Here is a 53875-nt window from a genome sequence, read left to right on the forward strand (position 1 = left end):
GACGGTGAACGACATCACGTTCGACAGCGAGGTCATGGCGTCGATGTCTCGTGTGGTGGCGGCGAAGAACGCGCAGTCGGCCGCTGAGTTCGAGGGCCAGGCGCTGCTGATCACACGGACGAAGGAGGCCGAGGCGAACGGTGCCGCGATCCGGATCGCCGCGCAGAACGAGGCGGAGGCCGCACGGCTGCGTGGTGAGGGTCTGGCGAAGTTCCGTATGGAGTTGGCGAAGGGCCTGTCGGAGTCCGCGCAGACCCTGACGGATCACGGGGTCGACCCTGGTCTGCTGGCCTTCACGATGTGGACGGAGACGATTCGCGAGTCCGCGAAGGAGGGCAACGGCAACGTGATCTTCCTCGACGGGAGCGTCGAGGGTATGCAGGGCTCGCTGCGTCACCTGCAGGGCCTGACCCAGGTTGGTAAGTCGTAGCCATCGAAGGCAGTTGCTCCGTGTCGTGAGCGCCGCCGCAGTGTCCTACAGGGCACTGCGGCGGTTTTGTGTTCACGCTGCCTCCGTGGTGCGCCCCCTCGCCCCGGTGTCAGCCCGGGCGCGCCCTCGCGCGAGCGAATCCGAGCGAAACCGGCGACGGTGCCAACTCCACTGTGTACGAGTGGAGTTACTCTTTCGTGATGCTCCTCAGGTGGCCGGGCGAACTGGTCTGCCGTCCCGGCCCGTTCCGCCGGTCCCAACTTCCAACCGCCTCCCCCACCGCCCGCCGAAGGAGTGCTCGCCGTGCCTCAAAAGCAACCACTCGTCCTGGACCCGACCGGTTCCGACCACCACGCCGAGCATCGGGCTCTGCGCGCCCGCGGGCACCGCCACCCGGACTGGCACGGTGAGAACGCCGACCTCTTCGACGCCACCCGAGTCACCAAGGATCACCTGGCTTTCGGGCACGGCGTCCACTTCTGCCTCGGCGCCCCCCTCGCCCGCCTGGAAGTCGCCACGGCCCTGCGTCACCTGTTCGCGCGCTTTCCCGACGCCCGACTCGCCGTACCCACCCAGGAGTTGCGGCCTCTGCCGACCTTGATCAGCAACGGGCACGTGGCCCTGCCGGTTCGTCTGCGGCCCGCGGAACCTCCGAGGCCGAGGTAGAGAAACCTCTACTTCGGATACACCAAGCAATGCCAATGTGCCGAACCGCCGCCGTTCCTACCGTTGATACCAGTTCGCGTGAGGTGCGTGACCAATCCGGTGGCGGGAGTTCCAGTGCAGACTCAAGAGTTCGGTCAACGGACAGTGGCCGTCCGGCTGGAGGCGGTCGAGAAGATCTACGGCAAGGGCGACAACGAGGTAGCCGCGCTCAGAAGACTGAGCATGACCTTCGAGACCGGCAGCTTCACGGCCGTGATGGGCCCCTCGGGATCGGGCAAGAGCACCTTCCTGCACTGCGCCGCCGGCCTGGTCCAGCCCACTTCGGGCAGGGTGCTGGTCGGTGACACCGACCTCGCGGACATGGACGAGGTGCGGCTGACCAAGCTGCGCCGCGACCGGATCGGCTTCGTTTTCCAGTCGTTCAACCTGCTGCCTTCACTGACGGTCATGCAGAACATCGTGCTGCCACTGCAGTTGGCCCGTAAGCGTCCGAACAAGAGCCAGATTCTGACGGTGGTCGACCGGGTCGGTCTTGCCGACCGGCTCGACCACCTACCCGGCCGGCTCTCCGGGGGCCAGCAGCAGCGCGTGGCGATCGCACGCGCACTAGTGACCCGGCCCGCCGTGGTCTTCGCCGACGAACCGACCGGAGCACTGGACACCCGCACCGCCGCGGCCGTGCTCGGTCTGCTGCGCGAATCGGTGACCGCCGGCGGGCAGACCCTGGTCATGGTCACCCACGACCCGGTGGCCGCCTCCTATGCCGACCGTGTGGTCTTCCTCGCGGACGGCCGCTTCGTCGGCGAGATGTACCAGCCGACCGCCGAAGCCGTCGCCGCGCGGATGACTCGGCTCGGCGCCTGGGACGACGAGAAATTCGAACCCTCCTCCGCCCTGTCGGGGGGTGGCCGCTGATGTTGCTGCTGGCTCTGCGCACACTGAAATTCCGTAAGGCCGGGTTCATCGCCACCTTCGTTGCGATGTTCCTGGGCGCCGCGATCGTGATGGCCTGCGGTGGCCTGATGGAGACCGGCGTCCGGATGGCGGCCCCGCCGCAGCGCCTGGCCGGGGTGCCGATCGTGGTGACCGGTCAGCAGACCCACGGTTCCACCGCGCTGACCGAGCGCAACCGGATCGACCCGAGTGTGCTCGACATGGTCAAGGCGGTTCCCGGCGTCGGCGCCGCGATCACCGACCTGTCCTTCCCTGCGACCATGGTGGTGGGCGGCACGGCGGTCGGCGCCGGCTCGGACGGCCACAACTGGTCCAGCGCCGGGCTGACCCCCTACACGCTGACCCAGGGCGTGGCCCCGGGCAGCGGCCAGGTGGTCCTCGACTCGAAACTGGCGGCTGATTCGGGCGCCGCGGTCGGCTCCCGCGTGCGGCTGATCGTGCGCGGTGCTACCCGGGCCTTCACGGTGTCCGGCATCGCTGACCAGAGCACCGGCCGGACGATCCGGCCGAGCCTGTTCTTCTCCGACACCCAGGCACAGCAACTAGCCGGAACTCACGAACGGTTCGACTCCATCGGGATCCTGCCCGCGCCCGGCGTCAATGTCGCAGGGCTGCAGCGAGCCGTGAGTTCGGCGGTCAGCGGCAAGGCGACGGTGCTCACCGGCGAGCGGCGCGGCCTGGCCGACCTGCCGGGCGCGCTGTCCAGCCAGCAGACCGTGACCATCCTGGCGGCAGTCTTCGGCAGCTGGGCGGTCCTGATCGTGATGTTCGGTGTCGCCTCCACGCTCGGGCTCTCGCTCCAGCAGAGGGCGCACGAGATGGCCCTGCTGCGGGCGATCGGCACTACCTCCTGGCAGGTGCGCCGGATGGTTCTCGGTGAGACCGCCGTGCTGGCGGTGCTCGCCACCGTGCTGGCGATCGCTCCCGGCTTCGTCGTCGGCAAGCTGCTGTTCGGGCAGCTGACCGGCAACGGCGTGGTATCCAAGGAGATTGCCTTCCACGAGGGCTGGCTCCCGATCACGGTCGGCGCCTTCGCGGCGATCGCGGCCGCCATCGGCGCGGCGCTGTTCGCGGGGCGCAAGGCCGCGAAGACCAAGCCGGTCGCGGCGCTGGCCGACAGCACCCTGCAAGCCGGGTGGCTCACCACCACCCGCCTGCTGTTGGCACTGTTCTTCATGGTCAACGGCGTCATGCTGTCGGTCATCACGGCCACGGTGATGACCGACGGTCCCACCCTGGCAAGCACTGCGGGACCGGCCTCGGTCCTGTTCGCGATCGGCCTGGCGCTGCTCGCCCCGGGGATCATCAAGGCGATCGTGCTGGCGGTCAGTCGGCCCGTCCGCGCTTTCTCCGGGCTGTCCGGGTACATGGCGCTGCGCAACGCCACCACCGACAACGTCCGGATGGCGGGCGCGGTGGCCCCGATCGTGCTACTGATCGGCGTCGCCACCGGCACCCTGTACATGCAGTCCACCGAGGACCACGTCTCCGCCAAGAGCTACGCGAGCAACGTGCTGGCCGACTACGTGCTCAGCTCCTCGACCGGCGGCTTCGCGCCGGGCGTGGCCGGCTCGGTCCGCTCCGTCCCGGGCGTGGCCGGCACCTCCGAACTGGTCAGCTCCATCGGCTTCGTGGACTCCGTCGGCAGCGGCACCACCATGGACCTGCGCGGCGTCTCGGCCGATGGCGTCCAGCAGACCCTCGCGCTCAACTCGCTGAACGGGTCGATCGGCGACCTGAAGGGCAACACCGTGGCCCTGTCGGACAAGCAGGCGAAGGACTTCGGCGTCCGCATCGGGGACACCTTGAAGATCCACTTCGGTGACGGCACCGCCGCCGACCCGAAGGTCGTGGCCACCTATGCCGACACTCCCCAGGAGCAGTACCTGCTGCTGCCCTCCGACGTGCTGGCCCCGCACACCACCACCGGCCTGCCGACCAAGATCCTGGTCCGTGCGGACGCCAACGCCGACCTCGCCCAGGTCCAGTCCCACCTCGACAGCGTGGCGGCAGCGGTGCCCGGCACCGCGATCGCTGGCCGCTCCACGCTGACCAGCTCCAACAACCAGATCCAGCAGATCCTGGTCTCCTCGAACTACACCATCGTCGCCATGATTGTCGGCTACGCGGCGATCACTGTGATCAACACCCTGGTGGCGGTGACCCGCAAGCGCCAAGGCGAGTTCGGCCTCCAGCGCCTGACCGGCACCACCAAGGCCCAGGTGCTGGGCATGCTGAGCGTCGAAGGCGCCCTGGTCACCGCCACCGCGACCATCCTGGGCACCATCGCCTCGGCGACCACGATCGTCCCGTACAGCCTGGTGAAGGCCGACTCGGTCCTGCCGCAGGGCTCGATCGGTATCTACCTCGCGATCACCGGCGGCGCGCTCGCCCTGGTCTTCGGCGCGACTCTGCTCCCCTCCTGGCGGGGCATGCGGACTCCGCCGATCGAAACGGTCGGGTCCCCCGCCTGACGGGCACACCGAGGCCGCTCTTCATTCACCCCCGGACGGAGGAGCGGCCCCGGCGTACGGGTCAACTGTCAACGCGTCAACTCGTCACGGTCCGCTGCCTTTTGGTGACGTGGCGCCCATCAGAAAAACCCGCTAGCCTGACCAGCAGGTATGTCCTGTATGTACTTGTAGGACGGGCTCGCGGGATCGCCGCTGTCACGGATGGACAATCGCTCAGGTGTGCTTCGCTTACCGCCCTTCCTCCGACCCGTCCATCGGCCGAGCCGCGGATTCGGCGGCTCCGCCCATGTCCCGCTGGGCCATATGCCTCTGCTCAGGCCCGTGCGAGCCCCGGTGAGCATCAGGAACTGCCTGCGTGAGTTCCCCGCCCGACTCCGCAGGGCCGGCGGCGACCTGGCGGTCGGTGTGCTGATCGCGCTGGGCGCCATGCTCTCCGTCTGCCTGTTCCTGATCACCGCCTATTTCGTGATCCTCTTCGTCATCGGTATCGGCGCGGTGATGCTGCCGATCGTGACGAAGTGGGTCCGCTGGCTGTGCAACGCCAACCGGCGTGCGGCCGCCCGAGCGGGTATCCAGATCGCCGTTCCCTACCGGCCGGAGCCCAAGGAGTTCGAGAAGGACATCGTCGGCTGGATCCGCCGCTGCAAATGGATCCTGACCGATCCGGCCAGCTGGCGGGACCTGCTCTGGTTGCTGCTCAACTCGGTCGTCGGCATGATCGGTTTCCTGCCTGCCGCGGTGCTCTACTACGTCCTCGAAGGGCTTGCGCTGGCCTGCGGCCTGTGGCGGCCCGTCCTTGCCGCGCAGGGCACCGGGCGCTGGTACTTCTTCGTTCCGATCCAGAGCCCACCCACCGCCGTCCTGGCCGCGCTGACGGCAGCGGCGCTCTTCGTCGTCTGGGTCTGGTACAGCCCGGTCTTCCTCACCGCACACGCGTACTTCACCCGCCTGCTGCTCGGCCCCACCGAGCGCTCCCGGCTCACCGTCCGGGTCCAGCACCTGGCCGAGACCCGATCCGGCGCCCTGGACGCGGCCGCCGCCGAACTGCGCCGGATCGAACGCGACCTGCACGACGGCGCCCAGGCCAGGCTGGTCAGCCTCGGCATGACCCTCGGGGCGCTCGAACGCCACCTCGGCAGCGACTCGGCCGAGGCCCGCAGACTGCTGCTCGACGCCCGCACCTCCTCCATCTCGGCCCTGCGTGAGCTGCGCGACCTGGTGCGCGGCATCCACCCCCCGATCCTCGCCGAACGCGGCCTGGCCGACGCGCTGCGCGCCCTCGGCCTGGCCAGCCCGCTCCAGGTCCAGGTGACGGTGAGCATCCCGGGCGAGGTTCCGCCACCACTCGAATCGGCCCTGTACTTCGCGGTGTCCGAGCTGCTGACCAACGCCCTGAAGTACTCCGACGCCGAGCACGTCGAGCTCAGCGCCTGGCACGACGGCGCAGTGCTGCACGCCTGGGTCATCGACGACGGCCGCGGAGGTGCCGACGCCGGCAAGGGAACCGGTCTGCACGGCATTCGCCGGCGGCTGGCCACCTTCGACGGAACCCTCGACATCAGTAGCCCGCTGGGCGGTCCGACCGCAATCAAGATGGAGATACCGTGCGTGTTGTCCTCGCTGAAGACCTCTTCCTCCTGAGGCAGGGGCTGATCCAACTCCTTGACGCCTACGGCTTCGAGACCGTGGCGGCCGTCGACAACGGCCCCGACCTGCTCGAAGCCGCCGCCAGGCATCGCCCCGACATCCTGATCGTCGACGTCCGGCTGCCGCCGACCTTCACCACCGAAGGTCTCAAGGCCGCCCTACAGGCCAGGCGTGAGATCCCCAAACTCCCGATCCTCGTGCTCTCCCAGCACGTCGAGCAGATGTACGCCAGGGAGCTGCTCGCCGACGGCACCGGCGGCATCGGCTATCTGCTCAAGGACAGCGTCTTCGACAACGAGCAGTTCATCGACGCGATCCGCCGGGTCGCCGCCGGCGGTACCGCCATGGACCCCTCCGTGGTTTCCCAACTGATGGTGAGCCACGCACGCGACGAACCGCTCGGCGCACTCACGGCACGGGAGCGTGGCGTCCTGGAGCTGATGGCCGAAGGCTGCTCCAACACCGCAATCGCACAACGCCTCTTCATCACCGAGGGGGCGGCGGCCAAGCACATCTCGAACATCTTCGGCAAGCTCATGCTGACCCCGGACAGCGACAGCAACCGACGTGTCCTGGCGGTCCTCGCCTACCTCAACGCCTGAGTAGACGCTCAGGGGCGGACGAAAGATCCGTTACCCCATCAGCACCCGGGCGTCGACGATCGGTTCATCGCCGGCAAGACCACCCGGCAGCTCTCTGACGTAGCCCACGCCAGTGTCGTTGGGTCTGATAGACGCATTCACCCCCTGGTCAGCCGCTGGATCGCCGTGACAACCCGGCCCGCTCCGTCCTCGGTCGCCATGTGCTGCGCGGCACTTGCGGCGGCTTGTGTGTACGCCTGCTGCCGCACGGCTTGCTCGAGTGCGTCGGCGAGTTGTTCGGCGGTGAGCGACCGGAAGGGGATCGGGTCCGTGGCGGCGCCGAGCGCGGCAAGCCTTCCCGCCCAGAACGGCTGGTCCGCGGTCACCGGTACGGTGACCGCGGGCACTCCGGCGCGCAACGCGGCGGCCGAGGTGCCGGCCCCGGCGTGATGGACGACCGCGGCCAGCCGCGGGAACAGGAGGGCGTGCGGTACGTCCCCGATGGCCAGGACGTCGTCGCCGTCGGCCGCGAGTCCGGCACTGCCTGCCTGGAGGATGCCGCGCAGCCCTGCGCGACGCAGGGCCTGTACGGCGATCTCGCTCAGCCGTTCCCCTTCTCCGGCCGCCATGCTCCCGAAGCCGATGAGGACAGGCCGGGGACCGGCGCGAAGGAAGTCCTCCAGATCGTCGGGCAGCCGTTCCGCGGCGTCGTGGTGGGGCCACCAGTTCCCGACGACGTCCAGGCCGGCGCGCCAGTCGGAGGGGCGTGGCACCAGTGCGGTACTGAAGCCGTGCAGGATGGGCCAGTTCGCCTGTTCCTGCCGTCGGCGCATCGCGGAGGGGGTGACCGGGGGCAGCTCGAGGCGTTCACGGAGCTTGAGGACTGCCTGCGCGAAGACGCGGTCGGCCATACGGAGAGCGAAGCGTCCGGTCGCGCGGTTGCCGAGGCGGCCCAGGGAGCGGGAACTGGCGACGATGGGCGGGAAGTCGCCGGTCGGCGCGTTGGGCGTGAGGTACACACCGAGGCTCGGTATGCCCATGGCCTCGGTGACGTGCCAGCCGAGCGGGGCCGTGGTGGCCGACAGCAGGAGCAGATCCGCGCCCTTGTCCACGACATCGGCGAACCCCTGGCCCAGCTCGGTGACGAACCCGGCTGCGGCGCGCATCAGTTCGCGTTTGTCCGTGACGCCGCCGCCTGTCCGTGTATCGCCGGGAAGGCCGCGGAACTCCAGTCCGGCGTCGTCCACGAGGGGCGCGAAGGCTTCCGTGGTGGCGAGGGCGACATCGTGTCCGGCCCGGCGCAGCTCGGCGCCCAGGCCCGTGTAGGGCGCGACGTCGCCGCGCGATCCGGCCGCAGCGATCAGGATCCTCATCGGTCCTCCGTAAGTTGTTGGGCGGCCCGGGAGGGCCGGGTGTGGCTTATCGGTTCTTGCCTTCAGTGGCTTCCAAGGAGTGGCCGCCCGGTCCTCCGGGGCGCCCTGGCTGCTGATTGAGATGTGCGCGCCTTGTGCGGTCGCTGATTACGGAGATGACAGCGGGGTGTTCCTCGGGCCGATGACATGTCGTGGGATGCGAGGAGGGGCACGTGAGCGAGCGGAAGGCCCAGGTCTGGGCCGGTATCGATGCCGGCAAAGGCCATCACTGGGCGGCCGTGGTCGACGAAACCGGCGCGACGCTCTGGTCGAAGAAGGTCGACAACGACGAGTCGGCGATCCTGACCACGCTCGGCGAGATCCTCGACCTGGCGGACGAGGTTCACTGGGCGGTGGACATCTCCGGTACGGCCTCCGCGCTGCTGCTGGCCCTGCTCGCGGCCCATGGCCAGCGAGCCGTCTACGTGCCCGGCCGCACCGTGAACCGCATGTCCGGCGCCTACCGGGGAGAGGCGAAGACCGACGCCCGCGACGCCTACGTCATCGCCGAGACCGCCCGCCACCGCAGCGACTTCGCCGCCATCGACGTGCCAGCCCAGCTGGCCGCCGACCTTGCATTGCTGACGGCCCACCGTTCGGACCTGGTAGCCGACCGGGTACGGATGATCAACCGGCTCCGCGACATGCTGACCGGCGTCTTCCCCGCCCTGGAACGGGCCTTCGACTACAGCAGCCACAAGGGCGCTCTCGTTCTGCTGACCGGCTACCAGACCCCGGCCGCTATCCGCCGCCGCGGCCGGGCGAGGCTGGCTGCCTGGCTCGCCAACCGCGGCGTCCGCGGAGCCGACATGGTCGCGGCCACGGCGCTGGAGGCGGCCGACGCACAACAGACCGCACTGCCCGGCGAGGACGTTGCCGCACAGATCGTGGCCGATCTGGCCACGCAGATCCTGGCCCTGGACGACAGGCTCAAGCGGATCGACAAGCAGATCAGCGACACCTTCCGCACCCATCCGCAGGCGGAGATCATCGAGTCTCTGCCCGGTATGGGCCCGATACTCGGCGCCGAGTTCGTGGTCGCCGCCGGCGACATGTCCGCCTACGCGGACGGCGGTCACCTGGCCTCGGCGGCCGGGCTGGTACCCGTCCCGCGCGACTCCGGACGGCGGACCGGCAACCTGCACCGGCCCAAGCGATACAGCCGCCGCCTGCGCCGGGTGTTCTACCTGTCGGCGCAGACCAGCATGATGCGCGAGGGACCGAACCGGGACTTCTACCTCAAGAAGCGCGGCGAGGGCTGCAAGCACGTCCAGGCCGTCATCGCTCTGGCTCGCCGCCGGGTGGGCGTGCTGTGGGCCCTGCTGCGTGACGGACGGGTCTTCACCTCCGCCCCGCCGGTCACGCAGACGGCTTGACTTCGTCATTGAGACTCCTTGGAGTCGGTACGGCTGCCGGAGTGGCGGGCCGCGTTGGCATGGACCGCCTTGCACGTATAGGCAGCCAGGCCCGGCCGTTGTTGGGACGGTGGTACGACCAGGGCGAAGGCGCGCGGGTCGGCGAGGAAGTCGTCCGCGATGCGCCGGTGCATGTCGGGCGGGCAGGAGGTGAACCAGCGCGAGATGTGCAGACGGTGCTCTTCGGCGAGGTCCATGGCCCGCTCACCGTCGCTCGGTTCCCCCTCGTCGAAGGCCGAGAGCAGCTCCGCGCGCCAGGCGGCGGCCTCGCGCATGAGCTGTCGCCAGTCCTCCTTGGTGTGGGCGGCCGCGCGGGCCATCGCCTCGCGATGTCCCTCCGAGTGCGCCCACTTCAGCTCCGCCTCGGTGGCGTAGCTCAGGTCCATGCTGATCTCGCCGAAGACCTCGAAGCGTTCCTGGGGTGTCAGGGACACCCCGGTCTGTGCTACCTCGATGGCACTTTCCGCCACCTCGGCCAGTTGCTGCAGCCTGGCGATCTCCTCGGCCAACTGCCGTTGCCGCGCCCTGAGGTGATCCAACGCGTTGGCCTGCGGATCCTTGATGATCTCGGCGATCTCATCGAGGGGGAAACCGAGTTCGCGGTAGAACAGGATCTGCTGGAGACGAGCCAGGTCCGCGTCGCTGTAGAGGCGGTAGCCGGCATGGGTGCGTTCGCTGGGTGAGAGCAGTCCCGCCTTGTCGTAGTGGTGAAGCGTACGCACCGTCACCCCGGCGAAAGCCGAAACCTGCCCCACGGAGTAGCTCATCGACTCGCCCTTTCGTCGGCATTCAGCATCAAGCCTGACGTAAGGGGAGGGTCAACTTGCCCTCGCTGCCTAGTGCTGTGACCGGAAAGGTTCACCGGCTCCGGCAAACCTTTCCGGCCACAGCACTGGCGGGCCGGGCCAAGATCCCGTATTTCCGGGCACTCAGCGATTCGTGCGTCTACGTTGTGCGGTGACACCCAGACCAACTGCGGGAGTAGCCATGTCCGTTGACGGGCCGATCATCAACAGCAGCGTGCCGCACTCCGCACGCATCTGGAACTACTGGCTCGGCGGAAAGGACTGCTACGAGGTCGATCGGCAGGTCGGCGACCAGATCGCGAGCGCCAACCCGGCGATCCTGGACATCGCGCTGGCGCAACGGGCGTTCCTCGTCCGTGCGGTGGAGTACCTCGTCGGCGAGGCCGGCATCCGCCAGTTCCTCGACGTGGGTACCGGCTTGCCCACCGCGAACAACACCCACGAGGTCGCCCAGCGGATCGCCCCCGAGACCCGGATCGTCTACGTCGATCACGACCCGGTCGTACTGGCCCACGCCGAGGCACTGCTCACCAGCACGCCCGAAGGGGCGACGGACTACATCGACGCGGACCTGAGTGATCCCGAGGCCATCCTGGAACAGGCGGCCAAGACCCTGGACTTCACCCGGCCGGTCGCTCTGATACTCCTGGGCATCACCGCCCATGTCACCGACGACACCGTCTACGACATCGTCGGCCGTCTGCTGGACGCTCTGCCCTCCGGAAGCCACCTCGTGCTCTGCGACGACACCGAGGTACTCAACCCGCAGCAGATGCGCGAGATGATCGAGCAGTGGAACAAGGCCAGCGACAACCCTCGCATCAACCGCACCCCGGCAGAAATCGGCCGGTTCTTCGAGGGGCTGGAGCTGCTGGAGCCGGGCCTGGTCTCCGTCTCCCGGTGGCGCCCCCGTCCGTCCGGCGAGGAAGTACCGGCCGAGGTCGACGACTTCGGCGGCGTTGCGCGCAAACCGTAGCGTCGGCCTCAGCGGTCAGCCAGCGGATTCGGCAGCGGCAGGTAGTGCGCGTCGGCACCGTCCGCGCCCGTCCAGCGCAGCAGGAGGTTCGTCTTGCCGGGGAGGGTGGGCGAGGCGAGCAGGGCGGGGATCTCGGGGACCGGGTGGCGGGCCAGTTCCGCGCGGGCGGCGGGCCAGGGATTCCAGCCGGGGTGGCGTTCCGACAGCAGTGCGGCCACTTCGGTGAGGTTGTTGACGATCAGGCAGTAGACGAGCCGCTCCCAGCCCGCCTCCCGGGGCACGTCGGTCAGGAGCTTCACGCCTTCCGCGTCCCGGAACAGTGCCTGGACGGGCAGGCCGGCGGCGTCCACCGCGATCAGAGTGTTCTGCAGGTGCGCCTCCAGGACGACGCCATGCCGCTGGAACGCCTCCACGACCGGGGGGACGACCTGCCGCAGATACGCCGTCCACCATTCGGCCGGGGCGGTGACCGTGTCGAGCGGGCTGCCGTCGAAGCCCTCGGTCAGGGCCGCGGCCAGCAGCGGGGTGGCACCGGGCAGCACGTGCGGGCGCAGACCGTCACGGACCAGGACGGCCAGTTCCTCGAAGGCGAAGCCTGCCGTGCGGTAGCCGCGGTCACTCAGCCAGGCCGCCGGGCCCTGGAGTGCCGCGAACGCGGACACCGTCGCCGCGTCGGTGCGGCGCAGCCCGAGCAGGTCGTGGCGCCACAGCCGGCGGATGTCGTTGGTGATCCGCACGTCCAGGCTGAACTTGACGAAGAGGTCGTCGTCGGGGGCGTACACGGTGCGGATCGCGGCCGTCGGCCACACCGGCAACGGGGTGACGCCCAGCCGGACGAGTCGGCCGTCCTCGAACGCCTCGCTGATCTCCGGTCGGGCGGCGACCAGGTCGAGCTGCCAGGGGTGCGCGGGCAGCAGCCGGTAGCCGTGCGGGGCCGCGCCGAGCGCGTCGAGCGCCGACGTGTCACCCTCCTCGACGACCGTGTCCTCACGCACACCCAGCAGAACGAGCCGGAAACGGGCGTACACCTCCGGCGCGTAGGGCAGCCAGCTCGCGACGGGTCCGCCCCCGCGCGCCTTGGGTGCGGGGTGGTAGGGGTGCCCGGTGATCAGGGATTGCTCGGAGCGCACATACGGGTCGTCCGGAGCCGTCGAGCGGGCGCGTGCGGCCAGGATCGCGGCCACCGCGTCCCGACTGTCGAGCATCTCGCCGGGCAGTTCCAGGTTGGACAGGCCGGTGGCGCTACGCAGCTCGTCGGCCGTGAGTTTCACCAGTTCGGGGTGGGTGAGCGGCTGCCAGGCGCCGTCAGCGTACAGCTCGGGGGCGAAAGGACGGCGTCCGCCGCGCACCCGCAGCAGCCGACCGCCGGCCCTCAGACGGTGGACGCCGGTCTCGCCGGCGGGTCCGGCGGCCTCCCGGAGCAGACAGTTGAGCAGCGGTGCCGTGGCGTAGGCGTCGGCGCGGTCGGGGACGTCGTCCGTGGGGTACATGGGGTCCACGCGATCCATTCGTCCATGTGGTGCACTGGCGGCGATCAGTATGTCTTTCGTGGTCCGTCCCCACGATGCAGCACGCCGTCCGCGAGGAGCCCGACCGTGCACCACCCCCTTTCCGCAGAAGCCGCGCTGGCCGACGAGCTGCACGCCGTGCGGCCCGATCTGTCGGCGGCGTATGCGGCCGGCCTCCCCGGCGCCCGGGCCGCCGTGCTCTCGAGGGTGTGGCGGGCGCTGGCCCATGAGCCGCTGCCGTGGATCGCGCACCGGGAGCCGACGAGCGACGGGCTCACCCTTCGCCTGGCCGACGGTCGCCGTCTGCACGGCCCGCCCGCGGACCCGTACGCGACCGCCGCGTATGTCACCGAAGTGCGGCTTCAGGGGCGGGCGTACGACCGCCCGGCCGCACTGGTCAGGGCGCTCGGTGTCCCGCACGGTGACGCGTTCGCCGCCGAACTGGACCACAGTACCGCCTCGTTGGCTCTGTCGCGTGCCGCTCAGCCGGGGGACGCGCCGGAGCCGGGGGCGAGCTGGGCGTGGGAGCAGCGGGTGGTCGACGGGCACCCGTTCCACCCCAACTGCCGTGCGCGGCCGGGCTTCTCGGTGGCCGAGCAGCTCGCGTACGGACCCGAGCACCGGCCGCTGGTACGCCTGGGTCTGGTTCCGGCGGACGACGCTCTCGTACGCGGCACATGGCCGGCGTGGCTGTGGCAGGGCGGCCGGCCGCTGATCCCGGTCCATCCCTGGCAGACGGCGCACGTGCTCGGCGTACCGACGCAGGACGGCCCGCTCGCCCGTCCGTTGATGTCCTTGCGGACGCTGGCGCTGCCCGAGGCCGGCCCGCATGTGAAGACCGCGGTCAGTGCGCGGCTGACGTCCTCCGTACGGGACATCTCCGTCTACTCGGTCGAGACGTCGGCGACGGTGTCCGGCTTCGTGGAGTCGCTCGCCGCGCGCACGGACGGCCTCCTGTCCGTCACTCGCACCGTGGGGGCGATCAGCGCCCACTCCCCCGATCTCGCGGCGGTGATAAGAGAGTCGCCCGAGACCTACGCGGACACGGCGGCCGGTGAACGGGTCGTCCCGGTGGCGGCTCTGCCGCTCACCGGCCTGACCGCGTCCCCCGCCTGGCTCGCCGGGTTCACACGTCTGGCCCTCACCGTCGGCCTGCGGTTGCTGGACCTGGGCGTCGCCCTGGAGGCGCATGGCCAGAACCTCCTGGTGGTGCTCTCGCCCACAGGCGACCCGCTGCGGCTGGTCTACCGCGACCTCGCCGACATCCGGGTGAGCCCGGCCCGGCTGGCCCGCCACGGCATCAAGGCCCCGGAGCTGTCCGGAAGGATCGTCACGGACGACGAAACCGCCCTGCGCCGCAAGTTGTTCGGCTCGCTGGTGGCGGGTGCACTGGCCTCGACGGCGGGGTCGGCGCCCGTGCTGCGGACCGCGCTGCGGGACGCCGTCCGGGATCTGCCGCACACGCCTGACCTGCCCCGATTGCGCGAATATCCGTTGCCGACCAAGGCTTTGACACTGATGCGGCTGTCCCCGCAGCGGACCGGGGACCTGTGGACGCGGCTGCCGAATCCGTTCGTCGCGCAGGCCGACTCCTTTGATCGATGAGGTCGTTTTGAAGCGCACCCCCTCTGATCAATAGGATCCGTCGATGATCACAAGAAAACGGCTGGGGGCGGGAGTCTGCGCTCTGCTCGCCGCCCTGGCGGCCGGGATCGCCGTACCGGCCGGCGCCGTCGCCGACGAGCCGACATCCCAGGACGCACCCAAGGTCGATCTCGTCCTCGATGTCAGCGGTTCGATGAAGACGCGGGACATCGACGGCGGTTCACGCATGGACGCGGCGAAGCAGGCCTTCAACGAGGTGGTGGACGCGACCCCGGAGATGGTGGAACTCGGCATCCGCACGCTGGGCGCCAACTACCCGGGCGAGGACCGCAAGACGGGCTGCAAGGACACCGCGCAGCTGTACGAGGTCGGGCCGCTGAACCGGGAGCAGGCCAAATCGGCCGTGGCGACCCTGCAGCCCACCGGCTGGACGCCGATCGGCCCCGCCCTGCTGAAGGCGGCGGACGACCTCGACGGCGGCACGGGTACGCGTCGCATCGTCCTCATCAGCGACGGCGAGGACACCTGCGGCCCGCTGGACCCGTGTGAGGTGGCCCGGGAAATCGCGGCCAAGGGCGTCGGGCTGACCATCGACACGCTGGGCCTCGTCCCGAACGCCAAGCTGAACAGGCAGCTGAGCTGCATCGCCGAGTCGACCGGCGGAACGTACACGTCGGTCCGGCACAAGGAGGAACTCTCCGACAAGGTCAACCAGTTGGTGGACCGTACGGCCGACAAGGTGGTGACGCCGGTCGCCGTCGACGGCACCGACCGGTGCGAGTCCGCGCCCACCGTGAAGTCGGGGCTGTACACGGACCGCGAGGTGTTCGGTCAGCACCGCTTCTACCGCGTGGACGTGAAGCCCGGTCAGGAGTTGCGCGCGTCGGTGAGCGTCTCCAACGACCGGCCGGTGAACCCCGACTACGGCGTGTCCCTGAGGGCGTTCACCCTGCACGGACGGGAGATCGTACGCGGTGAGGCCACGGGTACGGGCCGCACGGACGTACTGTCGACAGGTCTGCGCTACCCGAAGGCCGAGAGCGACGACGAGAACGCGCCCGCGGAGACGGTGTGCCTCCAGGTCGCCAACTCCTTCTCCCCGGCGGCCGGAGTGAAGACGACGCCCGGTTTGCCGCTGGAGCTGACGGTCGATGTCGTCGACGGTCCCGACCAGGCGAGCGACGTGGCCTCCTTCGGTCTCGGGCGCGGCTGGTGGCTGCTCGGCGCGCTCGTGCTGACCGGCTTCCTCGGGGGTCTGGTGTGGGGCTGGCTGTCGCGCTGGCGGTTCGCGGTCTGGAGGACCAACTGATGCGTATCAGAAACGTGTTGACGAGCGCGCTCCTGCTGCTGGGAGTCGCCGCGTCCCCGGCCGTCGCCGACTCCTCGCCCTCGGCGAGCCCGTCCGATGACAGCTCCGCGCCCACCTCGGCGGGTACCTCGTTCCGTACCGCGACGGAGATCGAGCAGGGGCAGCAGGCCACGGCGAACGCCTCGACGGGCGACTACCTGTACTGGTCCTTCCCCGCGGACGCCGGGCAGCGGCCCACCGTGAAGGCCACCGTGAAGCTGCCCTCCTCGGCCCGTAGTGGGACGCAGACCTGGCAGCTCGACGTGTACGACGGGCTGCGGCGCCGTCAGGCGTGCCAGTACGGGTCGCAGACCCGTACGGCCGCCCAGGACGTGGCCTCCGTGGACCTGGCCTGCACTCTGCGCACGGTCCGCGCCTGGTCGGAGCCCTGGGCCAACGACCCGCTGCCGGGCACGTACTACATCCGGCTGACCGTCGTGAACCTGGGCACAGCCGACCTCGGACAGCCGGTGAACGCCGAGGTCCAGGTCGACTCCAAGGAGATCGGCGGCTCGGCGGCGGTGGACGGTTCGCTGGCCCAGCCGCTGGTGCCGGGCATAGCGCTCACCGCGCAGGAGTCCTCCGAGGAGGACAAGCCCACGCTGTCCTCGCTGAAGCCCGACGGCGGCTGGACCTCCGGCTGGTGGTCCGACCGCTGGGTGTGGACCGGGATCGGCGGCCTGCTCGCGGCGCTCGCCGGCATCGGCGGGTACACGCTGACGCGCGGCTCGGGCCGCCCGTCACGGGTGCCGCCGGGCGTCTGAGAACCGGGAGGAAGCCCGGAGACGCCCGGATGATCCCGGGATGAAACCTGCGGAGGCCCGCCGCGCCCTCTCGGCGTGGGGGGCCTCCGGCCACCGTTCACCGAAGACGAGCTGGAGCACCCCCGCCTCGCCGTCACCCCCCGGCAGTGGGCCGCCTTCGTCTCGTACGCTATGGATCACTGATGAACTGACCGGCGCAGCCGATCGTGCGGATGCCGTCCGGAGGTGTCTCCGTACGAAGGGGACAGAAAGGGTACGGCGATGGGTGATCTGCTCCTCGTGCGGCATGGTGAGACCGAGTGGTCGTTGTCCGGGCGGCACACGGGATGGACCGACATCCCGCTGACCGACAACGGCCGTGAGCAGGCGCGCCGGCTGGCCCCGCTGATCGCCCGGCACAGCATCGCGGCGGCGTTCGTCAGCCCGATGCAGCGGGCTCAGGAGACGGCGCGGCTGGCGGGGGTCGGTGGGGCGCGCGTCGACGCGGATCTGTCCGAGTGGGACTACGGCGGGTACGAGGGGGTCACGACCGTCGAGATCCACCGGACCCAGCCGGACTGGTTCCTGTTCACCGACGGTGTGGTGCCCGGTCCGCCCGAGCACCCCGGGGAGAGCCCGGACGAGGTCGGGCAGCGCGCGGAGCGCATGCTCGCCAAGATCGACGCGGCACTCGCCGAGGCGGAGGGCAGCGTGGTGGTCGTCTCGCACGGGCACTTCCTGCGGGTACTGGCCGCGCGGCGGCTCGGGATGCCCGTGTCGGCCGGGGCCCTGTTCCAGCTCTCCACGGGGACGATGAGCCGCTTGAGCACGGAGCACCGCCGCCATGTGGTGGCCGGCTGGAATGTCAGACCCGACACGTACTGTTCCCATGGGTCCCTCTCAGAAGGGGAAGCGGGCCTCGACGGGGAGTGACCGGCGCTCACGCGCGCCGGCCCTCCGTGGGAAGGAGTACGCCGTGGCACAACCGCCGACCGCCGCGCAGCGGCGTGTCATCGACGCCGCCGATCCCGTCACCGGGCGACTGAAGGGCACAGACGCGCAGCTGGCCGCGCTGGTGAAGCGGGGGCTGGCCTTCCGGCATCCGCGTCCACCGCACGACCACTTCCTGACTCCGGCGGGGCATCGCATACGGGAGGCGCCCGCCGAGGAGGCCGTACGGGTCGCCCCGGCCGCGGCGGACACAGGCGCGTTCGCCGCGCGGGTCGGTGGCGAGGAGTCCCCCGACACCGGGCCCGCGCGGCTGCGGGAGGTGCGCGGCGCCTGGGAGGGGCTGCTGGAACTGCGCCGGATGACCAATCCCGGGGGCGCCACGGACCGTCCGTGCGGCTGGGAGCGTAAGCATCTGGTGCGGGCCGCCGCGCTCGCACTGGAGGCGGCGGGGCAGCGGCCCGCGACCGGCGCCGATGGCCTCGGCTACCGGGTCCGCGCCACCCCGCAGCCCGAGGCGGTCGCCGTGCACGAGGCGGACCTCACGGCGCTGCGCGCCTGCGCGGCCACGCTGGAGCGGGCGGGCTGGCAGGTGAGCGAGCACACCGAGCCGCGGACGGGGGCCCGTTATCTGCTGGCGTCTCCGCGACGGGTGTGATCGCCTCGACCAGACTCTCCATTGCGCTGACCCTGGTCAAGAAGGGCTTCCAGGAGTCATGCCGAGCTGCCGCATCTGCGTGAGGACGTCCACGACCCCCCAGATCTCGGCGACTCGGCCGTTGGCGAAGCGCATGATGAAGATCTCGTTGTACTTGACGGATTTGCCGGTCGGCGCGAGGCCCAGGTACTCGCCCTGGTGGGTCCCGGTAACCGTGTTCCTGCCGACGACCTTGTCTCCCTCGGCAATCACATCCTCGACCGCGACATGAATGTCGGGATACGCACGAAGGAGCACGGTCCACACCCGCTTGAGTGCCTGCGCCCCCGTCTCACCCATGGGTACCGGCGCGTGGAACAGCACGTTCGGCTCGATGAGTTCGTCGATCGTCTTCGAGATGACCTCTGCGTCGCGAGTGTTCACGGCGTCATGGAAGCGGTGGAGCGTCGCTTTGTTGCTTGCTGCCTGGGCGGTTGCATCCATGGGAACTCCTCTGCCGTTGTCGGTGGCTACACACCTATGACAGAACGGCTCGTCACTATGTGACATGAACGAATGTGACATGCGTCTCCGCCGTCGGCCCTCAAGGTCCCTCGCGCCGCAGTCACTCGTTGACAGCCCGGAAATGGGTGGTCAGCCTTCCCTCGTCGACCAGGACGTGGTCAGTACGGCCGACTGATCAGCTAGGGCCTAGGCGTCGACCAGCTCCGGTCGGTGCTCGGCGTCGTAACTCGCACGTGCCTCGGCGATCGCCACCCGGTGCCGCTCCGCCCAGTCAGTGAGCGACAGCAGGGTCGCGTGCAACTCCCAGGCGATCGGCGTGAGTTCGTACTCGACCTTCGGCGGTACCGTCGGGTGGACGGTGCGGGTGACGAGTCCGTCGCGTTCCAGGTTGCGCAGGGTCAGGGTGAGCATGCGGCGGCTGATGCCCTCGATGCCGCGCTCCAACTCGGTGAAGCGGATCGGACCGTGCGCGGCGGCCACGAGGATCTGCACGCTCCATTTGCCGGCGACCCTGTCAAGAACTTCACGGACCGGGCACGCTTGCGCGTTCACCACCTGCGAGGTAACACCGGTGTTCCTCTGGGACATGGAACTGCCTCCTTATGCCGCCCTTCATGGTCACTCACGATGTACTCCGTTACAAGTCGTGCACCTTTGGTGCTCACAGAGGATGTGGAGGCCAGCAAGGCCATGTCGACCACGATCGAGTCACCGTCCCGGACCACGCCACCCCGAACGTACTCCCGCTGGGCGTCCCTGGTCGTCCTGTGCGCGGGGACACTGATGACGATCCTGGACGGCAACATCGTCACCGTCGCGATGCCGGCGATCCAGAGCGACCTCGGTTTCAGCGGATCGGGGCTCGCCTGGGTCGTCAACGCGTATCTGATCCCCTTCGGCGGGCTGCTCCTGCTGGCCGGCCGCCTCGGGGACCTCCTGGGCCGCAAGCGGATGTTCGCAGCGGGGCTCGCCGTGTTCACCGCGGCCTCCGTGCTGTGCGGGGTCGCCACCAGTCAGGGTGTGCTGATCGCGGCGCGGGCCGCGCAGGGTGTCGGCGGGGCCATGGCGTCGGCCGTGGTGCTCGGCATGCTGGTGGCACTGTTTCCCGAACCGCGTGAACAGGCCCGCGCCATCGCGGTGTTCAGCGCGGTCGGCGCGGCGGGCGGGGCGCTCGGTACGTTCCTCGGCGGAGCGCTGACACAGGCCCTGAGCTGGCACTGGATCTTCCTCATCAACCTGCCCATCGGACTGGCCGCCTGGCTCGCGGCGGTTCGGGTTCTGGCACCGGAGCACGGCGCCGGCCTTGGCAAGGGCGCGGACTTCCCCGGAGCGGCCCTCGTCACCGGTGCGCTGATGCTCGCGGTGTACGTCATCGTCGGCTCCGGCGGCCGCAGCCTCACCGCCACCCTGCTCCTGGCCGCACTCACCCTCGCCCTGTTCGTGGCGTTCACCGTCCGGCAGGCCCGCGCCACGCGTCCGCTGCTGCGGCTGCGACTGTTCCGCTCCCGGCTGTTGACGGGAGCGAACGCCGTCCAGATCCTGATGATCGGAACCATGTACGGCTTCCAGTTCATCGGCGCCCTCTACCTCCAACGCGTCCTCGGTTACAGCGAGTTGCTCACCGGTACGGCGTTCCTGCCGACGCCGATCACCATCGGGGTCCTGATGCTGGGCCTGTCGGCCCGGACGATCGGACGGTTCGGCGCGCACGGGGTGCTGTCAGCCGGACTCGTACTCATCGTCGCCGGAATGGTGCTGCTCGGCCGGGCGCCCGTGCACGGCTCGTACGTCGCCGACGTACTGCCGCCGCTGCTGCTGCTCGCCGCCGGGTTCGCCGCCGCGATGCCCGCGCTGACGGGACTCGCGATGTCCGGGGCGCGCGCGGAGGACGCGGGTGTGGCCTCCGGACTGTTCAACACCACGCAGGTGGTGGGTGGTTCGCTGGGTCTCGCCGTGCTGTCGACACTGGCGGCGCACCGGACCGACGGACTGCTCACCCAGGGTGCCGAGCTCATCCCTGCCACAGCGGAGGGTTACCGGCTGGCGTTCCGGGTGGCAGTGGGGTTCGCGGTGGGGGCGCTGGCGCTGGCGGCGGTCGTGCTGCGGCCTCGGGCGGAGTGAGTGGCGCACCTCCGGGAGCGGCCGCCGGATCACGTCACGTGCGGCCCGGAGACGAAGTGACCGTTCTTGTCATAGGGCCAGGCGTTGGCGACGCATCCGTGCAGACCCTTGATCTGCTGCATCATCACGGGGGCCGGCTGCCCGGGACCCGCACAGGTCGCGTGCGTGTAGCCCAGAAAGTGCCCCATCTCATGGTTGATGATCAGCGCCCGGTAGTCATGGATCGGACCGTCGAACGTGGGCGAGCCCTCGACCCAGCGCCTGAGGTTCACCACCACCCCGTCGGGGACCTCGCAGTTGTATTCGCCTTGGGTGTCCTGGTGGATGCCCGCCCAGCACAGGGCGTCCGCAGTTCCCGGTGTCGCGATCTTCACCGTGAGGTCATGGGGTGCTCCTGCGCTCACCAACTGGAAAGCATAGGCCGGGTTGTGAGTCCAGCCCCGGGGAGCAGCGAGGATGTCGGCGATCTCGCCGGCCGCTTGGGTGGGCGAGATGTCCAGCCCGGTCTCGACCTCCACCACGTAGCGGAGAGGACGCGGTCCCCGACCGACCTTCGTGCCACTGGCATGCGCGGTGACGAACGCGCCGGCGCCCTTCGAGGGGACGTCGATCTTGGACCGGGTAGGGGTCGGAGTGGGGGTAGGGGTGGGGGTTGGCGTAGGTGTCGGGATGGGCGCGGGGGCGTCGTGCACCGTGCTCCGCGGGTGCGGCGCACCGCTCGACGCGTCACTTCGTCCACCGTTCAGGAAGTACGTTGCCGAGCCGAGCAGGCCGACGGCCACCAGCGCGCCGATCAGATACCTCCGACCCCGTCGGCGTGGACGGCCACGCCGGTGTGGACGGCCCCGCCGGTGTGGACGGCCCCGCAGGTGGGAGGACCGGTGCCGGCCACCGAGGTGGGAGGCGCCGACGTCGCCGGTGGGCCGTGCGGATGTCCGCTCTCGTGCCGCATGCATGGCAACCCAAAATGGTCACCTCATGTGATCACCATGAGCTCGAATGATCACGAAGTGGTAACGAGCGGTTTGCCCGTGGCTCTCACCGATTCGGACCGGGCGACCGGCTGCCCTGGGGCCATTGGGTCATTCCGTAACGTCACCGAGAGGGGTCCTTGGCGGGGTGTCACCTCGCCCGATCTGCCCGCGTCGGTCTCGGACGGCCGGCGGATGGTGAACGGGTAGCCGTTTTCCGACCGAGCGGGCGGCACTCGGATACTGGGTCCATGCCACGTGTACTGCTGATCGAAGACGACCGCGCCGTCCGCGAGGGCGTCACCCTGGCCCTGCGTATGCAGAGCCATGACGTCGCCGCCGCCGGGACCGGCGAGGAGGGGATGGACCAACTGCGGTCCTTCCGGCCGGACATCGTCATCCTCGATCTGATGTTGCCCGGCATGACGGGCCTCGAGGTGTGCCGCAGCATACGGGCCGTCGACCAGACACTGCCGATCATCATGGCGACCGCGCGGGGCGACGAGGTGGACATCGTCGTCGGCCTGGAGGCGGGTGCCGACGACTACGTGGTCAAGCCTGTGCAGGCCCGGGAGCTCGACGCACGCATCCGTGCCGTCCTGCGCCGTGCCGGCGGGGCGTCCGCCGGCACCGCCCTGCCGAAGATCGACACCTACGGGGATCTGACCATCGACCGGGCGGGACTGACCATCACGCTCAACGGCGAGTCGATAGCACTCGCCCCCTCAGAGCGACGGCTCTTGCTCACCCTGTCCGCCTCGCCCGGCCAGGTCTTCAGCAGACAGCAACTGCTGGAGGCGGTCTGGGAACACGACTACCACGGCGACGCCCGACTGGTGGACGCCTGTGTCAAACGGCTGCGCACGAAGATGGACGAGCCGCCCCGCGCCCCCCGCTACATCCACACCGTGCGCGGTTTCGGCTACCGCTTCGCCGCCCGGTGAAGGCGCGTCGGCTGCGCGGTCTGCGCCCACGTCTGGTGGTGGCCTTCGGACTCGTCGCCACCGTCGCCACGGCCGCCACCGGTGCGCTGACCTTCAGGGAGGCGCGCACCGGAGTGCTCCAGCAGAGCCAGGACGCGGTGATCAGACAACTGCGAACCCAGGTCAGCCAGCGCGCGCACGAACTCCCCTTTCCCCCTGACCAGTCGATGTTGCAGCGGTTCGCCTCCGACGTTGCGGCCACCGAGGCGCAAGGGAACTGGCATGTGTTGGTGACGTTCCGGGAGCTGAGCGCCTCCTCCGTCCCCGGCGACGCCTTCGAAGAGGTGACGCCGGCCGTACGGGAGGCCGTCGGATCCAGACGAGCCACCGTCTTCCAGCGGGTACGCAGGGACGGCCGCAGCTCACTGGTCGTCGGCATGCCAGTCACCTTCGACAGCCTGGGCGGAAGCCAGTTGCCGTCCGGGGTCCAGGTGTTTCTGGTCGTCCCGCAGACCGCCGAGCAGGCGTACGTCGACGCCCTGCTGCCCGCCGTCGAACGCGCCATGGTGCCGGCACTCGTACTCGCAGTGGTGCTCGCCCTGCTGGCCGCCCGCGGAGTTCTGCTGCCGGTGCGAGCGCTGCGGCACGCCACCCGCAGCATCGCCGAGGGCCGCCTGGACACGCGGCTCGTGGTCAACGGCGTGGACGAACTTGCCGATCTGTCACACACGTTCAACGAGACGGCCGCAGCGCTGGAGACTTCGGTGGCGGAGTTGCGGGAGATGGAGGCCCGGGCCCGGCGCTTCGCCGCGGACGTCTCGCACGAACTGCGCACGCCCCTGGCCGCCATGTCGGTGGTCACGGACGTCCTGGACGAGGGCGCCGCCCGGCTGGATCCGGACACGGCCACCGCGGTACGGCTGATCAGCGAGGAGACGGTGAAACTCGCCCGCCTCGTGAACGACTTGATGGAGGTCTCCCGCTTCGACGCGGGTGCGGCGGTCCTGCACCTGGACGAGATCGACCTCGCCGAGTCCATCCGGCGTACGCTCGCCTCCCGCGGCTGGTCCGACTGTGTGGAGACAGAACTGCCGGCGCCCGATGAGTTGCGTGGACGCCTCGACCCGCGCCGCCTCGACGTGGTCGTCGCCAATCTGGTCGGCAACGCCCTGCGACACGGCGCCCGTCCCGTGCGGGTGTCCCTTCACGCGCGTCGTTCTGCCGGGACCGAGAGCCTTGCCGTCATCGAGGTGCAGGACAGCGGACCCGGCATCCCCGACGACGTGCTGCCGCATGTCTTCGAGCGGTTCTACAAGTCGGACACCGCCAGGACCCGCTCCGAGGGCAGCGGGCTGGGCCTTTCGATCACCGCCGAGAACGTCCGGCTGCACGGCGGCACACTCCGCGCGGCCAGCCATCCAGCAGGAGGCGCCCTCTTCACCGTCGAACTCCCGCTGCAGCAGGATGATCTGCCCAAGGAGAACCGGCCATGAAAGCCACCCACCGACTCGCGATACTGATCGCCCCGGCGCTCCTCACGCTCTGCGCCTGCGAGATCCCCACGACCGGGGTCGTGGAGGCCGGCGGTCCCGCGAGCGGGATCACGCCGATCACGCCCGTCTACTTCGTCCTGGACGGCGCGCTCGTCGCGGTGCCCCGCACCACCGCCAGGCCCGGGGATGCCGAGGCCGCCCTACAGATGCTCCTCATCGGCCCGACGCCGGCGGAAGCAGACGGGCACCTCTCCAGCGAAATGCCCGGAAAACCGGCCGAAGTACCCCAAGCACTGGCCAGTGCAGCTCCCGAGTCGGCCCCCGCCTCCCCAGCGCCCAGGCAAACCCCACCGGACGGCCTGACCGTATCGCTGCAAGGCGACGCACTCTCGATCCGACTGCCTCCTGGCTTCGGCAAGTTGTCCCGCCTCGCGACGGAACAGTTGGTCTGTACGGCGGCTGCCGCTCACCGCATAGGGCATCCGTTCGGCGATACGGTGACGGTGACCGTGTCCGACGTCAGCGGATGGCACGCCGAGGGGACGGACAAGGACTGTCCCGACCCACGACAACCAACATTGCGGCCCCCCGCTCGCCCTTAGCCCGTCACTCGGCCTGCGACGTTGAACGCCGAGCTCAAGGTACCTGGAAGGAGCCCGGACCGGATCGACCGAGCCTCCGGCCCTCCCATACTCAGCCCGTCTCAACCAGTCCAAGGACTCCTCGAGTGCGGCGAGGCGTCCTCGCGGCGGTCGAGTTACGGAACGCCGTCACTGAAGGTCTCGACGCGGCCCGACTCGTTCATGCGTTCAGAGTGCACCATGGGGCCTGAGGTGTACGGAAGTCGCCGTACACCTCAGACGAACTCAGCGCGCCGCCGCGGACCGCGTACCGGCGATCTCCTCGCCCGACTCCATCGGATGGGTCACGTCCTGCGCGTCCCGCCCCCTACCGAGGTGGTTGAACACCAGGTTCAGCAGGACCGCCGCCACGCAACCCGTCGAGATACCCGAGTCCAGGACGATCCGCGCCGTCTGGGGGAAGGCGTGATAGAAGTGCGGCGCGGTGATCGGGATGAGGCCGACGGCCAGCGAGACGGCCACGATCAGCACGTTGTTGTCCTTCTCCAGGCCCGCGCGGGCGAGGGTCTGGATGCCGCTGGCGGCCACCGAGCCGAACAGCACCACGCCCGCGCCACCGAGCACCGGACGCGGTACGACGGCGATGAGCGAGGCGGCCATCGGGCACAGGCCCATCAGTACCAGGAAGCCGCCACCGGTGGCGACGACATAGCGGCTGCGGATCCGGGTCATGGCGACCAGGCCGATGTTCTGCGCGAACGCGCTGCACATGAAGCCGTTGAAGACGGGGCTGAGTGCCGAGCCGAGGGTGTCCGCGCGCAGGCCCGCGGCGATGGTCCGCTCGTCCGCCGGACGCTGCACGATCTCGCCGAGCGCGAGCATGTCCGCCGTCGACTCGGTCATCGAGACCACCATCACCACGCACAGGGAGAGGATCGCCGCCAGTTGGAACTGCGGTGCCCCGAAGTGGAACGGGGTCGGGAAACCGGCGACGTCCGCGTGGGCGATCGGCCCGAAGTCCGTGATGTCGAAGGGGATCGCGACGAGCGTGCCGGCCACCAGGCCGAGCAGGACGGCGATCTGCTTGACGAAGCCGCGGGTGAAGCGGCGCAGCAGCACGACGATGACGAGGGTGATGCCCGCCAGGGTGAGGTTCGTTCTCGACCCGTAGTCGTGCGCCGCGGGGTCGGGGCCCTGGGCCCAGCCGAAGGCGACCGGGAGCAGGGACACTCCGATGAGTGTGATCACGCTGCCGGTGACGACCGGCGGGAAGAAGCGGACCGCCTTGCTGAAGAAGGGGGCCGCGAGGAAGCCGAGCAGTCCTGCGACGATCACCGCGCCGAAGATGATCGGCAGGGCGTCGGACTTGTCCTCGGCGGAGGCGACGATCGCGGTCATCGGGGCCACCCCGGCGAAGGTGACACCGTTGACGAAGGGCAGCCGGGCGCCGATCTTCCAGATGCCGAGGGTCTGCAGGAGGGTGGCCAGGCCCGCGGTGAACAGGCAGGCGCCGGTGAGGAAGGTCAGATCGCCTGCGGAAAGACCGATGGCCGCGCCGACGATCAGAGGCGGGGCGACGACCCCCGCGTACATGGCGGCCACGTGTTGCAGACCGCTCGTCGCCATCTTGAGGGCGGGGAGTTTCTCATCAACGGGATGGGCGGTCACGGCGGTTCCTCCGGTCGGTGGCACGTCGGCGGTGACGTGGGTGTCAAGGAGGTGGTGCGTGTGGGGGGGTCCCGCGCCTGCTCAGCCCTGCGCGGCGATCCGCGCGAGGCGCTGCGCCTCTTCCCGGGTGGAGCGGGCGATCGCGTCCTCGTCGACGTGCAGCAACCGGCCGTTCTCCGCGACCGGCTCGCCGCCGACGAGCGAGAGCGTGACCGGGGCCGCCGCGCCGAAGACCAGCGCGGCCACCGGATCGGCGATCGAGGCGTGGGCCAGCGTGTCCAGCTTCCACAGCACCAGGTCCGCCAGCTTGCCCGGCTCCAGGGAACCGATTTCTCCTGTCCTGCCCAGTACTTGGGCGCCACCGTAGGTTCCGAGACGCAGCACCTGACGGGCGCTCAGGGCTGCCTCGCGATGGGCGCCCAGGCGGCTGATGAGGAGGGCGTTGCGCAGTTCGGTGTGGAGTTCACCGGACTCGTTGGACGCGGTCCCGTCGACACCGAGACCGACCGGGACACCGGCGGCGAGCATGTCGGGGACGCGGGCGATGCCGGCTGCCAGGCGGGCGTTGGACGACGGGCAGTGGGCGACGCCCGTCCTGGTGCGGGCGAAGGCGGCGATGTCGGAGTCGCTCATGTGGACGCAGTGCGCCATCCACACGTCCTCGCCGAGCCAGCCGGTGGACTCGAAGTAGTCCGTCGGGCCCATGCCGAACAGTTCGTGGCAGAACTTCTCCTCCTCGACCGTCTCCGAGCCGTGCGTGTGCAGACGTACGCCCATCCTGCGTGCCAACCCGGCAGACTGCCTGAGGAGTTCGGTCGAGACGGAGAACGGGGAACAGGGGGCTACGGCCACCTGGGTCATGGCCCCGAAGGAGGCGTCGTGGTACTCGTCGATGGTCGCCTCGGTGGCGGCCAGCGCTCCCTGAAGGGTCTCGACGGCGAAGTCCGGCGGCAGACCGCCGTCCGACGCGCCACGGTCCATGGAGCCGCGGGCGAGGGTGAAGCGGACTCCCGTCTCACGGGCGGCGCGGATGATGGCGCCGGACAGGTCGCCGGAGCCCTTCGGGTAGACGTAGTGGTGGTCCATGGCGGTGGTGACGCCGCCGCGGGCCATCATCGCCAGGGAGCCCTGCGCGGCCGCGTACACCATGCCCTCGTCGATGCGCGCCCAGGTCGGATACAGCGCGACGAGCCAGTCGAAGAGGTTGTGGTCCGTGGCCAGGCCCCGGGTGATCCACTGGTAGAAGTGGTGGTGGGTGTTGACCAGGCCGGGGGTCACCAGATGGCCGGAGGCGTCGATGCGGCGCACGACGTTCTCCAGGCCCTCGGGGGCCTGGCCCGCGCCGACCGCCTCGACAAGGTTTCCTGCGACGACGAGGTACCCCGAGGCGTACTCGGTGTCCTCGGCGTCCACGGTCGCGATCGAGCAGTTCTCGATGACGATGCGCCGGGTTGCTGCCATGGTGGGTCCTTTTCGCTCTGTGGACAGGGCACGCCAGGACGCTGTGAGTTCGAGTGCCGTGGCCCGGAAGCCGGGTCCGGGGGCCGTCCGGGTCGCCGAAGGGGCGGATGCCCCCGGCGGCCGGGGGCACCCACGGACGCTTACAGGTTGGTGAGGTCCATGGGGATCTTCGCCTCGCAGCCGTCCCGCAGGACGGTGGCCTCGATCAGACCGTAGGGGCGGTCGGCGGCGTAGTACACCTCGTTGTCGTTCTTCAGCCCGAACGGCCGCAGGTCGACCAGGAAGTGGTGCTTGTTCGGGAGCGAGAAGCGGACCTCGTCGATCTCGCTGCGGTTGTCGATGATGCGCGCAGCCATCTGGTACAGCGTCTGCTGCAGCGAGAGGGAGTAGGTCTCGGCGAACGCCTGGAGCATGTGCTTCCTGGTCTGCTCGTAGGACTGCTCCCAGTGGGGCGTCTCCTGCTCGTCGGCGGTCCAGTTGAACCGCCAGCGGCCGGAGACCTCCGTGGCGAGGATACGGTCGTGCGCCTCGGGGAGTGTCGTGTACCTGTCCTTGATGTAGCCCCAGAACTCGGAGTTGGTCGAGTTCATCACGACGAGGTCCTTGAGGCCGGAGATGACCTCCCACGACGAGCCGTCATAGGTGATCTGGGTCAGGCGGGTCTCCTGGCCCTTGCGGACGAAAGAGTGCCTGACCTCTTCGGTGTCGATGAACCTGGAGCCCGCGTCGGAGGTCTCGATCCGCTCCCAGGCGTACTCCTCGATGCGGATACGGGCCCGGTGGATCGGCTCCTGCGAGGTGACGAAGTGCCGGGCGAGGTCGATGCCGAACTGCTCGGCGGACTCGATGCCGTACTCCTTGGCGAACGCGTACACCGTGTTCTTCGTGGTGTCGGTCGGCAGTACGTTGGCGTTGGAGCCGGAGTAATGGACCTCCTCCATGTCGCCGGAGAGGGACACCGATACGTTCAGGTCCTTGATGTGGTGGGTGGCGCCGTCCCGCGTGATCTTGACGACGCGGTTCTCGGCCTTGCCGTACTGGTTCTGCCCCAGGATCACAGGGCGGGGATGGTCTGCCATGTGTCTGCTAGCTCCCTCGGTAAACGGAGTAGCCGAACGGATTGAGCAGCAGTGGTACGTGGTAGTGCTCCCCCGCCACGACGGCGAAGGTGATCGCCACCTCCGGGAAGAACGCTCCTCGGGCACCGCTGTCCCGATTCGCGGGGGCGTCCTGCTGCGCATCGGCCTGGTTCTTCTCGAAGTACGGCTCCACGGCGAAGTCGAGCCGTACGTGGGTCGTTCCTTCCGGCAGGGCCGGCAGGTCCTTGCACCGCCCGTCGGTGTCGGTCGTGGAGCCGCCGAGCGTCCGCCAGTCCGCGTCGCGCCCGCTGCGGGCGGCGAGCCGGACGGCGATGCCCGCGGCGGGGCGGCCGGCACTGGTGTCCAGGATGTGGGTGGACACGGAGGCGGTGGCGCTGGTGCTCATGCTCTTGCGTCCTGTTCGACGAGTCGGGCCAGTCGGATGCGGTTGATCTTGCCCAGCTCGACGCGGATGATCTCCCGTTCCCGCTCCGGCGCGTTGCCGATCCGCTCCTTGACCGCGTCGCGCATCTGTTCGCCGGACCTGCCGGTCGCGCAGATCAGGAAGACGTGCCCGAACTTCTCCTGGTAGGCCAGGTTGAGTTCGAGCATCTCCGCCTTGAGCCCCGCGGAAACGCCGGCCATTCCCCGCTGTTCCCGGGCCGAGGTCGCATCCCCGGGCTTGGGGCGGCCGATCGGCGGGTGCCCGGCCATCGCCTCCTCCAGGTCGGCCGTGGTCAGCTCGGCCGTGGCGGCGTCGCTCGCGGCGTAGAGATCGGCGGCGGTGGCGTAGGGGCGGGCGGCGAGCAGCCGTCGCGCCCAGGCGGTGGAGGCGCACGCCTCGTAGAGGGCGGCGAAGGCCGCGGGCTCCTGCAGGGCGTTGAAACGGGCCAGGCCCGGGGGTGGGGAAGTCGAAGTCACGGGAGCCTCCGCTGCGGGTCGGTCGGCCTTCGTGCTGAACGGGCTGCGGATAGCTAACGCCCTCCGAAACACCACGTCAACAGTCTGTTGAAAATTCCGGATAGCAAAAGCCGCCGCCCGGATGCGGACGGCGGCAGTCACTCGGGACCTGGGTCCTTCGTTTGGATCAGGCCTCTTTCTCACGGTTGAGATAGTTGTAGACGGTGAAGCGGCTGACCCCGAGCGCGCTCGCCACGGTCTCCACACCGTGCCGAACGGTGAAGGCGCCCCGCGCCTCCAGCGTCCGTACGACCTCCTGCTTGGACTTGCGGTCCAGTTCCGCGAGCGGCTTGCCCTTCTTGCGCTCCATGGCGGCCAGGATGTGGTCGAGGGAGTCGGCCAGTTGCGGCAGGCGTACGGCGACCACGTCGGCACCCTCCCAGGACAGCACGACGTCGTCGGGGCCGGCCTCGTCGGGCGGGAGCATCTCGCCCCCCATGGCGTCGACCAGCGGCTTCACGGCGGCGATGAAGGGCTCGTCCCGCGTGCCGGTCACTTGCCCTCCCCGATGACGTTGACCTGCAGCGAGATCCGGGTGGCGCCGCTTCCCAGGCTCTTGCGCAGCAGGGCGTCCACGGCCGTGAGGACCGCGTCGGCGCCTCCTTCCGCGGTGTTGCCGAACGGGCCGACGTCCACCGCGTCCAGGTCCGCCGCCTCGATGACCTCGCGGGCCGCCAGCGCGTGTCCGGGCGCCTCGTCGAGATCGAAGGGCTCGGTCGTGAACTCCACTCTCAATCGCATAACTGCACTGCCCCCCACGGCATCGGCTCTGACCTGCTCAGTCTCTCAGCCCTCGGGCTGAGAGGGCATATTCGGGGCACATTCTCTCCTCCGGACACCGAGCACACGGACCCGGGCGGCCGAGTTCCTCGACGCGGAACCTGCCCGAAGCCGGTGAGTGCCGCAGTACACGTACACCCGCGTGCGTATGCCGTCTACGCAATCCTCAAATCAACCTCTGAACACGCGCGGCAAGGCTTCAACTCCCCCCGTGCCGGGGCACATTCTCGGCGTACGGGCCCGCCGGCACGGGGGCGGCGGGCCCCACTGGGGGGTGCGGCCCGAAGATGGCGGTCCGTTGAGGGGGACCGTCATCCTCGGGCCGACATCGTGTTGTCAGAGCTGCCCGCTACGTTGGCGGCATGACTTACGTAGAGGGCAAGGTCGAGCGTGTCAGGCCGCAGCAGTTCCATGAGACCGCCGGCCTGGAGGAGTGGCGTGTCCTGGGTGAGGGAGCGTGCACATACTTCCGCACGGGGTCGTTGACCGTCGGTGCGCGGCTGGTGCAGGCCATCAGCGAACTGCCCGGCGTGGATGCCGGCCACCCGGACATCGATGTGCGATACGACGGCGTGACCGTGCGCCTGATCACCGTCAACAGCGACTTCTACGGGCTGAGCGAACGGGACGTCGAGCTGGCCCGGGAGATCTCGGCCGTGGCACGTACGCTCGGAATTCCGGCGGACCCGTCCGGCGTGCAGACCGTCCAGGTCACCGTCGATGCCCTTGCCGGTCCCGATGTGGTGCGGTTCTGGCGTGCTCTGCTCGGCTATGCCGATCGCGCGAACAGCCCTGAGGACCTGATCGACCCGCACCGTCGCGGGGCGCCGTTCTACTTCCAGCAGATGGACGCACCGCGTCCTCAGCGCAACCGGGTTCACATCGACGTATGGGTGCCCTATGACCAGGCCGAAGCGCGCATAGCGGACGCCATTGCCGCCGGTGGCCGTTTGGTGAGCGACGCCCACGCGCCGTCGCACTGGGTGCTGGCCGACCCGGAAGGCAACGAAGCCTGTGTCGGGGTCGCCGGCTGGACCGGCCCGGAACCCGCTCGGCGATGACACCGCGCCTCCCTCCTGCGGCTATCCATTCTCGGCCTGCGGTGAAGCCCACCGCCATCACGATGTTGGTGGGCTTGCTGCCATCTCCACGAACAGGCCAGGTCAGGCCGTGGAGGATGAAACTGGAAGTCCCCATGCCGCGGCTTTCATGTGGTGTTCAGGCGCTGTGATAGGAACGGGCGGTGTCCGGTTCGCAGATTGACGTGGTGATCGCTGACGACCAGGAGCTGGTGCGGGCGGGTTTCAGCCTGATCCTGGGGGCGCAACCGGAGATCCGGGTGGTCGGTGAGGCCGCTGACGGCGTGGAGTGCATCGAGCTGGCGCGCCGCTTGCGTCCGCAGGTGGTGCTGGCCGATATCCGCATGCCGCGGCTGGACGGTCTGGAAGTGGTGCGGCAGTTGGCCGGTCCCGGTGTTGCCGATCCCATGAACGTGGTGGTGATCACTACATTCGATCAGGACGACTATGTCCGGACCGCTCTGCGGAATGGTGCGTGCGGCTTTCTGCTGAAGGATGCTTCGCCCGGGTTGCTGGTCGAGGCGGTGCAGGCGGCCGCGCGCGGGGATGCGTTGGTGTCGCCCGCGGTCACGGTGCGGCTGTTGAAGCGGCTGGAGGAAACCGAGCGGGGTGTGACCTCGGGACGTCCGGACACCGCGGGTCTGAGTGAGCGCGAGACGGACATCGTGCGTCTGGTGGCCGTGGGCCGCACCAACCAGGAGATCTGCGGCGAGCTGTTCCTGTCGTTGTCGACGGTGAAGACCTACCTGGGCCGGATCCAGGTGAAGCTCGGGGCCCGCAACCGGGTGGAAGTGGCGGCGTGGGCCTGGGAGCACGGGGTTGTCCGTTCCGGGAGGTGACGTGCTGCCGGGTCAGGAGGCGGGCGAGGCCACGAGAGGCAGAGTAGCCCGGACCTGCCAGCCGCCGCCGGGCAACGGCCCGGCGTGCAGGGTGCCGTCGAGGGCTTCGACGCGTTCGCGCAGTCCCAGGAGACCGAAACCGCCACGGCCGCCGGCCGGCGCGGTCGATGCACGGGCCGGTGGGGTGTTGGTGACCGTCACACGCAGCCAGGCCGGCTCGGCGTCCAGGTGGACGACGGTCCGCGTGCCCGGTGCGTGGCGGCGGACGTTGGTGAGGGACTCCTGGACCAGGCGGTGCACGGTGACTTCGACCTCAGGACTGAGATGAGCGGTGCGGCCGGCTGCCGTGGCCTCCAGCCGGGCCGCACCGGCGTCGTCGTGGGCAGCGGCCGAATGGGCGGAGACGAGGTCGGCGAGTTCGGTGAGCAGGTCGCCGGGGCGCAGCGCGATGCGGCTGTCCTCGCGCAGCACGCGTACCAGGCGGCGCGTGGACGCCAGTGTCTCGGTGCCGGACCGGGCGATGTTGTGCAGGATCGGTTCGACTTTGTCGGGTGCCACGGTGTGGATGGTCAGGGCGGCGTTGGCCTGGACGATGATGTCGGTCATGTGGTGGGCGATGAGGTCGTGCAGATCACGGGCGAGAGCGAGACGTTCGGCCTGGCGGACCTCGCGAGCCGTGCGCTCTCTGCGGGCTTCGAGGGCGCGGATGGCGCAGCCCATGGTGACGCAGATGGCCAGGGCGACGGTCAGGACGTAGCCGCCGGCGACGAAAGTCGACCACGACCGGGTGCGCAGCGGTAGCAGCAGCACGTCCACGCAGATCGCGATGGTCCAGGCGGCCGCCGTGGCAGGCCTGCCGGCGTGGGCCGTGGTGCGGATGGTGAGGAACAGCAGCCCGGACGTTTCCAGTGCTCCCCACCAGGCCAGGCCGCGCGGCTCGACCAAGCTCCAAGCCGTCAGCGCGAGGGAGATCGCCACGATGATGGCGACGCGCCTGTCCAAGGAGGGCGACCAGGGTGTGTCGAGGACGGCGAGGACGGTCAGCGGGCCGGTGACGAGCAGGGGCAGCCAGGTCGTGGGGGAGCCGAACGGGTCAGCGCTGCGGTTGAGCAGCACGATGTCCGTCGTCCAGATGAGGGCGAACGCGAACAGTCCGCTGACGGTGACGAGCCGTCGGATGCCCGGGGTGAGCGGAAGGTGCCAGTCCACGTGTTTCAGCGTAGGAGCCTGAGCCGGTGTCCGTGTCGGCCGAATGACCGACAGACCTGCGCGCAACCAGTACGTACGGCTGACGCCGCGGGCGGCGGCACGCCGGAAACATGGTGATCACTGCGGTCGGTGGCACCCCCGTGGCCCGGCCGCCGGTCGGCGCGCTGTCACTGATCGACGGCGGCGTCACCACCGTGACCTCCGGCCGGACCCCGCTGACCGGCACGTTCCGATTCGAACCAGTAGAGAGTCTTCCCATCCTCATGGCCACCTTCCTGCACCGGATCGGCCGTGCCGCGTTCAAGCGGCGCTGGCTGGTGCTGTTCCTCTGGGTCATCGTCCTTGGCGCCGTGGGTGCCGCCGCGGCGAGCAGCACTGGCGGCTCCACTTCCGCCTTCACGCTGCCCGGTACTGAGGCCCAACGCGCCAACGACCTGCTGAGCGAGAAGTTCCCTGCGGCGAACGCTGAGGGCGCCACCGCCCGCGTGGTGCTGCGCGCCCCGGACGGGGAGAAGATCACCAGTCGGCGGCACCGAGCCGACGTGACCGCGACGCTGGAGGACCTCAAGGGCTCCTCCTCCCGCGTCGCCTCCGTCGGCGACCCCTTCACCGGCGGCACCGTGAGCAAGGACGGTACGACCGCCTACGCCCAGGTCACCTACAAGGCCCCCGCCGCCGAGCTCACCGACCGTGATCACGAACGGTTCGACAAGGCGCTCGAAGACGGCCGCGGCACCGGCCTGACCGTGGAGGCTTCCGGGAGCGCGCTCGCCCCGGCGGAGCAGGGTTCCTCCGCGGAGGCCATAGGTTTCGCCCTGGCAGCCGTCATTCTGGTCATCACCCTCGGCTCCCTCGTCGCCGCGGGTCTGCCGCTGCTTACGGCCGTGGTCGGGGTGGGCGTGAGTGTGGCCGCGATCAGCGCGCTGAGCTCTGTCTTCGACCTGAACAGCAGCACCTCCGCGCTCGCGACGATGCTGGGCATCGCCGTCGGCATCGACTACGCCCTGTTCATCGTCTCCCGTTACCGCTCCGAACGCGCCGCAGGCCACGACCCGCGTGAGGCAGCCGGCCGGGCCAACGGCACCGCGGGGTCGGCCGTCGTCTTCGCCGGCCTGACCGTGATGATCGCCCTGGTCGGCCTGACCGTCGTCGACCTGCCGGTGCTGACCGCCATGGGCATCGCCGCTGCCGGAGCCGTCGCCGTCGCCGTACTGGTTGCGATCACCCTTGTGCCGGCCATGCTGGGGTTCGCGCCGGAACGCTCCCGTGGACGCGCCTGTGATCGTGCCGTCGGCGGCACCGCCGCGGGTGCGCGGGACGCGGACACCTCCAGGCGCAGGGGCCGTACCGGCAAGGCGCCGCTCGGCGAGCGGTGGGCCGCCCTGGTTCTGCGACGGCCGACGCGGATCCTTCTCGCCGCGTCCGCGGCGCTGATCGTGGTCGCGCTTCCGGTGACCAAGCTGGAGCTCGGCCTGCCGGACGACGGCGCCCAACCGGCCTCCACCACCCAGCGCAAGGCGTACGACATGCTGTCGGCGTCCTTCGGTGAGGGCTTCAACGGCCCCCTGACCGTGGTCGTCACCGACCGGGACGCGGCCACCGCCCGGACGGCCGCCACCGACATGCAGGCGGCGATCAGCAAGCTCGACGACGTGGCCACGGCGGCCCCCGCGGTGTTCAACCCGGCCGGCGACACCGCCATCATCTCCGTCATCCCCAGGAGCGCTCCGGCCGGTGACGCCACCAAAGACCTCGTCAACGACATCCGCGCCCTCGCGCAGGACACCCACCACACCACCGGCGCCCAGGGCATGGTCACCGGCACCACCGCGCTGAACATCGATGTCTCCGACAAGTTCAGCGCAGCCCTGATGCCCTACCTTCTGGTCGTCGTCGGCCTCGCCGTCCTGGTGCTGACCCTGGTCTTCCGCTCCGTCCTCGTGCCCCTGAAGGCCGCCCTCGGCTTCCTGCTGTCGGTGCTCGCCTCACTCGGCGCGGTGGTGGCCGTCTTCCAGTGGGGCTGGCTGAAGGACTTGTTCGGTATCGAGCAGACCGGACCGATCATGAGCCTGATGCCGATCCTCACCATCGGCATTGTCTTCGGCCTCGCCATGGACTACCAGGTCTTCCTCGTCACGCGCATCCGCGAGGCGTACGTCCACGGCGCCGAGCCGCGCCAGGCAATCACCGCGGGATTCCAGCACAGCGCCAAGGTCATCACCGCTGCGGCCATCATCATGATCTGCGTGTTCGCCGGCTTCATCGGCTCCACAGAACCCGTGATCAAGGCACTCGGCTTCGGCCTGGCGATCGCCGTCGCCTTCGACGCCTTTGTCGTCCGTATGACCATCGTGCCCGCCGCCCTCGCCCTGCTCGGCCGCCGCGCATGGTCCCTGCCCGCCTGGATCGACCGCATCCTGCCCGACGTCGACATCGAAGGAGACAAGCTGACCCGGCACTCCCCGGGACTCCCGCAACGGACCGCACCCGCACCGGACTTCAGCGCACGCCCCTGAACACGTCCGAAGACGCGCCCGCCCTGCGTCAGGCAGGGCCGACGCGGAACGGCCGCATCATCTCGTTGTCCTCGTGTTCCAGCATGTGGCAGTGCCACATGAACAGGCCTGCCTGACGGAAGCGCACTTTGACACGAGTGATCTCCTGCGGATAGACGAACACCGTGTCCTTGTAACCGCGCTCCCACACTTCCGGCGGCCGACGGGTGCCTGCCGGGAGCCCCTGCCGGTCGACGACCTGGAACTGGATCTCGTGGATGTGGATGGGGTGGGCGTCGACCGTCAGGTTGTGGATCTCCCAGATCTCCGTCGCCCCCGGCGCGGGGTTCTCCGTGATGGGGTCGCTCCAGCTCAGTGGTTTCGGCTTGCCGTGTGCGTCGAAGGTGCCGAGCAGCATCTGGCGTGGGCCCACGCGCGGCAGACGGGCGGACGCCAGCTCGTTGAGGCTGACTCGCCGGGTACGGCCGGCCGCGCCCAGCGGCTCGAAGGGCGGCAATGTGAGCTGCGCGGGAGGCGTCGACGTGTCCGCTGTCGTGAGCGGCTCGACCACGAACTTCATGACCTGCCCCGTGGTCTTCGCGTCCGCCGCGGCGAACTCCTTCCCAGGCGTTCCCCCCTTGTACGCCACGTCCGGTCCCTCGTTGATCAGGTACAGCTCGGTGCCGACCGGGAATGAGGTGAAGTCGGCGATGACATCGAGGCGTTCGGCCGGCGCGAGCAGCAGGTGCTCGCGCCGGACGGGCTCGGGCAGGAAGCCTCCCTCGCTTCCCAGCTGCCACCACGGAAGCGCCGCCGAGGCCGGCCTGCGCGCCGCCGGGTCGGTGACGGTCTTCAGGATCAGGGTGCGTGCGTTGCAGCCGTTGAGGAACCGGAACCGGTAGCGGCGCGGTTCCACCCGCAGCACGGGCCATGTCCGACCGTTGGTGACCATCGTGTTGCCGAAGTACTCCGGGTTCCAGATCGGCGCGATGTCGCTGCCGGGCACATACGGACCCTTGAACCCGTCGAACAGCGCTCGGCTCGACGGATAGAACAGGCTCCCGTCGGCGCGGAACGAACGGTCCTGGATGACGATCGGGATCTCGTAGTAACGCCTGCCGGGCGGATCCCCGAGCCGCGGCGCGGGGCCGGGCAGGCCCTCACCGAGGTCGGACGGCCCACCGCGCAGCAGGTAGAAGCCCGCCAGGCCGGCGTACACGTTCAGCCGGGTCATGCCCAAGGTGTGGTCGTGGAACCACAGCGTGCCGGCCCGGCTGCGGTTCGGATAGTGGAAGACGGCTTCCCCCGGCTTCCAGGGCACACCGTGCCGCGCCTCGGACTTCTTCGCGAACTCCTCGTAGAAGGATCCGACTCGCGCGTAGTCACGGGGAATGCCGCGCGCGTCGGGCAGGTACCACGCCTCGGCGTACCCGTCGTTCACTTCGCCGTTGGACCCTCCGTGCAGATGGGTCACCAGGGGCACCGGCCCCGTGTACGGTCCGGGCGTCGAGGTGAACGTGGGATGTGAGTCCCGTGCCGACACTCCGCCCGGCGGGTTCGCCCAGTGCAGTGTGGGGTCGACCGGCAGCAGATGCGGCAAGTACCTGCCGTTCGCGTCGGTCAGTTGGTTGACCCACCTGACCTGGACCTCGCGGCCGCACTCGGCCTCGAGGGTGAAGGCTGGAGAGTGGAACGTCTCCGGATGCCTGGTCGACCCGTATCCCCACACGGTCGTGGCCGGCCTGCCCGGGGGAAGTATCTGCTGCCGGAACTGACGGGCGCCGATCGTGTAGGCGTCCGGGTCGGTCCTGTCGTCCGGCGGCATAACCGGAGGTATCACGAGTTCGGCGGCGTACTTCTCTATCGCCGCGGGATCGAGCAGTCCTTTTTCCGTGGGCAGGTCCCGCGAAGTCGCCTTACCGGACACAAGGAGAAGAGAGGTTCCGCCTGCTGCACCCGCCTGCAGGACGCGCCGCCTACTGATCATGGTTTTGTCCAGACCTCGGTCAGGTCAGTGGGAAAATGCACAGCACCGGTGGTCCATACAGAAAGCTGCCAGCTACCGGCAAGCATGGCATCGGCCCCGCGGGGGCGCACGACGGCTGCCCCGTTCAGGGGGCGCCACGCGCACGCCGTCAGGTTGCCCTTTCCAGGTCATCGAGATCTCCGCGTCGCTCGTGCCCGTGCTGCACCCGAGTGACAGCATTGATATGCAGAAATGGGGCGAAGCGGTCACCTGGAAGCCTTTTGGCGGAAGACACGGATGAGCGAGAAGCAGCAGGACGACAACGCGAGGACGCAGACCGCCGGTGCGCCCCTCGATGATCTGGACGTTCGTAACCAGACGACGTGCATGTGGCCGGGTGAGGAATACGCCGTTCCCCCAGAAGTCCGGACTGACGCACCGTCAACTTACCTGCCACTACTGTGTGCGTGGTAGATGACCGCTCGTCCGCAAGCAGGAGTCGCCCGCGGCGAGCCCCGGCTAGGGTGCACATATGAGCACAGCGCTGCCCCGTGTCCGGGCCCAGGTCAGAAGGTGGCTGATCGCGGTCTGTGTGGCGGCGATGCTGTTGAGCACCGCGCTCGCCGAGGATCACCCCGCCACGGATCTCGACATCCTCGGCTACGTGCTGATCGGGACGAGCGGCCTGGCGCTGGCCGCGAGCCGCCGGGCCCCGATCACCGTCCTGGCCGTCACGGGGCTGTGTGTGGCGGGTTACAACGCGGTCGGTTTCGATGTGCCTGCCGTCGCGTACCTGTTCGCGGTGTACGCCGCCGTACGGTCGGGGCACCGGATCATCACGCTGACGGCAAGCGTGGCCCTCCTGGTCGCTCTCCCGCTCGCGATCATGATCTCTCCCACGGGCGGGCCCGCGAGCGAGGCGTTCGCACAGGCCCGGGACGTCCTCCAGTTCGCCTGGCTGATCGCCGCCGGTGCCGCGGGTGAGGCGCTGCGGCAGGCCGAGCAGCGGGCCGACGAAGCCGAGCGCACCCGCGAGGAGACCGCGCGGCTGCGTGCCACCGAGGAACGGCTGCACATCGCACGGGAGTTGCACGATTCGCTCACCCATCAGATCTCGATCATCAAGGTGCAGGCCGAAGTCGCCGTCCACCTGGCCCGCAAGCGCGGTGAACAGGTCCCGGACGCGGTGCTCGCGATCCAGGAGGCCGGCCGCGAGGCGACCCGGGAACTGCGAGCGACCCTGGAGACACTGCGCGACGACACCAAGACCCCGTCGCATGGGCTCGACCACGTCCAGGAACTGGTGGAACGGGCCCATGGAATAGGCCTGAAGGCGACACTGACGGTCGAAGGGGAACGACACGACGTGCCGGACGCGGTGGACCGGACCGCCTACCGGATCGTCCAGGAGTCACTCACCAACACCGCCCGGCATGCCGCCGCCACCACCGCGTCGATCCGGATCGACTACCGTCCGGACGCCCTCGCCATCCAGGTCGATGACGACGGCACGGCCCGGCCGGGCTCCGCTCCGGTGCCCGGCGTCGGGCTGCAGGGGATGCGCGAACGCGTCTCCGCGCTGGGCGGCCGGCTGCGCGCGCAACCGCGCGCCGAGGGTGGTTTCACTGTCCAGGCCGAACTTCCGGTGGCGAGGATTTCATGATCCGTGTCCTGCTCATCGACGACCAGCCACTTCTTCGCAGCGGATTCCGCGCGCTTCTCGACGCCGAGGAGGACATCGAGGTGGTGGCCGAGGCCGGTGACGGCAGGGAGGGCCTCGCCCTTACCCGGGAACACCTGCCCGACCTCGCCCTCGTGGACATCCAGATGCCGGTCATGGACGGTATCGAGACGACCCGGCAGATCGCCGCGGACCCGGCTTTGGCCCGAGTACACGTCGTCATCCTGACCAACTACGGCTTCGACGAGAACGTCTTCCACGCGCTGCGCGCCGGAGCCGCCGGATTCCTGGTCAAGGACATCGTGCCGGAGGACCTCCTTCACTCCGTGCGCGTCGCCGCCCGCGGTGACGCCCTGCTCGCCCCCTCGATCACCCGAATGCTGATCAGTCAGTACGTCGCACAGCCGCTCAACACGGACGTCGGCCCGGAGCTGGAGCAGTTGACCAACCGCGAGCGCGAGGCCGTCATCCTGGCCGCGCAGGGCCTGTCCAACGACGAGATCGCCGGCCGTATGGTGATCAGCCCGCTGACCGCGAAAACCCATATCAACCGGGCCATGACCAAGCTTCAGGCCCGTGACCGAGCCCAACTCGTGGTCCTCGCCTACGAATCCGGCCTGGTAGCCCCCCGAATCCGCTGATGTCGACGCAGTCGGCGAACCGCTCGCACGGCGCTGAGGCATGGACGACACCCCCCCGACGACGCCTCTTCACCGCTCTCAGACACGACAGGCCGAGGCACCGCCACACCAGGACTTCACCGCTTGTGCGGTGCGGTGGTGAGGAAGTCCAGGACGAGGGGGCCGGCGTGGGTGCGGAACTCCTCGAAGTAGGCGTGGCGGGCTTCGGGGATCAGATGCAGCCGGGCGCCGGGGATGTGGTCGGCCAGCAGGGTTGCGTTGGCGGTGGGGTTGAGCAGGTCGTCGCTTCCGTGCACGACCAGGGTGGGTGCGCTGATGCCGGGCAGGAGGTCCCAGGCGTTGTGCCGGTTGCTGGCCGCGAGGTGGTGGCGCCGGGCGTGGGCGGGCATGCCGGGATCGCCGAGAGTGTGGTGCGGGCCGGGGTGGGAGGCGAGCCAGCGGGGCGTGTACATCAGCTCCAGCAGGGTTCGTCGCGCGGTAGCCGGGTGAGGATGTGCCAGGGCTTGGCGTACGTCGTCGCCGCGTTCGACGCTGTGCGGGCCGCCGGGTGAGGTGCAGCCGAGTACCAGGGCGCTCACCCGGTGCGGATGGCGGGCCGCGAGCTGCTGGGCCACGCGTCCACCCATGGACGTGCCGTAGATGTCGGCCCGCTCGATGCCGAGTCCGTCGAGGACGGCGATGACGTCCTCTGCGAACAGCTCGGTGCTGTGGGGAGTGTCGGGCTTGTCGCTGTCGCCGGTGCCACGGTAGTCGAGCGTGAGGGTGCTGCGGGCGGGGTGGAAGTCGGCGCGGACCGCGTCCCACCAGTGATGGTTGTTGGCCTGGCCGGCCAGCAGGACCAGCGGCGGTCCCTGGCCCTGGAGCTGGTAGGCGATGCGGGTTCCGTCCGGTGTCGTCGCGTGCATCATCGGCATCCTCGCTCCCGTGTCGGCGGGCAGAGTACCGTGCCCGACGCCGGACCTGAGCGGGCGGATGAGGCGAGGGTGGCCGGTGGTGCCACCACGGACCGCGTAGCGACAGCACGTACGAACCGGCGGGAGGGAAGATCGTGGTTCTCTCGGCTCGCCCCAGCGTCAGGGACTACTGTCGCGAGCATGGTCGAACACGATGCCTTCAGTGCCACCCGCGAGGCCTACGACTCTGTTGCCCTCGTATATGCGCAGCAGTTCAGCGACACGCTGCGTGACAGGCCCCTGGACCGTGCGATCTTGAGCGTCTTCGCCGAGGTCGTGAGTGCGAGTGGCAACGGCCAGGTCGCGGACCTGGGGTGTGGACCTGGTCATGTCACCACTTACCTCGCTGAGTTGGGGCTGGCGGCCTTTGGCGTGGATGCCTCTCCTGCGATGATCGAGTTGGCTCGGCAGGCCTATCCGGACCTGCGGTTCGACGTGGGCTCGATGACCGCGTTGGACATCGCTGACGGCGTGCTCGGCGGCGTACTCTCACGTTGGTCCATCATCCACACTCCGCCACAGGAACTCCCCGCCATCTTGACGGAGTTCCACCGTGTACTGGCACCCGGCGGTCACCTCCTGGTCGGCTTTTCGGCAAGCGACGATCCGTCTCACCCGACGCAGGTCTTCGATCACACAGTCGCGCCGGCCTATCGGTGGTGGCCTGATCACCTCGCCGCGATGCTGCGCGAGTTCGGGTTGGTCGAGGTAGCCCGGATGGTTCGCGAGCCTCAGCCCACCGACCGACGGCAGTTCCAGGAGATTCAACTGCTCGCCTGTAAAGGCTAGGTGGGTGCTGCTTGGCCGAGGACCCCCGTTCAGACGGGGAGCCGTCAGGCTGCAGGCGTCGACTCGTGATCACTGGCCGGACGCGAGCCCGAATGCCCGGATCGTCCCCGAACACGTCCGGCGCGTCCGAAACCGAAGAGGGAGACCGGCAACCGGTCTCCCTCCGAGGACCCGGTAGGCCGGCGGGCCGACCTGGACGCCCATGTGGCGAGGTGTGCGGTGCCGAACCACACAAGGGCGGCGATGGCGACCAGTCCAACGGCCGTGCAGATCACGATGGTCGGATTGACCCACGCCGGCACCATGTCGTAGTGCGCGTTGCACTTGTCGTGCAGCGGGAAGAGCTTGTGGAACTCCTCGGCGTGAGCGTTCCGATAGGCACTGTCGTAGTGCTCGTGGTGGACGAACTGGCATGTTTCGCCGACGTCGAGGCCTCCGACGAACACCCCCCGGAGCCAGGATGCGAGACCGGCGAAGAGCGAGAGGGAACACAAGCGCGTCCACCACATCGGGCGTCGCCATGATCCGTTTCGCAGACCACCGACGATGCGGAACACGTTCAACAGGTTCCACACCAGCCATGCGACGAAAATGACCACGCCGGTGAGGGCTCCGGTTTCCTTCATACCTCTGTTCTAGCTGTTGCCAGAGCCCTGCCGCGGCACTAGCGAGGTCAGACCCTGGCCTCCTCCCCGACCTCGGCCGGGGAAGCCGAGGTCGCCTTCTGCGCCCGGCGCCCGGGCATCCACCAGTTGGCCTTGCCGCACAGTTCCATCACCGCCGGGACGAGGATCATCCGGACGATGGTGGCGTCGATGAGCACGGCGACGGCCATGCCCAGACCGATCTGCTTGACGGAGACATCGGGGCCGAGCAGGGAGGTCGTGAAGACGGCGACCATGATGGCGGCCGCGGCCGTGATGACCTTGGCGGTCTGTGCCAGCCCGCGCGTGACCGCCCGCCGGGTGTCGCCGGTGCGCTCGTACTCCTCACGGACCCGCGAGATCAGGAAGACCTCGTAGTCCATCGACAGGCCGAACAGGAGCGGGAACATCGTCATCGGTACCCAGGTCGTGATCGGCATGTCCGTCGGGAAACCGAGGGCCGAGCCGAACCACCCCCACTGCACGACCGCGACCAGTACGCCATAGGCGGCAACGATCGACAGCAGGTTCATCACGGCGGCCTGCAGTGCGATCGTGACCGACCGGACCAGCGCGATCAGCAGCACCAGGGACAGCGCGACGACGACCGCGATCATCAGGGGCAGGCGTGAGCCGGCCTCCTCAGCGAAGTCGATCGCACCGGCGTTCGGGCCACCGACGTAGATCTCGTTGCCGCCGGGCGCCTTGGGCAGCACGTCGTCGCGGAGCTTGTGCACCAGGTCAGTGGTCGCCTCGTCCTGGAATCCGGTCTTGGGGAAGGCCATGAAGGTGGCGGCCTGCTCGTCCTTGCTGATCCGCGGCTGCGTGACATAGGCGATGCCCTCGGTCCTGCCGACCGCCTCGGCGACGGGACGCAGATCGGCGCCCTCCGCGCCGACCTCGGCGGCGAAGATCAGGGGTGCGCCGTAGCCGGGGCCGAAGCCCTCGGAGACGATCTCGTACGAGGTGTAGCTGCTCCTGTCATGGGGCTGGACGCTGGCGTCGGGCAGGCTCAGCCGCATCGACAGCGCCGGGAAGGCCAGCACCAGCAGGCCCGCGCCGGCCAGTACCGCGGCGACGAGCGGCTTGCGCTGCACCACGCCGGCCCAGCGCTCGGCGGGGGTACGGCGCTCCCGGGACGGGACTCCGGCGGACCTGTTGCCGCGGGAGGTGCGACGGGGCAGCCGCAGCGAGTTGATCTTGCGGCCGGTGAAGCCCAGGAATGCGGGCAGCAGAGTCACCGCCGCGAGCATCGTCACCAGCACGGTCACCGACGAGCTGATGGCCACACCGGTCATCAGCCTCTGTCCCATGACGATCAGGCCCAACAGCGCGATCACCACGGTCGTGCCGGCGAACAACACCGCGTGACCAGCGGTGGTGATGGCCTTGACCGTGGCGGTCTCGGGCTCGTCGCCGTGCTGCAGGCTCTCCTTGTAGCGGGTCACGATGAACAGCGCGTAGTCGATGCCGACACCGAGACCGATCAGCGCGGCGAAGATCACGGTGAAGTCCGGGGAGGGGACCAGATGCCCCACGAGCTTGATCAGGGCGATTCCGCCGAGGATCGCCATCAGTGCGGTCACGATCGGCAGGCCCATCGCCACCAGTGACCCGAAGGCGATGAACAGGATCACCGCTGCGGCCAGGACGCCCACGCTCTCCGTCGGGCCCTGCTTGGGTGTCTCCGCCTTCTCGGCCATCTCTCCGCCCAGCCCCAGCGTCACGCCGTCACCGGAGGCTTCCTTGACCGTGGTCACCAGTGACTTGACCTCGGTCTTCTTCGCCTCCTTGGCGGTCAGCGGGATGGTCGTTCGGGCGATACGACGATCCTGCGTCACCAGGCTCTTGTCCTGATACGGCGAGATCACCGGTCCTGTCAGGGGCGAGCCGGCCAGATCGTCGACGACCTTCTCGATCTTCCGCCGGGCGGCGGGGTCGTCGATCCCCTTCTCCGCCTTGATCGCGAGAGTCAGCGTGTCCCCCTGCTGCTCGGGGAAGTGCCTCGCGAACAGCGCCTGCGCCTTGGCGGACCCGGAATCTCCACCGGAGAAGTCGTTCTCGGGGGCGGCGCCGAAGCCGAAGCCCGCGAACGCCACGGCTATCACACCGACGATCCAGGCCAGGAGGACCAGGCGGCGACGCCGGTAGCAGAACCGGGCCAATCCCGCCAGCGGTCCATCCGTACGGGCAGTGTCGGTTGGCATCATCTCTCCTCGAGCGTTGAGCGTCGCGTCCCATGCTCGTGAGCGGGCTCCCCCGTGTCGCCGTACAGATGAAGGCACTCCGCCGATTCCGCTACCGCGGACGGTGTACTCCTTGCGCCGTACACGCCACCGCTTCCCATGAGCCGGAGCGGAGGGGACCGACGGCCCTCACCGCCAGGCCGAACGCCTCTGGTCGCCGGAGCGGCGCGGTGCTGTCATGGGTAGGAGAGGGTGCGTGGACGAGCCGACAGGGCCGCCCAGGCCTGCGCGCGCCCCGTCGCGGAGCGGAGGAGGCCGACGCCATGCTGAACCGTCGCACGGTCGGTGACGTGATGACCGAGGAGGTCCTCACCCTCCGCCCCGACACACCGTTCCACGAGGTCGCCGCCCTGCTGGACGCGAACGACATCGCCGCGGCCCCGGTCGTCGACGAGGACGGCGCCCCCATCGGCGTCGTGTCCGCCTCCGACGTGCTGCGGCATGAAACCGGCATGCCCGATCCGCTCGGGCAGGAGGGGAACGACGAGGACGCCTGGGGCAAGGCCCGGGCCCGGACCGCGGGCGCGCTCATGAGCAGCCCCGTCTTCACCGCCCGCGCCGACTGGTCGATTCCCCAGGCCGCGCGGGAACTCGGCAGACGGCACGTCAAGCAACTGCCGGTGGTCGGCGACCACGGGCTCCTCACCGGCATCGTCACCCGCGGCGACCTGCTGAACACCTTCGTCCGCTCCGACGACGAGATCCTCGACGAGGTCGAGCGGGACGTCCTGGGGCGCATCCTCGGCCTGGAAGAGGGCACCGTCGCGGTCGGTGTCCGGGACGGAACCGTCACCCTGCGGGGTCATGTCCCGCAACCACGTCTCGTCGCGGTGCTGGTGGGCCTCTGCCAGGGCATCGACGGTGTCGTGGCCGTGGAGGCCCACCTCACCACCGACCGGGCCTACTGGTAGTGGTGTTGTGTCCGGATCCTCCCCCTGGCGCTACCGGCCCGCGTACCGTTCCCGCAGCTCGATCTTGCGTACCTTGCCCGACACGGTCATCGGGAAGGAATCGAGGATCTGCAGCCTGCTCGGGATCTTGTAGTGCGCGAGCTGCTCCGCGCAGAAGGCCCGCAGTTCCTCCAGCGTCAGCGGGTCGGCCGGGTCGCGCGGGATCACGCAGGCGAGGACCTCCTCGCCGTAGCGCTCATGGCGGACGCCGACGACCTGGACGTCCGCGATCTTCGGATGCGTGTACAGGAACTCCTCGACCTCGCGCGGGTAGATGTTCTCGCCACCGCGGATGATCATGTCCTTGATGCGGCCGACGATCTCGACGTAGCCGTCCTCGCGCATCATCGCCAGATCGCCGGTGTGCATCCAGCGGCCGGGATCGACGGCCTCCGCGGTCTTCTCGGGCTCGTTCCAGTAGCCGAGCATCACGCTGTAGCCGCGCGTGCACAGCTCGCCCGCCGAGCCTCGTGGCAGGGTGACGCCGGTCGCCGGGTCGACGATCTTGACCTCGAGGTGCGGCAGGACCCGGCCGACCGTGGCGGTGCGGTGCTCCAGGTCGTCGTCCCTGCGCGTCTGCAGCGACACCGGTGAGGTCTCCGTCATGCCGTAGCAGATGGACACCTCCTCCATGTGCATCTCGGCGACCACGCGTTTCATCACCTCGACCGGGCACGGCGAACCCGCCATGATGCCGGTCCGCAGGGACGACAGGTCGTAGGTCGCGAAGTCCGGGAGGCTCAGCTCGGCGATGAACATCGTCGGTACGCCGTACAGGGACGTGCAGCGCTCCTGTTGAACCGCCCTGAGTGTGGCCGCCGCGTCGAAGGACGGCGCGGGGATGACGATGCACGCCCCGTGGGAGGTGATACCGAGGTTGCCCATGACCATGCCGAAGCAGTGGTAGAAGGGCACCGGCAGGCACACCCGGTCCTGCTCGGTGTAGCCGACCGTACGACCCACCCAGTAGCCGTTGTTGAGGATGTTGTGGTGGGAGAGGGTGGCGCCCTTCGGGAACCCCGTGGTGCCCGAGGTGTACTGGATGTTGATGGGATCGTCGCAGCTCAACCCGGCGCCCACAGCAGCGAGTTGCTCCTGTGACACGGAGGCCGCATGCGCCGTGAGCTCGTCCCACGACGGGTCGCCGATGTAGACCGTCTCACGCAACTCGGGGCAGCTACTGCTCACCTGGTCGACAAGGGCGCGGTAGTCGCTCGTCTTGTGTGCGAGGGAGGCGACCAGAAGCGAGATCCCGGCCTGCTTCAGTACGTACGCCAACTCATGGGCGCGGTAGGCCGGGTTGATGTTCACCATGATCGCCCCGATGCGGGCGGTGGCGTACTGGATCAGCACCCATTCGGGGCAGTTGACCGCCCAGATGCCCACCCGGTCACCCGTGCGCACGCCCTTGGCGAGCAGTCCGCGCGCCACCTCGTCGACGGCGGCGCCGAACTCGGCGTACGTCCAGCGGCGCCCGGACTCCACGTCCACCAGCGCGTCACGGTTCGGGTACGCGGCGATCGCACGGTCGAGGTTGGCGCCGATGGTGTCACCGAGCAGTGGTGTGGTGCTGGTCCCGTGGGTGTACGACGGTGCGGTCACCGGAAGTCCTCCTCGCGGTACTCCGCCGTGGACCCGGCGGCCGTGGCCTCGCGCAGCTCTATCCGGCGGATCTTGCCGGAGATGGTCTTGGGCAGGTCGCCGAACTCCAGGCGGCGGATGCGCTTGTAGGGGGCGAGGGCCTCCCGGGAGTGCTCGAAGAGGACCTTCGCGGTGTCCGGGCCGGGCTCCCAGCCCGTGGCGAGCACGATGTAGGCCTTCGGGACGGCCAGCCGCAGTTCGTCCGGTGCGGGCACGACGGCCGCCTCGGCCACCGCCTCGTGTTCGAGCAGCACGCTCTCCAGCTCGAAGGGGGAGATCTTGTAGTCGGAGGCCTTGAAGACGTCGTCGGCCCTCCCGACGTACGTGATGTAGCCGTCCTCGTCCCGCGAACCGATGTCCCCCGTGCGGTAGTAGCCGCCCGCCATGGCCTGAGCGGTGCGGTCGGCGTCGCCGTGGTAGCCGGCCATCAGGCCGACGGGCCGGGCCGACAGGTCCAGGGCGATCTCCCCCTCGCTCACGCCGGGCGCGCCCGTCACCGGGTCCAGCAACTCGACGCGGAAGCCCGGACTGGGACGGCCCATCGAGCCGGTCTTCAGCGACTGCCCGGGGCTGTTGGAGATCTGCACGGCCGTCTCGGTCTGACCGAAGCCGTCCCGGATGGTCACGCCCCAGGCGTGCCGCACCCGTTCGATCACCTCGGGGTTGAGCGGCTCACCGGCCGCGACGGCCTCGCGCGGCGGAGTGCGCAACTGGGTGAGGTCCGCCTGGATGAGCATGCGCCACACGGTCGGCGGGGCGCAGAAGGTGGTCACCCCGGCCCGGTCCATCTCGGCCATCAGCCGGCCCGCGTCGAAGCGCGTGTAGTTGTGGATGAACACCGTCGCCTCGGCGTTCCACGGGGCGAACAGGTTCGACCAGGCGTGCTTGGCCCAGCCCGGCGAGGAGATGTTGAGGTGCACGTCCCCGGGCTTGAGTCCGATCCAGTACATGGTCGCCAGATGGCCGACGGGATAGGAGACATGGGTGTGCTCGACCAGCTTGGGGCGTGCGGTGGTGCCGGAGGTGAAATACAGCATCAGCGGGTCGTCGGCCAGCGTGGGGCCGTCGGGTGCGAACAGCGCGGGGGCGGCGTACATGTCCTCGAACGGCTGCCAGCCGGCGCCGGCACCGCCGACCGCGATCCGGGTGTAGTCGCCGGGCACCTCGTCGAACTTGCCGGTGTCCTCGGCGCGCGCGATCACGTGCCGGACCCGGCCGCGGTCGACCCGGTCGCGCAGGTCGGCGGGGCCGAGCAGCGGGGTGGCCGGGATGACCACGGCGCGCAGCTTCATCGCGGCCAGCGCCGTCACCCACAGCTCGGCCTGGTTGCCGAGCATGACGAGAACGCGGTCCTCGGCACGCACTCCGCGCTCGCGCAGCCAGTTCGCGGCCTGGTTCGAGCGTGCGGACGCTTCGGCGAAGGACAGCCGGGTCTCGTGGCCGTCCTCCTCGACGATGTGCAGCGCGGGGCGGTCGTTGCCCTCCGCCATGACGTCGAACCAGTCGAGCGCCCAGTTGAAGTGAGCCGGTCGCGGCCACTGGAAGCCCGCGTACGCCGCGGCGTAGTCCTCGCGGTGCGCGAGCAGGAAGTCCCGCGCGGTCCGGAACGCGGCCGCGGGATCGGTGTTCGCCGTCATGTGTCCTCCTCCTTGCCGGACAGCTACCCGACATCGTGTAATCCGTGATGTAGGTCTCACCACCCCCGAACGGGGGTGCGCCGCGGAAGGGGCGAGCACGTGGCAGCTGACGCAGCCGAGACGGTGGAGGTGCGGGCGGCCCTGGTGCGGCTGCGGCGTGTGACGGGGCTGCCGGTCGCGTTCGGCGGTCTCGTGGAGCCGGGGCGGCCGCAGATCCGCATCAGCGAACTCAGCGGCACCGCGACCACGGCGTTCAGCGCGCTTGCCGTCGTCACCGGCAACGGCCTGGGCGGCAAGGCGGCCGTGCTGGCCCGGCCCTGCGCGGTGACGGACTACTCGGCGTCACAGCACATCAGCCACGAGTACGACGTGGCGGTGGCGACGGAGGGCATCAAGTCCGTACTCGCGGTGCCGGTGGTCGTACGCCGGCGAGTGCGCGCTGTGTTGTACGGCGCCCTGCGGACGGCTCAGCCGCTGGGCGACCGCACGCTGAGCGCGGCGGTGGAGGCGGCGCGGGACGTGGAGCAGGCACTGGCCGTCAGGGACGAGGCGCGCACCCTGCTGACGACGGTACGCGAGCCCGCGGGGCCGTCCAGCGCGGCCTGGGAGCAGGTGCGCGAGGCCCATGGCGCGCTGCGTGCGCTGGCACACCGGGTGGAGGACCCGGTGGTGCGGGCCGAACTCCTCCAGGTGTGCGGACGCCTGGCCGGTGCGACCGCGCCCGGGTCTCCGACACGGGCGGTGGTGTTGGCGCCACGGGAGGTGGACGTCCTGTCGTGCGTGGCGGGTGGCTCGACGAACGCGGCGGCCGCTGAGCGGCTGGGGCTGCGTCCGGAGACCGTGAAGGGGTATCTGCGGTCGGCCATGCGGAAGTTGGGCGTTCACACAAGGTGGGAGGCGGTGGTCGCCGCGCGTCGGGCCGGGCTCCTGCCGTAAGGGCTGTCCCGGCGGATCACCACACACCCGCCCTTTCCGCACCGCCCCGGATTGTCGGCCTGTCATTCACTCGGCACTCCCGTGAATTCCCGTGTGCCTTCTTGTTATTTCCCTCACCATACGGTCCGGGCGAATTCCAATGATCAGGTGCCTAATATTGCCCAGGACACGACACTCGGAGGGAGCGGTGACCGTGCGACGGGACTTCAAGGAGCCTCTGAGACCCCGCTCCGACCTGGTCATCGGCCGGGAGGAGTTGCTGGCGGGAGCGCGCGAGCAGCTTGTCGGCGGAGGCAGTGTGCTGGTGCACGGTCCGGCCGGAATAGGAAAGTCGACCATCCTGCGCGCGCTGACCGCGGAATACGGCGAAGCGGCGCGCACCGTGTTGCGCTGCTCGGCGACCGAGTCCGAATCTCACCTTCCCTTCTTGGCCCTGGCGGACCTTCTCGGTCTGGTCGTGGACGAGGTCGCCGACCGACTGCCCGCCCCGCAGCGCACCGCCCTGGAATCCGCACTCACCGGCCGCGGCGAGTCCACGCTGCAGCGGGACGGGCTGGCGCTGCGGCTCGCGGTGCTGTCGACCCTGCGCGCGCTCGCCGCCCGCGGCCCGGTGCTGATCGTCGCCGACGACCTCCAGTGGCTGGATCCGGCCAGCGCCGAACTCCTCGGCTTCGCCGCACGGCGCCTGGGCGGCACGCCCGTGCAGATGCTGTGCGCGGTGCGCACGCACACCGAGCCGCAGGCTCACGACCACGACCGCCATCTGAGCACGTCGCCGCCGGACACACTCCCGGTCAAGGTCAGCCCACTCTCGCACGGACACATCGCCGAACTCCTCCGCCACCGCGGCCACACCGGGCTGCCCCGCTCCACCGTCCGCGACATCCACCGCACCAGCGGGGGCAACCCGCTGTTCGCGCTGGAGCTCGGCCGTGCCCTCGCCGAGAGCCCGACGCCGCCGAGCCCCGGCGAGCCGCTGCCCGTACCGACCTCGTTGCGCACGCTGGTCCGTGGCCGACTGGAGGCACTGTCCGAGGAAGCACGCCGCACGCTGCTCCTGGCGAGCGCGGGGGCACGGCCCACACTGGCCCTGCTGCATGCGGCGGGCCGGGAGAACGCGGAGGTGGAGACCGCGCAGGCCGCCGCTCTGGGGCTGCTGGTGACGGAGCGGGACGCGCCCTGCATCCGGTTCGCGCATCCGCTGATATCGGCCGCCCTGTACGCCGAGGCGAGCACGCAGGAGCGGCGGGCCGCGCACGCCGCGCTGTCGACGGCGGCCTCGGATCCGATCGAGCGCGCCCGGCATCTCGCGCTGGCGTCGACCGGGACGGATCCGCGAGTGGCGGAGCGGCTCGGCGAGGCCGCATCCGCCGCCCGGGACCGGGGCGCGCCGTCGGTGGCGGCGGGGCTCGGGTTGCTCGCGGCCCGGCACACTCCCGCGAACGCCCTGCGGGGTCCGATCGAGCGGCGGCTGCAGGCGGCCGAGGACGCGTTGACCGCCGGGGAGACCGACCTCGCCCGGGACATCGCACACGAGGTACTGGCGCACGCGGCCGAATCGGCGGACCGGGTGCGGGCGTGGATGGTCGTGATCGATGCGGCCGGGCATGCCATGGCCGGGGTCGACGCGGTCTTCCCGCAGGCGCTGGCGGACGCGGGCGATGATCCGCGGCTGCTCACCCTGGTGCACTACCGGCTCGGCTGGCGGGCGCTGATCGTGGAGGGCGACTTCGAGCGGGCCCGGGAGGAGGCCGCGCTCGCCGCGGATCTGGCGGCACGCGCGGGCGACCGGAGAGGCGAGTTGCTGGCGCTGGCCTTCCGGGCGCAGACCGAGACGCTGATGGGGCATCCGGACGCGCCCGCGACGATCGAACGGGCCTTGCGCGAGCCGCAGGATCCACGGGTGGCGTGCGACCACAACGGCGCGGGCGCCGCGCGGTTCCGTTGGTTGCTCATGAGCGACCAGTTGACCGAGGCACGCAAGACGATCAGTGGGCTGCTGCGCGAGGCACGACGGCGCGGGATCGTCGAGGCCGAGATGCACTTCCTGCGCGGGCTCGCCGAGACCGAACTGCGGGCCGGTCACTGCGGGCGGGCGCTGGACCTGGCACGCGAGAGCCTCAGGCTGGCACGGGACACCGGGATCGGGGAGGCCGCTAGCGCCGTGCTCACCTCGCTCGCCGAGGCCGCGGGCGGGGAGGTGGACCGGGCGCTGACGCTGGGCCGGGAGGCGGTGGCGCGCGCAGAGGACGACGGCGACGTGCTCTACCTGTCCCGGGCTCTGGCCGCACTGGGGCATGCCCGGCTGGTGGCCGGGGACGCGGCGGGGGCGGTGCGCTCCCTGCGCCGGGTACGGGAGTTGGAGGAGGGTCTCGGGGTCACCGATCCGGCCCGCGGACGGTGGCACGGGGACCTCGCCGAGGCACTGGTGCGCGTCGGTGAGCCGGCCGAGGCGCAGGACGTCATCGACACCACGCGCACCCGGGCGCTGCGGCTCGGGCGGAAGAGCGTGCTCGCGGTACTGGACCGGGCGGAGGCGCTGGTCCGGTCGGCTCGCGGGGAAACCGCTGCGGCCGTGCGTCAACTGACGTCCGCTCAGCATCGATTGGCTGAGCTGGGCCATGGGCTGGAGGAGGCGCGGGCGGCGTACGCGCTGGCGGATCTGCGCACCCGGCGGCCGGGCCCGACGTCCTACGACGAGGCGGCCCGTCTCTTCCGTCGCTGCCGCGCGATGCCGTGGCTGCGCCAGGTGGAGACGGCCACGGTCACGGGCCCGGCGCAGCCGCGGCCGTCCGCCGCGGCGCTCGACACCCTCGCGGCGACGGAGCGGCAGGTCGCCGCGCTGGTCATGGAGGGTGCGACGAACCGTGAGATCGCCGCACGCCTGTTCATCAGCGTCAAGACGGTGGAGGCGACCCTGACCCGTGTCTACCGCAAGCTGCGGATCCGTTCACGGGTGGACATCGTGCGCCTGGCGGCCGGGCACCGCTCCGGCTGATCTCTTGCCACCGGCCGTCCCCATGAGCGGGTTTACACGCGGAGACCGAGGGTTATCCCTGTCCGCCGCCCTTAGGGGGTTCCCTCATTGGGAGGGGACCACTCCGGCTTCTAGCGTGAGGACGTGCCGCTCGCTCGGGCACACGGGGTTCGGCCCCGAGACCCCCGTGCACCGCCCCCGCCCGTGTGACCCCCCACCGGCAGCCTTCGAGGAGACATATGTTCGGGTTCACACACGCCGAGTCGCCTGACTGACCACCTTCTCAGATCTGGCGACGACAAAGCCAACTCACCACGTGAGAAGCACTTCCTGATTAACCCTCAGGTAAAGCCAGGGAGCGTTGCGGGCCTCCACGAGCGGCCCGGATCCGGGTCGCGTACGCGACGATCGAGCCGGTGGCCGAACCACGGCCCGGTCCGACGGGGACGCCGTTGTCGCGGGCGTACTTGCAGATGTCTG

General features: G+C 69.7%; 45 protein-coding genes and 2 pseudogenes (1 of these 47 only partly in view). 26 read left to right on the top strand and 21 right to left on the bottom strand.

Going from position 1 to position 53875, the window contains the following annotated elements; translation table 11 throughout:
- From ACWDEX_RS16815 to ACWDEX_RS16840, 6 genes and pseudogenes are all read left to right on the top strand, one after another.
- Positions 1-430: the 3' portion of an SPFH domain-containing protein gene (locus tag ACWDEX_RS16815; RefSeq protein WP_450464181.1), read on the top strand. Its footprint begins 497 nt before the window's first position; 430 of the gene's 927 nt are visible here — the last part of the coding sequence; its start codon lies off the left edge, out of view; its stop codon occupies positions 428-430.
- 375 nt (positions 431-805) lie between these two features.
- A pseudogene (locus ACWDEX_RS16820) lies at positions 806-1096 on the top strand (cytochrome P450); the annotation flags it as partial.
- 114 nt (positions 1097-1210) lie between these two features.
- Positions 1211-2011 carry an ABC transporter ATP-binding protein gene (locus ACWDEX_RS16825; RefSeq protein ID WP_450464182.1) on the top strand — a complete coding sequence of 267 codons (801 nt, stop codon included), beginning with the start codon at positions 1211-1213 and terminating at the stop codon, positions 2009-2011.
- On the top strand, positions 2011-4524 hold the full coding sequence (locus ACWDEX_RS16830; protein ID WP_450464183.1) for an ABC transporter permease: 2514 nt from the start codon (positions 2011-2013) through the stop codon (positions 4522-4524). Before ACWDEX_RS16825 ends, ACWDEX_RS16830 begins: the two co-directional genes overlap by 1 nt.
- A gap of 333 nt (positions 4525-4857) precedes the next feature.
- A complete protein-coding gene (locus tag ACWDEX_RS16835; RefSeq protein WP_450464184.1) occupies positions 4858-6165 on the top strand; it encodes a sensor domain-containing protein in 1308 nt (435 codons plus the stop codon).
- Positions 6129-6773, top strand: coding sequence for a response regulator (locus ACWDEX_RS16840; RefSeq protein WP_450464186.1), 645 nt, complete (start codon positions 6129-6131; stop codon positions 6771-6773). Before ACWDEX_RS16835 ends, ACWDEX_RS16840 begins: the two co-directional genes overlap by 37 nt.
- A gap of 137 nt (positions 6774-6910) precedes the next feature.
- Here ACWDEX_RS16840 and ACWDEX_RS16845 read toward each other — a convergent pair whose 3' ends face one another.
- Positions 6911-8125 (bottom strand): glycosyltransferase, encoded by a 1215-nt coding sequence (locus ACWDEX_RS16845; RefSeq protein ID WP_450464188.1) that lies wholly within the window; start codon positions 8123-8125, stop codon positions 6911-6913.
- Positions 8126-8337: 212 nt separating this feature from the next.
- On the opposite strand from ACWDEX_RS16845, the gene ACWDEX_RS16850 reads away from it, so the two are divergent.
- Complete coding sequence (locus ACWDEX_RS16850) at positions 8338-9540, top strand: IS110 family transposase (RefSeq protein WP_450464189.1); 1203 nt, start codon at positions 8338-8340, stop codon at positions 9538-9540.
- Between the two features lie 5 nt (positions 9541-9545).
- Here ACWDEX_RS16850 and ACWDEX_RS16855 read toward each other — a convergent pair whose 3' ends face one another.
- Positions 9546-10346 carry a MerR family transcriptional regulator gene (locus ACWDEX_RS16855; RefSeq protein ID WP_450464190.1) on the bottom strand — a complete coding sequence of 267 codons (801 nt, stop codon included), beginning with the start codon at positions 10344-10346 and terminating at the stop codon, positions 9546-9548.
- A 220-nt stretch (positions 10347-10566) separates the two neighbouring features.
- Between ACWDEX_RS16855 and ACWDEX_RS16860 the strand changes: the two genes are divergently transcribed.
- Entirely contained in the window at positions 10567-11361 is a 795-nt protein-coding gene (locus ACWDEX_RS16860; protein ID WP_450464191.1) for an SAM-dependent methyltransferase, read from the top strand.
- Positions 11362-11369: 8 nt separating this feature from the next.
- Here the strand turns inward: ACWDEX_RS16860 and ACWDEX_RS16865 are convergent, their stop codons facing one another.
- Positions 11370-12869: an IucA/IucC family protein gene (locus tag ACWDEX_RS16865; protein ID WP_450464192.1), complete on the bottom strand. Its 1500-nt coding sequence runs from the start codon at positions 12867-12869 to the stop codon at positions 11370-11372.
- 87 nt (positions 12870-12956) lie between these two features.
- On the opposite strand from ACWDEX_RS16865, the gene ACWDEX_RS16870 reads away from it, so the two are divergent.
- From ACWDEX_RS16870 to ACWDEX_RS16890, 5 genes are all read left to right on the top strand, one after another.
- A complete protein-coding gene (locus tag ACWDEX_RS16870) occupies positions 12957-14474 on the top strand; it encodes an IucA/IucC family protein (RefSeq protein ID WP_450464193.1) in 1518 nt (505 codons plus the stop codon).
- A gap of 43 nt (positions 14475-14517) precedes the next feature.
- Entirely contained in the window at positions 14518-15783 is a 1266-nt protein-coding gene (locus tag ACWDEX_RS16875) for a VWA domain-containing protein (RefSeq protein WP_450464194.1), read from the top strand.
- Entirely contained in the window at positions 15783-16586 is an 804-nt protein-coding gene (locus tag ACWDEX_RS16880) for a hypothetical protein (protein ID WP_450464195.1), read from the top strand. The genes ACWDEX_RS16875 and ACWDEX_RS16880 overlap by 1 nt, the downstream gene beginning before the upstream one ends.
- Before the next feature lie 261 nt (positions 16587-16847).
- Entirely contained in the window at positions 16848-17498 is a 651-nt protein-coding gene (locus ACWDEX_RS16885; protein WP_450464196.1) for a histidine phosphatase family protein, read from the top strand.
- A 43-nt stretch (positions 17499-17541) separates the two neighbouring features.
- A complete protein-coding gene (locus ACWDEX_RS16890) occupies positions 17542-18171 on the top strand; it encodes a hypothetical protein (protein WP_450464197.1) in 630 nt (209 codons plus the stop codon).
- Positions 18172-18207: 36 nt separating this feature from the next.
- Here the strand turns inward: ACWDEX_RS16890 and ACWDEX_RS16895 are convergent, their stop codons facing one another.
- Both ACWDEX_RS16895 and ACWDEX_RS16900 read right to left on the bottom strand, forming a co-directional pair.
- Positions 18208-18654 (bottom strand): ester cyclase, encoded by a 447-nt coding sequence (locus tag ACWDEX_RS16895; RefSeq protein ID WP_450464198.1) that lies wholly within the window; start codon positions 18652-18654, stop codon positions 18208-18210.
- Between the two features lie 207 nt (positions 18655-18861).
- Positions 18862-19263 (bottom strand): winged helix-turn-helix transcriptional regulator, encoded by a 402-nt coding sequence (locus ACWDEX_RS16900; protein ID WP_450464199.1) that lies wholly within the window; start codon positions 19261-19263, stop codon positions 18862-18864.
- Positions 19264-19365: 102 nt separating this feature from the next.
- Here ACWDEX_RS16900 and ACWDEX_RS16905 point away from each other — a divergent pair, with 102 nt between their 5' ends.
- On the top strand, positions 19366-20796 hold the full coding sequence (locus tag ACWDEX_RS16905; protein WP_450464200.1) for an MFS transporter: 1431 nt from the start codon (positions 19366-19368) through the stop codon (positions 20794-20796).
- Between the two features lie 29 nt (positions 20797-20825).
- Here ACWDEX_RS16905 and ACWDEX_RS16910 read toward each other — a convergent pair whose 3' ends face one another.
- Complete coding sequence (locus ACWDEX_RS16910; RefSeq protein WP_450464201.1) at positions 20826-21752, bottom strand: DUF3152 domain-containing protein; 927 nt, start codon at positions 21750-21752, stop codon at positions 20826-20828.
- Positions 21753-22018: 266 nt separating this feature from the next.
- Between ACWDEX_RS16910 and ACWDEX_RS16915 the strand changes: the two genes are divergently transcribed.
- Genes ACWDEX_RS16915 through ACWDEX_RS16925 form a run of 3 tightly spaced genes read left to right on the top strand, consistent with a single transcriptional unit; the run spans position 22019 to position 24785 of the window.
- On the top strand, positions 22019-22711 hold the full coding sequence (locus ACWDEX_RS16915) for a response regulator (RefSeq protein WP_450464202.1): 693 nt from the start codon (positions 22019-22021) through the stop codon (positions 22709-22711).
- The gene (locus ACWDEX_RS16920) at positions 22708-24183 is read left to right on the top strand and encodes a sensor histidine kinase (RefSeq protein WP_450464203.1); all 1476 of its coding nucleotides are present in this window, start codon (positions 22708-22710) and stop codon (positions 24181-24183) included. The genes ACWDEX_RS16915 and ACWDEX_RS16920 overlap by 4 nt, the downstream gene beginning before the upstream one ends.
- On the top strand, positions 24180-24785 hold the full coding sequence (locus ACWDEX_RS16925; protein ID WP_450464204.1) for a hypothetical protein: 606 nt from the start codon (positions 24180-24182) through the stop codon (positions 24783-24785). Before ACWDEX_RS16920 ends, ACWDEX_RS16925 begins: the two co-directional genes overlap by 4 nt.
- A 264-nt stretch (positions 24786-25049) precedes the next feature.
- Here the strand turns inward: ACWDEX_RS16925 and ACWDEX_RS16930 are convergent, their stop codons facing one another.
- The 7 genes from ACWDEX_RS16930 to ACWDEX_RS16960 form a co-directional block, all read right to left on the bottom strand.
- Positions 25050-26432: a nucleobase:cation symporter-2 family protein gene (locus tag ACWDEX_RS16930; RefSeq protein WP_450464205.1), complete on the bottom strand. Its 1383-nt coding sequence runs from the start codon at positions 26430-26432 to the stop codon at positions 25050-25052.
- An 81-nt stretch (positions 26433-26513) separates the two neighbouring features.
- Positions 26514-27893, bottom strand: coding sequence for an 8-oxoguanine deaminase (locus ACWDEX_RS16935; protein ID WP_450464206.1), 1380 nt, complete (start codon positions 27891-27893; stop codon positions 26514-26516).
- 140 nt (positions 27894-28033) lie between these two features.
- The gene (gene pucL / locus ACWDEX_RS16940; RefSeq protein WP_450464207.1) at positions 28034-28972 is read right to left on the bottom strand and encodes a factor-independent urate hydroxylase; all 939 of its coding nucleotides are present in this window, start codon (positions 28970-28972) and stop codon (positions 28034-28036) included.
- 7 nt (positions 28973-28979) lie between these two features.
- Positions 28980-29378, bottom strand: a complete 399-nt coding sequence (uraH, locus tag ACWDEX_RS16945) for a hydroxyisourate hydrolase (protein WP_450464208.1) — start codon at positions 29376-29378, stop codon at positions 28980-28982.
- Positions 29375-29893: a 2-oxo-4-hydroxy-4-carboxy-5-ureidoimidazoline decarboxylase gene (uraD, locus tag ACWDEX_RS16950; protein ID WP_450464210.1), complete on the bottom strand. Its 519-nt coding sequence runs from the start codon at positions 29891-29893 to the stop codon at positions 29375-29377. The genes uraH and uraD overlap by 4 nt, the downstream gene beginning before the upstream one ends.
- A gap of 166 nt (positions 29894-30059) precedes the next feature.
- Positions 30060-30428, bottom strand: coding sequence for a helix-turn-helix domain-containing protein (locus tag ACWDEX_RS16955; protein WP_450464211.1), 369 nt, complete (start codon positions 30426-30428; stop codon positions 30060-30062).
- On the bottom strand, positions 30425-30673 hold the full coding sequence (locus tag ACWDEX_RS16960; RefSeq protein ID WP_450464213.1) for a hypothetical protein: 249 nt from the start codon (positions 30671-30673) through the stop codon (positions 30425-30427). Before ACWDEX_RS16960 ends, ACWDEX_RS16955 begins: the two co-directional genes overlap by 4 nt.
- 401 nt (positions 30674-31074) lie before the next feature.
- On the opposite strand from ACWDEX_RS16960, the gene ACWDEX_RS16965 reads away from it, so the two are divergent.
- Both ACWDEX_RS16965 and ACWDEX_RS16970 read left to right on the top strand, forming a co-directional pair.
- Entirely contained in the window at positions 31075-31773 is a 699-nt protein-coding gene (locus tag ACWDEX_RS16965) for a VOC family protein (protein WP_450464214.1), read from the top strand.
- Positions 31774-31955: 182 nt separating this feature from the next.
- Positions 31956-32630 (top strand): response regulator, encoded by a 675-nt coding sequence (locus tag ACWDEX_RS16970; protein WP_450464215.1) that lies wholly within the window; start codon positions 31956-31958, stop codon positions 32628-32630.
- A 12-nt stretch (positions 32631-32642) separates the two neighbouring features.
- Here the strand turns inward: ACWDEX_RS16970 and ACWDEX_RS16975 are convergent, their stop codons facing one another.
- Complete coding sequence (locus ACWDEX_RS16975) at positions 32643-33839, bottom strand: sensor histidine kinase (protein WP_450464217.1); 1197 nt, start codon at positions 33837-33839, stop codon at positions 32643-32645.
- A 263-nt stretch (positions 33840-34102) separates the two neighbouring features.
- Between ACWDEX_RS16975 and ACWDEX_RS16980 the strand changes: the two genes are divergently transcribed.
- Positions 34103-36355, top strand: a complete 2253-nt coding sequence (locus ACWDEX_RS16980) for an MMPL family transporter (RefSeq protein ID WP_450464242.1) — start codon at positions 34103-34105, stop codon at positions 36353-36355.
- Between the two features lie 28 nt (positions 36356-36383).
- On the opposite strand, the gene ACWDEX_RS16985 is transcribed toward ACWDEX_RS16980, so the two are convergent.
- Positions 36384-38261: a multicopper oxidase family protein gene (locus ACWDEX_RS16985; protein ID WP_450464218.1), complete on the bottom strand. Its 1878-nt coding sequence runs from the start codon at positions 38259-38261 to the stop codon at positions 36384-36386.
- 571 nt (positions 38262-38832) lie between these two features.
- Between ACWDEX_RS16985 and ACWDEX_RS16990 the strand changes: the two genes are divergently transcribed.
- Both ACWDEX_RS16990 and ACWDEX_RS16995 read left to right on the top strand, forming a co-directional pair.
- Positions 38833-39963: a sensor histidine kinase gene (locus ACWDEX_RS16990; protein ID WP_450464220.1), complete on the top strand. Its 1131-nt coding sequence runs from the start codon at positions 38833-38835 to the stop codon at positions 39961-39963.
- A complete protein-coding gene (locus ACWDEX_RS16995) occupies positions 39960-40622 on the top strand; it encodes a response regulator (RefSeq protein ID WP_450464222.1) in 663 nt (220 codons plus the stop codon). Before ACWDEX_RS16990 ends, ACWDEX_RS16995 begins: the two co-directional genes overlap by 4 nt.
- A gap of 116 nt (positions 40623-40738) precedes the next feature.
- On the opposite strand, the gene ACWDEX_RS17000 is transcribed toward ACWDEX_RS16995, so the two are convergent.
- Positions 40739-41530 (bottom strand): alpha/beta fold hydrolase, encoded by a 792-nt coding sequence (locus tag ACWDEX_RS17000; RefSeq protein ID WP_450464243.1) that lies wholly within the window; start codon positions 41528-41530, stop codon positions 40739-40741.
- A gap of 186 nt (positions 41531-41716) precedes the next feature.
- Between ACWDEX_RS17000 and ACWDEX_RS17005 the strand changes: the two genes are divergently transcribed.
- A complete protein-coding gene (locus ACWDEX_RS17005) occupies positions 41717-42364 on the top strand; it encodes a class I SAM-dependent methyltransferase (protein ID WP_450464223.1) in 648 nt (215 codons plus the stop codon).
- 44 nt (positions 42365-42408) lie between these two features.
- Here the strand turns inward: ACWDEX_RS17005 and ACWDEX_RS17010 are convergent, their stop codons facing one another.
- Positions 42409-42990: a hypothetical protein gene (locus ACWDEX_RS17010; RefSeq protein ID WP_450464224.1), complete on the bottom strand. Its 582-nt coding sequence runs from the start codon at positions 42988-42990 to the stop codon at positions 42409-42411.
- Between the two features lie 47 nt (positions 42991-43037).
- Entirely contained in the window at positions 43038-45215 is a 2178-nt protein-coding gene (locus tag ACWDEX_RS17015) for an MMPL family transporter (RefSeq protein ID WP_450464225.1), read from the bottom strand.
- A gap of 302 nt (positions 45216-45517) precedes the next feature.
- Between ACWDEX_RS17015 and ACWDEX_RS17020 the strand changes: the two genes are divergently transcribed.
- Entirely contained in the window at positions 45518-46165 is a 648-nt protein-coding gene (locus tag ACWDEX_RS17020) for a CBS domain-containing protein (RefSeq protein WP_450464227.1), read from the top strand.
- Between the two features lie 30 nt (positions 46166-46195).
- Here the strand turns inward: ACWDEX_RS17020 and ACWDEX_RS17025 are convergent, their stop codons facing one another.
- Both ACWDEX_RS17025 and ACWDEX_RS17030 read right to left on the bottom strand, forming a co-directional pair.
- The gene (locus ACWDEX_RS17025) at positions 46196-47806 is read right to left on the bottom strand and encodes an AMP-binding protein (RefSeq protein ID WP_450464229.1); all 1611 of its coding nucleotides are present in this window, start codon (positions 47804-47806) and stop codon (positions 46196-46198) included.
- Positions 47803-49482, bottom strand: a complete 1680-nt coding sequence (locus ACWDEX_RS17030) for an AMP-binding protein (protein WP_450464231.1) — start codon at positions 49480-49482, stop codon at positions 47803-47805. Before ACWDEX_RS17030 ends, ACWDEX_RS17025 begins: the two co-directional genes overlap by 4 nt.
- A gap of 99 nt (positions 49483-49581) precedes the next feature.
- Between ACWDEX_RS17030 and ACWDEX_RS17035 the strand changes: the two genes are divergently transcribed.
- Entirely contained in the window at positions 49582-50418 is an 837-nt protein-coding gene (locus ACWDEX_RS17035) for a response regulator transcription factor (protein WP_450464233.1), read from the top strand.
- Between the two features lie 187 nt (positions 50419-50605).
- Complete coding sequence (locus tag ACWDEX_RS17040; protein ID WP_450464235.1) at positions 50606-53416, top strand: helix-turn-helix transcriptional regulator; 2811 nt, start codon at positions 50606-50608, stop codon at positions 53414-53416.
- Between the two features lie 364 nt (positions 53417-53780).
- On the opposite strand, the pseudogene ACWDEX_RS17045 reads toward ACWDEX_RS17040, so the two are convergent.
- Positions 53781-53875, bottom strand: a pseudogene (locus ACWDEX_RS17045) (hypothetical protein); the annotation flags it as partial.

This window comes from Streptomyces sp. NPDC001020 (assembly GCF_053599115.1).

What these genes read in the sequence shown, in the direction of transcription:
- pucL (WP_450464207.1), bottom strand. Translation starts at nt 28,972, where the DNA reads ATGGCAGACCATCCCCGCCCTGTGATCCTGGGGCAGAACCAGTACGGC.
- ACWDEX_RS16990 (WP_450464220.1), top strand. Translation starts at nt 38,833, where the DNA reads ATGAGCACAGCGCTGCCCCGTGTCCGGGCCCAGGTCAGAAGGTGGCTG.
- ACWDEX_RS16865 (WP_450464192.1), bottom strand. Translation starts at nt 12,869, where the DNA reads ATGGATCGCGTGGACCCCATGTACCCCACGGACGACGTCCCCGACCGC.
- ACWDEX_RS17005 (WP_450464223.1), top strand. Translation starts at nt 41,717, where the DNA reads ATGGTCGAACACGATGCCTTCAGTGCCACCCGCGAGGCCTACGACTCT.
- ACWDEX_RS16995 (WP_450464222.1), top strand. Translation starts at nt 39,960, where the DNA reads ATGATCCGTGTCCTGCTCATCGACGACCAGCCACTTCTTCGCAGCGGA.
- ACWDEX_RS17015 (WP_450464225.1), bottom strand. Translation starts at nt 45,215, where the DNA reads ATGCCAACCGACACTGCCCGTACGGATGGACCGCTGGCGGGATTGGCC.
- ACWDEX_RS16905 (WP_450464200.1), top strand. Translation starts at nt 19,366, where the DNA reads ATGTCGACCACGATCGAGTCACCGTCCCGGACCACGCCACCCCGAACG.
- ACWDEX_RS16900 (WP_450464199.1), bottom strand. Translation starts at nt 19,263, where the DNA reads ATGTCCCAGAGGAACACCGGTGTTACCTCGCAGGTGGTGAACGCGCAA.
- ACWDEX_RS16980 (WP_450464242.1), top strand. Translation starts at nt 34,103, where the DNA reads ATGGCCACCTTCCTGCACCGGATCGGCCGTGCCGCGTTCAAGCGGCGC.
- ACWDEX_RS16960 (WP_450464213.1), bottom strand. Translation starts at nt 30,673, where the DNA reads ATGCGATTGAGAGTGGAGTTCACGACCGAGCCCTTCGATCTCGACGAG.
- ACWDEX_RS16925 (WP_450464204.1), top strand. Translation starts at nt 24,180, where the DNA reads ATGAAAGCCACCCACCGACTCGCGATACTGATCGCCCCGGCGCTCCTC.
- ACWDEX_RS16885 (WP_450464196.1), top strand. Translation starts at nt 16,848, where the DNA reads ATGGGTGATCTGCTCCTCGTGCGGCATGGTGAGACCGAGTGGTCGTTG.
- uraH (WP_450464208.1), bottom strand. Translation starts at nt 29,378, where the DNA reads ATGAGCACCAGCGCCACCGCCTCCGTGTCCACCCACATCCTGGACACC.
- ACWDEX_RS16855 (WP_450464190.1), bottom strand. Translation starts at nt 10,346, where the DNA reads ATGAGCTACTCCGTGGGGCAGGTTTCGGCTTTCGCCGGGGTGACGGTG.
- ACWDEX_RS16915 (WP_450464202.1), top strand. Translation starts at nt 22,019, where the DNA reads ATGCCACGTGTACTGCTGATCGAAGACGACCGCGCCGTCCGCGAGGGC.
- ACWDEX_RS16880 (WP_450464195.1), top strand. Translation starts at nt 15,783, where the DNA reads ATGCGTATCAGAAACGTGTTGACGAGCGCGCTCCTGCTGCTGGGAGTC.
- ACWDEX_RS17020 (WP_450464227.1), top strand. Translation starts at nt 45,518, where the DNA reads ATGCTGAACCGTCGCACGGTCGGTGACGTGATGACCGAGGAGGTCCTC.
- ACWDEX_RS17000 (WP_450464243.1), bottom strand. Translation starts at nt 41,530, where the DNA reads ATGATGCACGCGACGACACCGGACGGAACCCGCATCGCCTACCAGCTC.
- ACWDEX_RS17010 (WP_450464224.1), bottom strand. Translation starts at nt 42,990, where the DNA reads ATGAAGGAAACCGGAGCCCTCACCGGCGTGGTCATTTTCGTCGCATGG.
- ACWDEX_RS17030 (WP_450464231.1), bottom strand. Translation starts at nt 49,482, where the DNA reads ATGACGGCGAACACCGATCCCGCGGCCGCGTTCCGGACCGCGCGGGAC.
- ACWDEX_RS16935 (WP_450464206.1), bottom strand. Translation starts at nt 27,893, where the DNA reads ATGGCAGCAACCCGGCGCATCGTCATCGAGAACTGCTCGATCGCGACC.
- ACWDEX_RS16860 (WP_450464191.1), top strand. Translation starts at nt 10,567, where the DNA reads ATGTCCGTTGACGGGCCGATCATCAACAGCAGCGTGCCGCACTCCGCA.
- ACWDEX_RS16965 (WP_450464214.1), top strand. Translation starts at nt 31,075, where the DNA reads ATGACTTACGTAGAGGGCAAGGTCGAGCGTGTCAGGCCGCAGCAGTTC.
- ACWDEX_RS16895 (WP_450464198.1), bottom strand. Translation starts at nt 18,654, where the DNA reads ATGGATGCAACCGCCCAGGCAGCAAGCAACAAAGCGACGCTCCACCGC.
- ACWDEX_RS16910 (WP_450464201.1), bottom strand. Translation starts at nt 21,752, where the DNA reads ATGCATGCGGCACGAGAGCGGACATCCGCACGGCCCACCGGCGACGTC.
- ACWDEX_RS16845 (WP_450464188.1), bottom strand. Translation starts at nt 8,125, where the DNA reads ATGAGGATCCTGATCGCTGCGGCCGGATCGCGCGGCGACGTCGCGCCC.
- ACWDEX_RS16830 (WP_450464183.1), top strand. Translation starts at nt 2,011, where the DNA reads ATGTTGCTGCTGGCTCTGCGCACACTGAAATTCCGTAAGGCCGGGTTC.
- ACWDEX_RS16875 (WP_450464194.1), top strand. Translation starts at nt 14,518, where the DNA reads ATGATCACAAGAAAACGGCTGGGGGCGGGAGTCTGCGCTCTGCTCGCC.